50 protein-coding genes, 1 pseudogene and 1 riboswitch are annotated in these 51,347 nt (G+C 75.4%); of the genes and pseudogenes, 24 read left to right on the top strand and 27 right to left on the bottom strand.

The annotated features are described in order from the left end of the window. Nucleotides 1–40: 40 nt before the first annotated feature. Nucleotides 41–394: an STAS domain-containing protein gene (locus ACFVS0_RS19875; RefSeq protein ID WP_430552207.1), complete on the bottom strand. Its 354-nt coding sequence runs from the start codon at nt 392–394 to the stop codon at nt 41–43. Between the two features lie 181 nt (nt 395–575). Here ACFVS0_RS19875 and ACFVS0_RS19870 point away from each other — a divergent pair, with 181 nt between their 5' ends. Next, nucleotides 576–2,771 carry a SpoIIE family protein phosphatase gene (locus tag ACFVS0_RS19870; protein WP_430586150.1) on the top strand — a complete coding sequence of 732 codons (2,196 nt, stop codon included), beginning with the start codon at nt 576–578 and terminating at the stop codon, nt 2,769–2,771. Between the two features lie 37 nt (nt 2,772–2,808). Here the strand turns inward: ACFVS0_RS19870 and ACFVS0_RS19865 are convergent, their stop codons facing one another. Further along, a complete protein-coding gene (locus ACFVS0_RS19865) occupies nt 2,809–3,258 on the bottom strand; it encodes a DUF3151 domain-containing protein (RefSeq protein WP_430563838.1) in 450 nt (149 codons plus the stop codon). 86 nt (nt 3,259–3,344) lie between these two features. On the opposite strand from ACFVS0_RS19865, the gene ACFVS0_RS19860 reads away from it, so the two are divergent. From ACFVS0_RS19860 to purD, 5 genes are all read left to right on the top strand, one after another. After that, nucleotides 3,345–3,707, top strand: coding sequence for an STAS domain-containing protein (locus ACFVS0_RS19860; protein ID WP_429735554.1), 363 nt, complete (start codon nt 3,345–3,347; stop codon nt 3,705–3,707). A gap of 121 nt (nt 3,708–3,828) precedes the next feature. Next, on the top strand, nt 3,829–5,124 hold the full coding sequence (locus ACFVS0_RS19855) for an adenylosuccinate synthase (RefSeq protein WP_430588929.1): 1,296 nt from the start codon (nt 3,829–3,831) through the stop codon (nt 5,122–5,124). Next, entirely contained in the window at nt 5,121–5,843 is a 723-nt protein-coding gene (locus ACFVS0_RS19850) for a transporter substrate-binding domain-containing protein (protein WP_430588928.1), read from the top strand. Before ACFVS0_RS19855 ends, ACFVS0_RS19850 begins: the two co-directional genes overlap by 4 nt. A 19-nt stretch (nt 5,844–5,862) precedes the next feature. Continuing rightward, the gene (locus ACFVS0_RS19845; RefSeq protein WP_430588927.1) at nt 5,863–6,327 is read left to right on the top strand and encodes a PPOX class F420-dependent oxidoreductase; all 465 of its coding nucleotides are present in this window, start codon (nt 5,863–5,865) and stop codon (nt 6,325–6,327) included. Nucleotides 6,328–6,421: 94 nt separating this feature from the next. Then, complete coding sequence (gene purD / locus ACFVS0_RS19840) at nt 6,422–7,717, top strand: phosphoribosylamine--glycine ligase (protein WP_430588926.1); 1,296 nt, start codon at nt 6,422–6,424, stop codon at nt 7,715–7,717. 102 nt (nt 7,718–7,819) lie between these two features. Here the strand turns inward: purD and ACFVS0_RS19835 are convergent, their stop codons facing one another. Next, nucleotides 7,820–8,941, bottom strand: a complete 1,122-nt coding sequence (locus ACFVS0_RS19835; RefSeq protein WP_430552200.1) for a tyrosine-protein phosphatase — start codon at nt 8,939–8,941, stop codon at nt 7,820–7,822. Nucleotides 8,942–9,068: 127 nt separating this feature from the next. Here ACFVS0_RS19835 and ACFVS0_RS19830 point away from each other — a divergent pair, with 127 nt between their 5' ends. Next, nucleotides 9,069–10,064 carry a phosphoribosylaminoimidazolesuccinocarboxamide synthase gene (locus tag ACFVS0_RS19830; RefSeq protein ID WP_430588930.1) on the top strand — a complete coding sequence of 332 codons (996 nt, stop codon included), beginning with the start codon at nt 9,069–9,071 and terminating at the stop codon, nt 10,062–10,064. 31 nt (nt 10,065–10,095) lie between these two features. On the opposite strand, the gene ACFVS0_RS19825 is transcribed toward ACFVS0_RS19830, so the two are convergent. Continuing rightward, nucleotides 10,096–10,971, bottom strand: a complete 876-nt coding sequence (locus tag ACFVS0_RS19825) for a DUF4190 domain-containing protein (protein ID WP_430588925.1) — start codon at nt 10,969–10,971, stop codon at nt 10,096–10,098. 232 nt (nt 10,972–11,203) lie between these two features. Here ACFVS0_RS19825 and purS point away from each other — a divergent pair, with 232 nt between their 5' ends. Genes purS through ACFVS0_RS19810 form a run of 3 tightly spaced genes read left to right on the top strand, consistent with a single transcriptional unit; the run spans nt 11,204 to nt 12,731 of the window. Further along, the gene (purS, locus tag ACFVS0_RS19820) at nt 11,204–11,491 is read left to right on the top strand and encodes a phosphoribosylformylglycinamidine synthase subunit PurS (RefSeq protein ID WP_429766102.1); all 288 of its coding nucleotides are present in this window, start codon (nt 11,204–11,206) and stop codon (nt 11,489–11,491) included. Further along, nucleotides 11,491–12,210, top strand: coding sequence for a phosphoribosylformylglycinamidine synthase subunit PurQ (gene purQ, locus ACFVS0_RS19815; protein WP_430552198.1), 720 nt, complete (start codon nt 11,491–11,493; stop codon nt 12,208–12,210). The genes purS and purQ overlap by 1 nt, the downstream gene beginning before the upstream one ends. Next, nucleotides 12,207–12,731 (top strand): GNAT family N-acetyltransferase, encoded by a 525-nt coding sequence (locus tag ACFVS0_RS19810; protein ID WP_430552197.1) that lies wholly within the window; start codon nt 12,207–12,209, stop codon nt 12,729–12,731. Before purQ ends, ACFVS0_RS19810 begins: the two co-directional genes overlap by 4 nt. A gap of 25 nt (nt 12,732–12,756) precedes the next feature. Here ACFVS0_RS19810 and ACFVS0_RS19805 read toward each other — a convergent pair whose 3' ends face one another. The 10 genes from ACFVS0_RS19805 to ACFVS0_RS19760 all read right to left on the bottom strand — a co-directional run bounded on the left by ACFVS0_RS19805 (nt 12,757) and on the right by ACFVS0_RS19760 (nt 26,352). After that, nucleotides 12,757–13,143 carry a VOC family protein gene (locus ACFVS0_RS19805; RefSeq protein WP_430552196.1) on the bottom strand — a complete coding sequence of 129 codons (387 nt, stop codon included), beginning with the start codon at nt 13,141–13,143 and terminating at the stop codon, nt 12,757–12,759. Between the two features lie 38 nt (nt 13,144–13,181). Beyond that, nucleotides 13,182–14,087, bottom strand: a complete 906-nt coding sequence (locus tag ACFVS0_RS19800) for an LLM class flavin-dependent oxidoreductase (RefSeq protein WP_430552195.1) — start codon at nt 14,085–14,087, stop codon at nt 13,182–13,184. Between the two features lie 63 nt (nt 14,088–14,150). Next, a complete protein-coding gene (locus tag ACFVS0_RS19795) occupies nt 14,151–14,921 on the bottom strand; it encodes an MBL fold metallo-hydrolase (RefSeq protein WP_430588924.1) in 771 nt (256 codons plus the stop codon). 26 nt (nt 14,922–14,947) lie between these two features. Further along, entirely contained in the window at nt 14,948–15,346 is a 399-nt protein-coding gene (locus tag ACFVS0_RS19790) for a type II toxin-antitoxin system VapC family toxin (protein ID WP_430552193.1), read from the bottom strand. Continuing rightward, nucleotides 15,343–15,600: a type II toxin-antitoxin system Phd/YefM family antitoxin gene (locus ACFVS0_RS19785; RefSeq protein WP_430552192.1), complete on the bottom strand. Its 258-nt coding sequence runs from the start codon at nt 15,598–15,600 to the stop codon at nt 15,343–15,345. Before ACFVS0_RS19785 ends, ACFVS0_RS19790 begins: the two co-directional genes overlap by 4 nt. Before the next feature lie 97 nt (nt 15,601–15,697). Beyond that, on the bottom strand, nt 15,698–16,771 hold the full coding sequence (locus ACFVS0_RS19780) for an LLM class flavin-dependent oxidoreductase (RefSeq protein ID WP_430563829.1): 1,074 nt from the start codon (nt 16,769–16,771) through the stop codon (nt 15,698–15,700). Between the two features lie 51 nt (nt 16,772–16,822). Further along, nucleotides 16,823–18,784, bottom strand: a complete 1,962-nt coding sequence (gene recD, locus ACFVS0_RS19775; RefSeq protein ID WP_430588923.1) for an exodeoxyribonuclease V subunit alpha — start codon at nt 18,782–18,784, stop codon at nt 16,823–16,825. Then, nucleotides 18,781–22,323 (bottom strand): UvrD-helicase domain-containing protein, encoded by a 3,543-nt coding sequence (locus ACFVS0_RS19770; protein ID WP_430588922.1) that lies wholly within the window; start codon nt 22,321–22,323, stop codon nt 18,781–18,783. The genes recD and ACFVS0_RS19770 overlap by 4 nt, the downstream gene beginning before the upstream one ends. Further along, complete coding sequence (gene recC, locus ACFVS0_RS19765; RefSeq protein WP_430588921.1) at nt 22,320–25,733, bottom strand: exodeoxyribonuclease V subunit gamma; 3,414 nt, start codon at nt 25,731–25,733, stop codon at nt 22,320–22,322. Before recC ends, ACFVS0_RS19770 begins: the two co-directional genes overlap by 4 nt. Nucleotides 25,734–25,818: 85 nt before the next feature. Continuing rightward, a complete protein-coding gene (locus ACFVS0_RS19760) occupies nt 25,819–26,352 on the bottom strand; it encodes a DUF1992 domain-containing protein (RefSeq protein ID WP_430563825.1) in 534 nt (177 codons plus the stop codon). A 77-nt stretch (nt 26,353–26,429) separates the two neighbouring features. Between ACFVS0_RS19760 and ACFVS0_RS19755 the strand changes: the two genes are divergently transcribed. The 5 genes from ACFVS0_RS19755 (at nt 26,430) to ACFVS0_RS19735 (ending at nt 30,970) form a co-directional block, all read left to right on the top strand. After that, complete coding sequence (locus ACFVS0_RS19755) at nt 26,430–27,032, top strand: TetR/AcrR family transcriptional regulator (protein ID WP_430588920.1); 603 nt, start codon at nt 26,430–26,432, stop codon at nt 27,030–27,032. Between the two features lie 167 nt (nt 27,033–27,199). Further along, nucleotides 27,200–27,916: an ABC transporter ATP-binding protein gene (locus tag ACFVS0_RS19750; protein WP_430563823.1), complete on the top strand. Its 717-nt coding sequence runs from the start codon at nt 27,200–27,202 to the stop codon at nt 27,914–27,916. Beyond that, the gene (locus ACFVS0_RS19745; RefSeq protein WP_430588919.1) at nt 27,916–28,839 is read left to right on the top strand and encodes a hypothetical protein; all 924 of its coding nucleotides are present in this window, start codon (nt 27,916–27,918) and stop codon (nt 28,837–28,839) included. The genes ACFVS0_RS19750 and ACFVS0_RS19745 overlap by 1 nt, the downstream gene beginning before the upstream one ends. 152 nt (nt 28,840–28,991) lie before the next feature. Continuing rightward, the gene (locus ACFVS0_RS19740; RefSeq protein ID WP_430588918.1) at nt 28,992–30,314 is read left to right on the top strand and encodes a sensor histidine kinase; all 1,323 of its coding nucleotides are present in this window, start codon (nt 28,992–28,994) and stop codon (nt 30,312–30,314) included. After that, complete coding sequence (locus tag ACFVS0_RS19735; RefSeq protein ID WP_430552182.1) at nt 30,311–30,970, top strand: response regulator; 660 nt, start codon at nt 30,311–30,313, stop codon at nt 30,968–30,970. Before ACFVS0_RS19740 ends, ACFVS0_RS19735 begins: the two co-directional genes overlap by 4 nt. A gap of 9 nt (nt 30,971–30,979) precedes the next feature. On the opposite strand, the gene ACFVS0_RS19730 is transcribed toward ACFVS0_RS19735, so the two are convergent. Then, nucleotides 30,980–31,435: a hypothetical protein gene (locus ACFVS0_RS19730; RefSeq protein WP_430588917.1), complete on the bottom strand. Its 456-nt coding sequence runs from the start codon at nt 31,433–31,435 to the stop codon at nt 30,980–30,982. Nucleotides 31,436–31,645: 210 nt separating this feature from the next. Here ACFVS0_RS19730 and ACFVS0_RS19725 point away from each other — a divergent pair, with 210 nt between their 5' ends. Continuing rightward, nucleotides 31,646–33,124, top strand: a complete 1,479-nt coding sequence (locus ACFVS0_RS19725) for an alpha-amylase family protein (protein WP_430588916.1) — start codon at nt 31,646–31,648, stop codon at nt 33,122–33,124. Nucleotides 33,125–33,148: 24 nt separating this feature from the next. Here ACFVS0_RS19725 and ACFVS0_RS19720 read toward each other — a convergent pair. Beyond that, nucleotides 33,149–33,358 (bottom strand): annotated as a pseudogene (locus ACFVS0_RS19720) (helix-turn-helix domain-containing protein); the annotation flags it as partial. A gap of 101 nt (nt 33,359–33,459) precedes the next feature. On the opposite strand from ACFVS0_RS19720, the gene ACFVS0_RS19715 reads away from it, so the two are divergent. Together ACFVS0_RS19715 and ACFVS0_RS19710 are read left to right on the top strand one after the other, a co-directional pair. Continuing rightward, a complete protein-coding gene (locus ACFVS0_RS19715) occupies nt 33,460–33,846 on the top strand; it encodes a DUF1304 domain-containing protein (protein WP_430588915.1) in 387 nt (128 codons plus the stop codon). A 32-nt stretch (nt 33,847–33,878) separates the two neighbouring features. Then, on the top strand, nt 33,879–34,895 hold the full coding sequence (locus ACFVS0_RS19710) for an NADP-dependent oxidoreductase (protein WP_430588914.1): 1,017 nt from the start codon (nt 33,879–33,881) through the stop codon (nt 34,893–34,895). A gap of 16 nt (nt 34,896–34,911) precedes the next feature. Here the strand turns inward: ACFVS0_RS19710 and ACFVS0_RS19705 are convergent, their stop codons facing one another. The 4 genes from ACFVS0_RS19705 to ACFVS0_RS19690 all read right to left on the bottom strand — a co-directional run bounded on the left by ACFVS0_RS19705 (nt 34,912) and on the right by ACFVS0_RS19690 (nt 38,004). Then, the gene (locus ACFVS0_RS19705) at nt 34,912–35,643 is read right to left on the bottom strand and encodes a class I SAM-dependent methyltransferase (protein WP_430588913.1); all 732 of its coding nucleotides are present in this window, start codon (nt 35,641–35,643) and stop codon (nt 34,912–34,914) included. A 71-nt stretch (nt 35,644–35,714) separates the two neighbouring features. Beyond that, nucleotides 35,715–36,200 carry a hypothetical protein gene (locus tag ACFVS0_RS19700; RefSeq protein ID WP_430588912.1) on the bottom strand — a complete coding sequence of 162 codons (486 nt, stop codon included), beginning with the start codon at nt 36,198–36,200 and terminating at the stop codon, nt 35,715–35,717. 65 nt (nt 36,201–36,265) lie between these two features. Next, entirely contained in the window at nt 36,266–37,531 is a 1,266-nt protein-coding gene (locus ACFVS0_RS19695; RefSeq protein WP_430588911.1) for an O-succinylhomoserine sulfhydrylase, read from the bottom strand. Beyond that, a complete protein-coding gene (locus ACFVS0_RS19690) occupies nt 37,528–38,004 on the bottom strand; it encodes a rhodanese-like domain-containing protein (RefSeq protein ID WP_430552173.1) in 477 nt (158 codons plus the stop codon). The genes ACFVS0_RS19695 and ACFVS0_RS19690 overlap by 4 nt, the downstream gene beginning before the upstream one ends. A gap of 265 nt (nt 38,005–38,269) precedes the next feature. Here ACFVS0_RS19690 and ACFVS0_RS19685 point away from each other — a divergent pair, with 265 nt between their 5' ends. Beyond that, entirely contained in the window at nt 38,270–38,440 is a 171-nt protein-coding gene (locus ACFVS0_RS19685) for a hypothetical protein (RefSeq protein ID WP_430563813.1), read from the top strand. 26 nt (nt 38,441–38,466) lie between these two features. Here the strand turns inward: ACFVS0_RS19685 and ACFVS0_RS19680 are convergent, their stop codons facing one another. From ACFVS0_RS19680 to ACFVS0_RS19670, 3 genes are all read right to left on the bottom strand, one after another. Further along, nucleotides 38,467–39,003 (bottom strand): hypothetical protein, encoded by a 537-nt coding sequence (locus ACFVS0_RS19680; protein WP_430588910.1) that lies wholly within the window; start codon nt 39,001–39,003, stop codon nt 38,467–38,469. Nucleotides 39,004–39,106: 103 nt separating this feature from the next. Further along, nucleotides 39,107–40,294: a protein kinase gene (locus ACFVS0_RS19675; protein WP_430588909.1), complete on the bottom strand. Its 1,188-nt coding sequence runs from the start codon at nt 40,292–40,294 to the stop codon at nt 39,107–39,109. Then, nucleotides 40,294–40,974 carry an RNA polymerase sigma factor gene (locus ACFVS0_RS19670; protein WP_430552169.1) on the bottom strand — a complete coding sequence of 227 codons (681 nt, stop codon included), beginning with the start codon at nt 40,972–40,974 and terminating at the stop codon, nt 40,294–40,296. Before ACFVS0_RS19670 ends, ACFVS0_RS19675 begins: the two co-directional genes overlap by 1 nt. Before the next feature lie 86 nt (nt 40,975–41,060). Next, nucleotides 41,061–41,177, top strand: a riboswitch (SAM riboswitch). A 34-nt stretch (nt 41,178–41,211) separates the two neighbouring features. On the opposite strand from ACFVS0_RS19670, the gene ACFVS0_RS19665 reads away from it, so the two are divergent. Then, complete coding sequence (locus ACFVS0_RS19665) at nt 41,212–42,654, top strand: aminotransferase class V-fold PLP-dependent enzyme (protein ID WP_430588908.1); 1,443 nt, start codon at nt 41,212–41,214, stop codon at nt 42,652–42,654. A 73-nt stretch (nt 42,655–42,727) separates the two neighbouring features. Here ACFVS0_RS19665 and ACFVS0_RS19660 read toward each other — a convergent pair whose 3' ends face one another. Both ACFVS0_RS19660 and ACFVS0_RS19655 read right to left on the bottom strand, forming a co-directional pair. Continuing rightward, nucleotides 42,728–42,901, bottom strand: coding sequence for a CsbD family protein (locus tag ACFVS0_RS19660; RefSeq protein ID WP_429766061.1), 174 nt, complete (start codon nt 42,899–42,901; stop codon nt 42,728–42,730). Between the two features lie 110 nt (nt 42,902–43,011). Next, on the bottom strand, nt 43,012–43,908 hold the full coding sequence (locus ACFVS0_RS19655; RefSeq protein ID WP_430552167.1) for an NAD(P)-dependent oxidoreductase: 897 nt from the start codon (nt 43,906–43,908) through the stop codon (nt 43,012–43,014). 49 nt (nt 43,909–43,957) lie between these two features. On the opposite strand from ACFVS0_RS19655, the gene ACFVS0_RS19650 reads away from it, so the two are divergent. Beyond that, complete coding sequence (locus tag ACFVS0_RS19650) at nt 43,958–44,365, top strand: MerR family transcriptional regulator (RefSeq protein WP_430563809.1); 408 nt, start codon at nt 43,958–43,960, stop codon at nt 44,363–44,365. On the opposite strand, the gene ACFVS0_RS19645 is transcribed toward ACFVS0_RS19650, so the two are convergent. Beyond that, nucleotides 44,366–45,844 (bottom strand): amidase, encoded by a 1,479-nt coding sequence (locus ACFVS0_RS19645; protein ID WP_430588907.1) that lies wholly within the window; start codon nt 45,842–45,844, stop codon nt 44,366–44,368. It abuts the gene before it with no gap. Nucleotides 45,845–45,959: 115 nt separating this feature from the next. Between ACFVS0_RS19645 and ACFVS0_RS19640 the strand changes: the two genes are divergently transcribed. The 3 genes from ACFVS0_RS19640 to ACFVS0_RS19630 are packed head-to-tail and all read left to right on the top strand — an operon-like array spanning nt 45,960 to nt 50,245. Continuing rightward, nucleotides 45,960–46,532: a GNAT family N-acetyltransferase gene (locus ACFVS0_RS19640; protein WP_430588906.1), complete on the top strand. Its 573-nt coding sequence runs from the start codon at nt 45,960–45,962 to the stop codon at nt 46,530–46,532. Between the two features lie 57 nt (nt 46,533–46,589). Next, nucleotides 46,590–48,092: a peptide MFS transporter gene (locus ACFVS0_RS19635; protein WP_430563806.1), complete on the top strand. Its 1,503-nt coding sequence runs from the start codon at nt 46,590–46,592 to the stop codon at nt 48,090–48,092. Nucleotides 48,093–48,130: 38 nt separating this feature from the next. Further along, nucleotides 48,131–50,245 carry a CocE/NonD family hydrolase gene (locus ACFVS0_RS19630; protein WP_430588905.1) on the top strand — a complete coding sequence of 705 codons (2,115 nt, stop codon included), beginning with the start codon at nt 48,131–48,133 and terminating at the stop codon, nt 50,243–50,245. A 3-nt stretch (nt 50,246–50,248) separates the two neighbouring features. Here the strand turns inward: ACFVS0_RS19630 and ACFVS0_RS19625 are convergent, their stop codons facing one another. Next, nucleotides 50,249–51,169, bottom strand: a complete 921-nt coding sequence (locus ACFVS0_RS19625; protein WP_430563804.1) for an LLM class flavin-dependent oxidoreductase — start codon at nt 51,167–51,169, stop codon at nt 50,249–50,251. Nucleotides 51,170–51,347 lie beyond the last annotated feature (178 nt).

Here is a 51,347-nt window from a genome sequence, read left to right as displayed (position 1 = left end):
GGTGCGGGCCGCCCTTCGAACTACCTCGGCGAGTCTCGAGCTACCTCGGCGTCGGGGTCTCGAGGTCGAAGCCGGGGTCGACGTCGACGATCTCCAGCAGCTCGCCGATGCGGGTGACCTCGAGGAGGAACCGGACGGTGGGCGGCGCGCGCAGCACCCGGACGCGGTGCGGGCTGCGCGACGCGAGGCGTGCGAGGAACGCCACACCCGAGGAATCCATGAAGGTGACGTGGTGGGCGTCGATCTCGACGGGGAGGCCGGAGCCCTCGGCGTCGGAGATGGCCTCGCCCAGCTCGGCTCCGATGTCGGCGTCGATCTCGCCGGACAGCACGACGCGGGCGCGGGACGCACCCACGATGACGTGCACGCTCGCGGGGTCTCCCAGCTCAGGCACCGCGTCTGCCTCCTTCACGTCTGCACGCCGCAGGTCACGTGGGGTCGTGTTCGATCCGTCGTGCACGGTGCTCCTTCCACGCGCCGGGGCGTTCACCTCGAGTCTCGGCGGACACCAATCTACGGTTGAATGACCAGCAAGAACACCAACCAGGGCGGGGAATCTCGGCAGTGGAGGCATTATGACCGAATCATCCGGTCCTGTGCCGCCCCTCCCGGAGGGATTCCTCGACGCTGCCATCGCGGCTGCCGTCATCCCGGCGTTCGTCACCGGTGCCTGGGAGGCCGGGATGCCGGTCCTGTGGATCAACGACGCCTTCGCGCGGGAGTCCGGGATCGGCGTCAACGACCTCGCCGTGCTCGGCAAGCACCCCCTGCTGGAGCTCGTGGACGACGACGCCGAGCGCGAGCGCAGCCAGGGCGACCTGCGCGCCGGGCGTCCCACGACGCGGATGGTCAGCGGCCGGCTGCTCGACAGCCGCGCCACGTGGTGGCAGGTGACGATGTCCCCCGTGCCGGACGCCGACGGGGTGGTGCGGCGCTGGCTCGGCACCGCCACCGACGTGTCGACGCACGTGGAGCGTCAGGCCGCCCAGCTCGCCTCGCTCGAGGTGGAGCGCCGCGAGCGGGCCGACCTCGACCTCATCGCGCAGACCACGGAGCTGCTGGGCGACCTGGAGTACCCCTACGCGCTGCGCGACATCGCCGACCTGCTGCGCGCGCTCGTGCCCTGGGCCGGCTTCTACGTGAACGACGACGGGCTCGTCTTCGCCGACGGCGTCGACGTCGCGTCGCCGCCGAGCGGCCGCGGCCGACGGCACGCGCGGTACGTGCCCGAGCTGCCCGACGACGTCTCCGGGGAGCGGCCGGACCCGCCCGCCGACGGCGGTGCCGCCCGCGAGCCGGTCCGGGACGAGGTGCAGGACCTGCTCGAGGGCGTCGTCGAGGGGCCCGTGATGCTCCGCCTGGGCGCGGGCTTCCCGGCGCACTCCGCGTCGGGGTGGCTGCGCCGCGACCTGCTGCGGCGCGTCGTGGAGGAGACCGGGGCGCTGCCGCGCGCCGTCGTCGTGCACGCGGTGGCGGGGCGCCGCCGCGTGCTGGGGCTGCTGGCCACGTGGCACGGCGTAGGCGTGGCGCCCGACGGCACCGTCACCGAGGAGGTCCGGCCCGGTCCGGGCGAGCCGCAGCACGTGCACACCGTGATCGAGGTGGTGGCGCGCCGGGCCGGCACCGCCATCGACAACGCGCGCCTGTACGCGCGCGAGCACCGGCTCGCCGAGGCGCTGCAGCGCGCGATGCTGCCCGAGCAGGCCGACGTGTCCGGGCTCGACGTGTGGACCTACTACGCGCCCAACGCCGAGCACGCCCAGGTGGGCGGCGACTGGTACGACGTGCTGCAGATCAACGAGGGCACCGTCGGGCTCGTGGTCGGCGACGTCGTCGGGCACGACGTCGAGGCCGCGGCGGCGATGGGGCAGCTGCGGTCCGTGGTGCGCTCGTACGCGTTCGAGCTCGCCACGCCGGGGATCGTCGTCGACCGGGTGGACCAGCTCGTCACGGGGATGCGCATCCCGCGGTCGGCGTCGATGGTCTACGCCACCCTCAAGCACCAGCAGGACGGCGACGTCTGGACCGTGCAGTACACGCGCGCCGGCCACCTGCCGCCGCTGCTGCTGCGCGACGGCACGGTCACCCAGCTCGCGGGCGGGGCCGGCTCCCTCGTGGGCTTCGGGTCGAAGCCGCGCACCACCGGGCAGGCCGAGCTGCGGCGCGGCGACGTGCTCCTCTTCTACACGGACGGCCTCATCGAGCGGCGCGACCGGTCGCTCAAGGTCGGGCTCGACGCGCTCGTCGAGACGTCGGGGCGCATCACTGCCCGCGACGCCGCGGGGGTGGGGGAGGAGCTGCTCTCGCGCCTCGCCGACGCTCCCGAGGACGACGTCGCGCTCGTCGTCGTGCGCGTTCCCGACCCGGTGGCCGACGCGCAGGTCCAGCCGCTCAGCCCGCGCTCGCGGCGGTGGCTGCTGCCCAGCGAGCCCGCGTCCATCGGCCGGGCCCGGCACGCCGTGCTGCGCACCTGCCAGGCGTGGGGGCTGCCGGAGTCGGCGTCGGCCGAGCTCGTCGTCTCCGAGCTGGTCGCCAACGGCGTGCTGCACGGCTGGGGCAACATCGCGCTGCGCCTCTTCGACACCGGCGACGGGCTGCGCATCGAGGTCGAGGACTCCAACCCCGCGCCGCCCGTCACGACCGACGGCCACCCCAACCGCGTCGGCGGCTTCGGGATGCAGATCGTCGAGCGGCTCGCCGACTGGGGCTGGCGGCCCGCCGGCTCCGGCAAGCTCGTGTGGGCCAAGCTGCACGCGACCGCCGTCGGCTGACCACGTCCGGAAGCCCTTGCGAGCTCACCCGACGAGCTCACCCGACGAGGGCGCGGACCTCCTCGGGCGAGGTGCCGGAGTCGCGCAGGAACTGCGCGCAGCGCTCCGCCTCGTCGGACTCGCCGATCTGCGCGGCCGCCTCGGACAGCGCGGCGAGCGCGCGCAGGAACCCCTGGTTGGGCTCGTGGTCGGCGGGGATCGGGCCCTGGCCGCGCCAGCCGGCGCGACGCAGCGCGTCGAGGCCGCGGTGGTAGCCGGTGCGCGCGTACGCGTACGCCGTCACGGACCGGGCGGCGGTGGGCGCGTCGCCCGCGGCGTCGAGCGTGGCCTCGGCCAGCACCGCCCAGGCGAGCGACGACGCGGGGTGGTCGGCGGCGAGCCGGGCCGGGTCCTCCCCGGCGTCGAGGCCGTCGCGCACCTGGGGGTGCTCGTCGGGCAGGAGGGTCGGGGGCGGGCCGGCGAGCAGGTCACGCGCGGAGGAGGTCATGAGCCCCATTCTGGCCCGGCCGCGGCCCGGTTCACAGATCGGCGCCTCGGGCGTCGCGTGCGGCCGGTCGCGGGTACGCTCGCTCCATGATCGAGATCGCGACGTCTTCGACGACGACGACGCTCGTGATCGCCGGTGACCTCGACCTCGCGGAGCGCGACCAGTTCCCGGAGATCGCCACCCGCGTGGTCGGGCTGCGGCGGCAGCTGCTGGTGATCGACATGTGCCGCGTCACGTTCATGGACTCGACCGGGGCCGCGTTCCTCATCTCCCTCGCCGACGCCGGGCGCAAGCGTGGCGGCGCCACGGTGCTGCGCGGCGCGGACGAGCGCGACCTGTTCGTGCTGGAGGTGTGCGGGGCCCTCGACCTGTTCCGCATCGACCGCGACCACCGCTGCGAGTCGGCTCCCGCGCCGTCGACCCCCGCGACGCATCACCCCGCGGGCTGAGCGCGCCGGACCGACGGGCAGGTCACGGGCGGGTAAACTCGGGCGCGGCCCGGACCAGGAGGCCCGCCTCCTCAGGTGACGTGGGTGAACACGCCGGGCCTCGTCGACGCGAGGAGATTTCATGCCAGCCGTGGTGCTCGTCGGTGCCCAGTGGGGCGATGAGGGCAAGGGGAAGGCCACGGACCTGCTCGGGTCCCGGGTCGACTACGTCGTGAAGTTCAACGGCGGCAACAACGCGGGTCACACCGTCGTCATCGGCGACGAGAAGTACGCGCTGCACCTGCTGCCCTCCGGCATCCTGTCGCCCGGCGTCGTCCCCGTCATCGGCAACGGCGTGGTCGTCGACATCGACGTGCTGTTCGAGGAGCTCGACGAGCTGATCGCGCGGGGCGTGGACGTCTCCCGCCTGCTGGTCTCGAGCCAGGCGCACGTCATCGCCGGCTACCACCGCACGCTCGACAAGGTCACCGAGCGCTTCCTCGGCAAGCGCCGCATCGGGACCACGGGCCGCGGCATCGGGCCGGCGTACGCCGACAAGATCAACCGCGTCGGCATCCGCATCGCCGACCTGTTCGACCCCAAGATCCTGCGGGAGAAGGTCGAGGGCTCCCTCGACCAGAAGAACCACCTGCTGGTGAAGGTCTACAACCGCCGTGCCGTCGACATCGACGAGACGGTCGACGAGCTGCTCGCGCACGCCGAGCGCCTGCGCCCGATGGTCGCGAACACGCCGCTCGTGCTCAACGAGGCGCTCGACCAGGGCAAGAACGTGCTGTTCGAGGCCGGCCAGGCCACCATGCTCGACATCGACCACGGCACGTACCCGTTCGTCACGTCGTCGAGCGCCACGGCCGGCGGCGCGGTGACCGGCTCCGGCATCGGGCCCACCCGGGTCGACTCCGTCATCGGCGTCATCAAGGCGTACACGACGCGGGTCGGCGAGGGCCCGTTCCCCACCGAGCTGTTCGACGACATGGGCGAGTACCTGCTCAAGACGGGCGGCGAGTACGGCGTCACGACCGGCCGTGCGCGCCGCTGCGGCTGGTACGACTCCGTCATCGCGCGCTACGCGTCGCGCATCAACGGCCTCACGGACCTCGTGGTGACCAAGCTGGACGTGCTCACGGGCCTGGAGAAGGTGCCGGTCTGCGTGGCCTACGACGTGGACGGCACCCGGTACGACGAGATGCCCGACGACCAGTCGGCGTTCCACCACGCGAAGCCGATCTACGAGGAGATGCCGGGCTGGTGGGAGGACATCTCCGGTGCCCGCACCATCGAGGACCTGCCCGCCAACGCGCAGGCGTACCTCGCGCGCCTGGAGGAGCTGTCCGGCTGCCGCATCTCCGCGGTGGGCGTCGGCCCGCGGCGCGACGAGATCATCCCGGTGCACGACCTGATCCACGCGCGGGCATGACGGCGACGGGCCAGGTCGTCGACGCGCTCGCCCCCACGGGGGTGCTGCGTGCGGTGGTCAACCTCGGCAACCCGGTGCTCGCGCAGGGCACCCGGCACGGCCCGTCCGGGGTGACCGTCGACCTCGCCCGCGAGCTGGCCCGGCGCCTCGGTGTCGAGGGCGTGCTGGAGTGCGTCGACGCCGCGCGGCACTCGTTCGCGGCGGTGGCCGACGGCCGGGCCGACGTCGGCTTCCTCGCCGTGGAGCCGGAGCGGGCCGCGCAGGTCGCGTTCACCGCGCCGTACGTGCTGATCGAGGGCGTCTTCGCCGTTCCCAAGGGCTCGCCCGTCCGCACGGCCGACGACGTCGACCGGCCGGGCGTGCGCGTCGGGGTGAAGGAGGGCTCCGCGTACGACCTGTTCCTCAGCCGCACCCTGACCCGGGCCGAGGTGGTGCGCGGCGCCGACGGCACGGTCGCGTTCGAGGAGCACGGCCTGGAGGTGGCGGCCGGCATCCGGCAGCCGCTGACCCGGTACGTCGCCGAGCACCCCGGGCTGCGCGTCGTCGAGCCGCGGTTCACCGAGATCCGGCAGGCGGTCGCCACCGGTCGCGACCGCGACCCCGTCGCCGTGGCCTGGCTGCGCGACGCCGTCGCCGAGCTCACGGCCGACGGCTTCGTGGCGGAGGCGCTCGCCCGGTCGGGGCAGGACGCCACCGTGCCCGGGGGAACAACGGCCTGACCTGGCGGGTTGTCCCGGCATGACGACGACGGGGACGACCGAGACGGACGACCAGCGGGCCCTGCTCGCCCTGGTGGCGGACGGCAACAAGGGGGTCCTCACGACCCTGCGGAGGGCCGGCCGGCCCCAGCTGTCCAACGTGCTCTACGCGTGGGACGAGGAGACGCGGACGGCGCGCGTGTCCGTGACCGCGGACCGCGCCAAGACCCGCAACGCGGCGCGCGACCCCCGCGTGTCGCTGCACGTGAGCGCCCCGGACTTCTGGAGCTACGCCGTCCTCGACGGCACGGCGGAGCTGAGCGACGTGGCGACCGACGCCCACGACGCCGCCGCCGACGAGCTCGTCGAGACCTTCCGCGTCGCGGCCCGGCAGGAGCACCCCGACTGGGAGGAGTTCCGGCGGGCGATGGTGGCCGACCGGCGCCAGGTGCTGCGCCTGCGCGTCGACCGCGTCTACGGGATGGCCCGCCTGCCGCAGCCGTGACCGGCCCGCCGCGCCCCCCGGGTGCGGCACGCGCGAGCACGGTGCCCGCGGACACCGCGACCCGCACTCCGCGGGGTCGTTAGCATGGTCGCCCGTGAAGATCCTCGTCGTCGGGACCGGTGCCCGCGAGCACGCCATCGTCCACGCCCTCGCGTCCGAGGCCGCCGAGGGCGCGCAGCCGGCGCACGAGCTGCACGCCGCCCCCGGCAACCCGGGCATGGCCGCGCAGGCCGACCTCCACCCGGTGGACGCGAACGACGGCCGTGCCGTCGCCGCCCTCGCCCGCACGCTCGGCGTCGACCTGGTCGTCGTCGGGCCCGAGGCACCCCTGGTGGCAGGGGTCGCCGACGCCGTCCGGGAGGCCGGGATCCCCGCCTTCGGGCCGTCGGCCGAGGCCGCCCGGCTCGAGGGGTCGAAGGCGTTCGCGAAGGACGTCATGGCCGCCGCGGCCGTCCCGACGGCGATGGCCCACGTGTGCACCACGGTGGAGCAGGTCGCCGACGCGCTCGACGCCTTCGGCGCCCCCTACGTCGTCAAGGACGACGGTCTCGCCGCCGGCAAGGGCGTGGTCGTGACCTCCGACCGCGACGCCGCCCTCGCGCACGCCCGCGAGGCGCTCGATGCGCGCGGCGACGAGGGCCGCGTGGTGATCGAGGAGTACCTCGACGGGCCCGAGGTGTCGCTGTTCTGCCTGTGCGACGGCGCCAGCGTGGTGCCGATGGTGCCCGCGCAGGACTTCAAGCGCGTCGGCGACGACGACGCCGGCCCGAACACCGGTGGCATGGGCGCGTACACGCCGCTCGACTGGGCGCCGTCCGGCCTGGTCGCCGAGGTGGTGGACCGCATCGCGCAGCCCACCGTGGACGAGATGGCCCGCCGTGGCACCCCGTTCTCCGGCGTCCTCTACGTGGGGCTGGCGCTGACCAGCCGCGGCACGCGCGTCGTGGAGTTCAACGCCCGCTTCGGCGACCCGGAGATCCAGGCCGTCCTCGCGCGCCTGCGCACCCCGCTGTCCGGCGTGCTGCTCGCCGCCGCCACCGGCCGCCTCGACGGCATCGAGCCGCTGCGCTGGTCGGACGACGCCGTGGTCAACGTCGTCGTCGCCTCCCAGGGCTACCCCGAGTCGCCGCGCAAGGGCGACCTGATCACCGGCATCGCCGACGCCGAGGCGCTGGACGACGTGCACGTGCTGCACGCCGGCACCGCCGTCGTCGACGGCGCGCTGGTGTCCGCCGGCGGGCGCGTGCTGTCCGTCGTCGGCCGTGGCGCGGACCTCGCCGCCGCACGGGCGGCGTCCTACGCCGGGGTCGAGAAGATCGCGCTGGACGGCTCCCACCACCGCAGCGACATCGCGCTCAAGGCCGAGCGGGGCGAGGTCGCCGTCCCCTGACGCTGGTCTGTTCGGCAGGAGGTCGATCTCTTCGGCACCGACCTATGCCGAAGAGATCGACTTCATGCCGAACAGATCGGACGGGTGTGGTGGGTCAGCCGGTCAGCCGACGAGCAGCTCGTCCCGCACGTCGCGCACCTCGCGAGCGCTGAGGCCGAGGCCCTGGCGGAGGTACCGGTCGAACGAGCGGTACTCGTCGTGCACCTCGTCGAACCCGGCGGCCAGGTACTCCGGCCGCACGTCGAGCAGCGGCCGGTAGATCGCGGCCTGCTCGGCTGGCATCGATGCGAGCGCGGCGGCGTTCGCCTCGGCGCGGTAGTCGTTGCTCAGCAGGTAGTCGTCCTCGACGACGTCGCGCGGCACGCCCGCCGTGGTGAGCAGGGCGGCCGCCGCCCAGCCCGTGCGGTCCTTGCCCGCGGTGCAGTGGAACAGCACCGCGCCGTCGTCCGCGACCGCGTCGAACAACGTCGCGTACGCGGCCCGGCCCGTGTCGCTCGAGACCATGGAGCGCTCCCCGTCGACCATCATCTGCGCGGCCGCGGCCGGTGACGACAGGTCCGGGATCGTCGCGGTGCCGCCGCCGAGCACGTCAGCCACCTCGTACCGGGCGCCGTCGGGCACGCGGTCGGGTGCGGTGGCGCGCTCCGACCTCGTGCGCAGGTCGACGACGGTGCGCACGTCGAGCCCCTCGAGGGTGTCGAGGTCCGCCTCGCTCAGCCGGTCGAGGGCGTCGGACCGGTAGGCCTCGCCCATGGCGACCCAGTCGCCGTCGGTGGTGCGGTAGCCGCCCAGGTCGCGGAGGTTCACCGTGCCGTCGAGCCGCACCAGGCGGTCGGCGATCGTCAGGCCCGCGCCGCGGTCGGGGACGAGCCGGAACCAGCGGCGGTCGGCGTCGGACAGGTCGGTGACCGTCACCGTCCCGGAGGACCCGCCGCGCGCCACGACGTGGCGCGTGTCGATGCGGTCCCGGTCGGTGCCCGCGTAGAGGCGCACGTCGCCGGCTCCGCGCGGCGCCGACCAGGTGACGGTGAACGAACCGTCGTCGTGGGTCGTCACCGTCGCCGCGGTGAAGGGGATGTGCCCCGTGGCGGCGCCGTGCTGGGGGGCGGACGGGTGTCCGGCCGCCGCGTGGGGCGGGCGCGGGGCCGCGACGGACGCGGCGGCGGGAGCGGCGACGAGGGCCGCGACGAGCAGGGCGGCGGTGTGCCGGGTGCGGAGTCTCATGGGCTGCACGGTGGACGCCGCCGGCGAACGGGCGGTGAACGGACGGGGCTGTCCGGTAGGGGACCCGATGAACTCCGCGCGGCGGGACCGCGGACGCGTGCGGCCCGGCCCGACGCCGGATGCGAGACTGAGCATCGTGACCGAGACGCACGATGTCGACCAGCCCGGTGCCGACCAGAACGACGCCTTCGCCGGGGGACCGCTCGACCTGCCGGGGTGGCGCCACGTCTACTCCGGCAAGGTGCGCGACCTGTACGCGCCGGACCTGCCCGCCCTGGGCGGCGTGCACCCGCTGGGCGACGTCGTCCTCGTGGTCGCCTCGGACCGCCTCTCGGCGCACGACCACGTGCTCACCCCCGGCATCCCCGACAAGGGCGTGGTGCTCACCCAGCTGAGCCTGTGGTGGTTCGAGCAGCTCGCCGACGTGGTGGACAACCACGTCGTGTCCACCGAGGCGAGCGCCGAGCCGGGCGACGGCCTGGTGCCCGACGTCGTCGCGGGCCGCGCGATGATCTGCCGCCGGCTGGAGATGTTCCCCGTCGAGTGCGTGGCCCGCGGCTACCTCACCGGCTCCGGCCTGGCCGAGTACCGCGCGTCCGGCGAGGTCACGGGCATCCCGCTGCCGGCCGGCCTGGTCGACGGGTCGCGCCTGCCGGAGCCGATCTTCACCCCCGCGACGAAGGCCGAGGTGGGGGAGCACGACGAGAACGTGCCGTTCGAGGAAGTGGCGCGCCGGATCGGCGTCGACGCCGCCACGCGCCTGCGGGACCTCACCCTCGCCGTCTACGCCCGCGCCGAGGAGATCGCGCGCGAGCGCGGCGTGATCCTCGCGGACACCAAGCTGGAGTTCGGCGTCGACCCGGCGACCGGGGCCACGGTGCTCGGCGACGAGGTGCTCACGCCCGACTCGTCGCGGTTCTGGCCCGCGGACGAGTGGGAGCCGGGCCGTGCCCAGCCGAGCTTCGACAAGCAGATCGTGCGCGACTGGCTGACGTCGCCGGCCTCCGGCTGGGACCGGGCGTCCGACGTGCCGCCGCCCGTGCTGCCGCCCGAGGTGGTCGAGCGCACCCGCGACCGGTACCTCGAGGCGTACGAGCGGCTGACGGGGGCGCCCCTGCGCTGAGGGCGCCCCCGCGTGCCGGCGGGCCGGAAGGTCAGAGGCCGGAGCCCTGGACGCTGGCCTCGAGCGGCGAGCCGTCCGGGTTCTGCGCCCAGCACATGAGGCGCCGGTCGCCGAACGCCCACGACGCCTGGGTGGGGTAGAGGTACATCATGTCGAGGCTGGACGCGTCGTAGTCCGTGCCGACGTACGCGGCGAACTCCTCGAAGCAGAAGTCCTCCGTGGTGGCGACCACGGAGGACTCGCCCGGGTACTCGGCGTCCGTGAGCTCGTCGACGCCCACCATCTCCGCCCCGTGCGCCGACGCGCAGTCGGTCGCGACGATGCCGGTGAGGTCGGTGGCGTCGTCCGGCAGCTCGAAGCAGTCGCCCAGGTCGAGGTTCGCGCCCGTGCGGTCGGCGTAGGACTCCTCGAAGCCCTGGCTGAACCCCTCCTGGACCTCGTCGTTCGTCGCGAGCAGGGCGAGCAGCCCGACCACCAGGAGCCAGCCGAGGATCCCCAGGGCACCGAGCACGACGCCGGTGATCGCCATGCCGCGGCCGCTCTGTCCCGTGCGCCGGGTGCGCCGCATCCCCGCGATGCCGAGCCCGAGCGCCACGGGGCTGATGCCGAGGATGCCCGTGATCAGCGCGGCGATCGAGAACCCGTCCGTCCCGGGCGCCGGCTGCCCGTACGGGGACGGCGCGCCGTACGGCGCGGGCTGGTCGTACGGCGTCGGCCGGCCCCCGTACGGGGCCTGCTGGTCGTACGGCGTCGCGGGGGACGGGGTGCCGGGCGCGGTGTACGGCGCGGGCGGTCCGTTCGGTGCGGTCCCGTTCGGTGCGGTCCCGGTCGGGGGCGTCGCGCCCGCCTCGGGCGTGGCGTACGGGTCGGGCGTGCCGCCGGAGGGCGGAGAGGTGGGTGCGGACATGCTTCCTCGGGGTCGGTGCGATGGTGGACGACGCGGCGTCGGCGGCGCCGTCGACCGGCTGCGCTCCGCGGCGTCAGAAGGCTAGCGCGCGGGCGGTAGACTCGTCGCGGAATCCCGCCGTCGTGCTCCCGCCCCCACGCGCGCGCCTCCGTTGCGCCGCCCGTGCCGGGACCTCGGAGCCGCGGCCGCTGGACCACCCGGCCAGCTACCGGTCACGATCCAAGGAGCACCCGTGGGACGCGTCGTCGTCGAGGTCATGCCCAAGCCCGAGATCCTGGACCCCCAGGGCAAGGCCGTCGTCGGGGCGCTGCCCCGCCTCGGCTTCACCCAGTTCAGCGGGGTGCGCCAGGGCAAGCGGTTCGAGCTCGAGGTGGACGGCGACGTCACGCCCGAGGTGCTCGCCGCCGCGCAGCAGGCCGCGGAGACGCTGCTGTCCAACCCCGTCATCGAGGACGTCGTGCGCGTCGCGGACGCCGCGACCGACGCCGCCGGGACGATCACCTCCGAGGGCGTGGCCTGATGACCGCCGGCACCCTCGCGTCGGCGCGGATCGGCGTCGTCACGTTCCCCGGCACCCTCGACGACCGGGACGCGGCTCGCGCGGTCCGGCTCGCGGGCGGGGAGCCCGTGTCGCTGTGGCACGCCGACGGCGACCTCCAGGGCGTCGACGCCGTCGTCCTGCCGGGCGGGTTCTCGTACGGCGACTACCTGCGCGCCGGCGCCATCTCGCGCTTCGCGCCCGCCATGGACGCCCTGGTGGACGCGGCGAAGGGCGGCATGCCCGTGCTCGGCATCTGCAACGGCTTCCAGGTGCTGACCGAGGCGCACCTGCTGCCCGGCTCGATGGTGAAGAACGACCACCTGCACTTCGTGTGCCGCGAGCAGGTGCTGTCGGTCGAGAACGCGTCGACGGCGTGGACCAACCGGTACCGGCCCGGCCAGCACATCACCATCCCGCTGAAGAACCAGGACGGCCAGTTCGTGGCCGACGACCGCACCCTCGACGAGCTCGAGGGCGAGGGCCGCGTCGTGTTCCGCTACCAGGGCTGGAACCCGAACGGCTCCCGTCGCGACATCGCGGGCATCAGCAACGCGCGCGGCAACGTGGTCGGCCTCATGCCGCACCCGGAGCACGCCGTCGAGGCGGGCTTCGGCCCGGACGGCGAGGACGGCCCGCGCACCGGCACGGACGGCCTCGGATTCTTCACGTCGGTGCTGGCGTCGCTCGTCTCGGCATGACCGCCACCACCGTCCTCCCGTCGACCGTCGGGCCCGAGGGCCTGGCGGTCGACGTCGTGGCGTGGGACGACCCCGTCGCGGCGACCCTGCGTGCCGCCCAGGAGGCCGAGATGGCCGTGCGGTACGGCGGGGACGACGAGGCACCCACGATCGACCCGCGGACGATCGTCGTCACGCTCGTCGCGCGCCTGGACGGCCGCCCCGTCGGCACCGCCGCCGTGCGCGACGTCTCCGGCACCGACGACCGGCGCGGCCGCGGCACCACCCACCCGGCCGCGACCGGCGAGGTCAAGCGTCTGTACGTGGACGGCGACGTGCGCGGGCGCGGCGTCGCACGGCGGCTGATGGCCGAGCTCGAGCGTGCCGCCCGCCAGGTCGGCTTCCGCCGGTTCGTGCTCGAGACCGGCACCGCGCAGCCCGAGGCGATCGCGCTGTACGAGGCCATCGGCTACGAGCCGATCGAGTCGTTCGGCGACCACGCCGGGTTGGAGCAGCAGCGCTGCTACGGCAAGCGGCTCTGACGTCGAGGGCGTCGTCCTCGCGGGCTCAGCCCCCGGCGCCCGCGGACCACGCGGGCAGCTGCTGCAGGGTCCAGGCGTTGCCGTCGGGGTCGGCGAACGTGACGAACCGGCCCCACGCCTGGTCGTCCACCCCGTCGGCCTCGACGCCCACGCCGCGCAGGTGCGCCAGCGCCTCGTCCGCGTCGGGCACCACCACCTGGATCGCGTCCAGCTGCCCCGGCTGCAGCGTGCCGCCCAGGCCCGTCCCGAACGCGATCGAGCAGGCCGAGCCCGGCGGTGTCATCTGGACGAACCGCAGGTCGTCGTTCACCTGCTGGTCGTGGTCGGGGTGGAAGCCGACGCGCTCGTAGAACTCCTTCGCCCGGTCCACGTCGCTCACGGGCACGTGGATCAGCTCGATCTTCCAGTCCATCGTGTGCTCCTCGGTGCTGTGCGGCGGGACCCGGGTGGTCACGCCTGGTCGAGCAAGGGCCGTACCTCGCGGCCGAGCAGCTCGACGAACCCGGCGAGGTCGGGCTCGTCGGCGGTGGGCTGCACCGCGACGGCGGAAGCACCGGCGGCCGCCAGGCGGAGCACGGCGTCGGCGATGGCACGGGCGTCGCCGGCCGCACCGATGCCGCTCCCGGCCTCCGCACCCCACAGCGGGAGCTCGGCGTCGAGCCGCTGCTGCGCGCCGTCGCCGGTCGCTGCGATGAGGGTGGCGTACACGCCCGGTGCGGGCCGGCCCGCGGCCTGCGCGGCCGTCCCGGCCGTCTCCGCGGCGGCACGCACGTCGTCGGGGGTGAGCGCGTTGGCGAGGATGACGCCGTCGCCCAGCTCGCCCGCCAGCGCGAGAGAGCGGGGGCCGACGCCGCCGAGCAGCAGCGGCACCTGCGGCGCGGGCCAGTCGAGGCGGACGTGGTCGAGGGTGACGTAGCGGCCCGAGACGGTCACCTCGTCGCCGGCGAGCAGGGCGCGCAGCGCCTCGGTGTGCTCGCGCAGCAGGGTGAGGGGCGACTTCGCGCGCACCCCGGCCTGGTCCATCCAGGCCTGCACGCCGTGGCCGACCGCCGGCACGAACCGGCCCGGGAACATGCGGCCGAGCGTGGCGACCTCCATCGCCGTCACCGCCGTGCTGCGCAGCGGCGCGGGCATGAGGCCGATCCCGACGCGCACTCGCTCGGTCCAGGCCAGCGCGGCGGCGGCCGACGCGACACCGCTCTGCTTGAAGCAGTCCTCCCACACCCACAGGTCGTCGAGGCCGGCGGCCTCGACGGCGGTGGCGAGCGACCGCAGGGACTCCGGCGGCATCGTCGGGACGAAGGCGACGCCGAGGTGCACGGCAGGGCGGACTTCCGGAGCGGGGGTGACCGTCATCACGCCATCGTGCCGCGGGACACCGACACCTGCCCGGGAGCGGTCGTGGGCCGCGGCGGCCGGTCAGGCGGTCTCGTCGCGCAGGTAGGCGAGCTGCGCGACGACGGACTGCCGCGCCGCGCGCCGCACCGACGGGTCCACGTCGGCGTAGACGTGCGCGACGACGGCGTCGGCGTCCGCCGCCGGGCCGAGCGTCGCGAGCACCGACCGCACCTGGTCGAGACGCTCCAGGCGGTGGGCCCGGTAGGCGCGGACCGCCGTGCCGAGGTCGTCCAGCGCGGGGCCGTGACCCGGCAGCCCGACCCGCCCGGCGCCCACGCGTTCCAGCAGGTCGAGGCTGGCGAGGTAGTCGCGCAGCGAACCGTCCGGCTCGGCGATGACGGTGGTGCCCTGCCCGAGCACCGTGTCGCCCGTGAGCACGACCGGCTCGCCGGACCCGGCGCCGTCGGGCGCGGTCACGACGAACGACACCGAGTCGGCGGTGTGCCCCGGCGTCGCGAGGACGTCGACCCGGAGGCCGCCGGCGTCGATCGTCTCGTCGCCGCGCAACGGCTCGCCGCCGTGGCAGTGCTCCGGGTCGGCGGCGCGGACCGGGGCGCCCGTGAGCGCGTGCAGGCGCGCCGAGCCGGCGGTGTGGTCCGCGTGCCGGTGCGTGACCAGCACGAGCTCCACGGGACCCGCCTCGGCCAGGGTCGCCAGGTGCCGTTCGTCGTCGGGGCCCGGGTCCACGACCACGCACGACGACGAGCCCGGCGCGCGCAGCACGTACGAGCGCGTGCCGTCCAGCGTCATCGGGCCGGGGTTGTCCGCACGGACGACGATGACGTGGGGCATCGTGCAGTTCCTCTCTCGGTCGTGCATCAGCCGCGGCGACCGACGTGGCGGATGGGGCCCTGATACGCGGCGACGGTGGCGTCGCTGGTGAGCAGGGTCGAGCCCGTCATGATCGCCTGCGCCACCAGCATCCTGTCGAACGGGTCTCGGTGGACGGGGGGCAGGCGTGTCGCCGTCACGGCGTGGGCGCCGTCGACGGCCAGCTCCACGAAGCCGAGGGCCAGGGTGGTCGCGCGGGCGACGTGGGGGTCGAGGTCGAAGTCGGCGCGGCCCAGAGCGGACTTGATGCCGATCTCCCAGATGTTGACGGCGCTGAACCAGATCTCGGGTTCGGGGTCGGCAAGGATCTCTGCGACGTCGTCGGGCAGTCGCTCGGGGAACCCGAGCGTCCACACGAGGACGTTCGTGTCGAGGAGATACCTCACCGGGCGTCCGCCGGCTCGTCGTTCTCGAACAGGGAGGCCACCTCGTCCTGCGCCCAGTGGTCGAAGTCGTCGGGCATCGTGAACCGGCCGCGCAGCGGGCCGAGCTCTCGCCGCGGCCGGGCGGCGGGGTCGATCCCGACCAGGCGAGCGACCGGGCGGCCCGCACGCGCGATCACGACGTCCTCTCCCGCCTCGGCCTCCGCGAGGAGGCGGGAGAGATGGGTCTTGGCCTCGTGCACGTTGACGGTCTTCACGGGGGGCCTCCTGGACCAGGCTGGACTAAGTCGAGGCTAGTCCGACGTGCCCTCGGGGGCAACGGCGGCTCGGAGGTTCCGTGACGGTCTCCCGGTGTCAGGCGGCGAGCGCCTCGGCGAGGAGCTCGAGGGTGCGGACCCGGCCGGGCGTGGCGTCCAGCGGCTCGGACTCGTAGGACCCGGCCACCGGCACCACCATGACCTCGTCCACGCCGTGCCGGGTGGCGAGGTCGCGCAGCTGGGCGGCGGCCTGGTGCGGCTCGCCGACCACCCAGCGCGACCGCATGTCCGCGACGATCTGCTCGGCCATCGGGTCCAGCGGCTCGGCGGCGGCCTGCTCGACCGTCTCCGCGCGGCCCATCGGCTTGCCGGTACGCAGCCGCGCCATCGACCGCAGCTGCGGCAGCGCACGCTCGTGCGCCTCGACCGCGGTCGGCGCGACGACGACGTTCGCGGTGAGGAACGTCCGCGGCTCCGGGTGGTCGGGGCTCGGGCGGTAGCCGTCGCGGTACAGCGCGAGCACCTGGTCGATCCCCGCACCGGAGAAGTGGTTCGCGAAGACGTACGGCAGGCCCAGCTCCGCGGCGAGGCGGGCCGAGTAGTCGCTGGAGCCGAGCAGCCACACGGTCGGGGTGCCGTCGGCGGCGGGGGTGGCGTGCACGTCGTAGAGGTTGCCGTCGCCGAGGCGCAGGGCGGCGCCGTCGGGGCTCATGAGCGACAGGATGTCGCGCACGTGCTGGGGGAACCGCTCGACGTCCGACGTCGGGCCGGACTGCCGCAGCAGCGCCGTGACGACCGGGTCCGAGCCGGGCGCGCGACCGAGGCCGAGGTCCACCCGCCCGGGCGCGAGCGCCTCCAGCGCGGCGAACTGCTCCGCCACCACGAGCGGCGCGTGGTTGGGCAGCATGACCCCGCCCGAGCCGACGCGGATGCGTTCCGTGACGGCGGCGGCCGCCGCGATCATCACCGGAGGCGTCGACGCCGCGACCGCGGGCATGTTGTGGTGCTCGGCGAACCAGTACCGTTCGAAGCCCAGCTCGTCCGCCCGGCGCACCAGCGCGAGCGAGGCGGCCAGCGCCTGGGGGCTGGACTGGCCCGTGCGGACCGGGACGAGGTCCAGCACGGACAGGCGGGGGGACGTGGGCGCGGGGGTGGGGGCGTCGGCATTCATCGCCTGGGACAACCCGCAGGAGCGCGACTCCTATTCCGTGGTGGGCGGGCGTCAGGGGAGCGGCTCGCGGAGGCCGCTCGCCCGGCGGACGGGATGTGCGACGGCGGCGCGCACGGCGTCGGCGGTGCCCACCACGCGCACGAACTCCTGCGCGCGGGTGACGGCCGTGTACAGCAGCTCGCGGGTGAGCAGGGGCGACGTCGGCGGGGGCAGCACGAGCGAGACGCGGCGGAACTGGCTGCCCTGCGCGCGGTGCACGGTCATCGCGTGCACGGTCTCGACCGGGGGCAGCCGGTGGGTGCGCACCCGCAGCGGGGCGCGCGGGTCGCCGAACACCGCGACGACCGCGACCGCCTCGTCCTGAGCGTGTGCCGGGTCGCCCTCCGCGACGAGCACGCCGGTGTCGCCGTTGTAGAGGCCGACGTCGGCGTCGTTGCTCGTGACCAGCAGCGGGCGGCCCACGACCCACGGCGACCCGGGGACGGCCGGGGCCAGGGTGCCGTCGGCGGTGGCCTCCTCCACCCAGGCCTCGACCTGCGCGGCCCAGCGGGCCACGCCGACCGGGCCCCGCCGGTGCGCCACCATGACGCGGTGCGCGTTGAGCGCCTCGAGGGCGCCGGCCGCGTCGCCCTCCCGCGCCGCGGCCACGAGCCGTCGGCCGGCGTCGACCGCGTCGTCGTGCAGTCCCTGCACGGCGTGCTCGTCGAGGCGCTCGGTGTCCGCCTCGACGAGCTCGACGCCACCGACCCCGGCACGCAGGACGTCGAGCACGGCGTCCGCGTCTCCGTCGCGGATGGCGGCGGCGAGCGGCAGGATCGCCGAGTCCTCGCCCTGTCGGTGCACCGTGACGAGCCGCACGACGCCGTTGGCCAGGGCCGTGTCGTCCCCCGCGGGCTCGTCGGGCGGCGTGGTGGTGACGTGCGCGGCGAGGCTCCCGACCACCGGCGGCCTGGCGACGAGGTCGCCCAGCACAGCCCCGGCCTCGACCGACGCGAGCTGGTCCGGGTCGCCGACCAGCACCAGCCGCGCATCCGGGCGCAGCGCCTCGAGCAGCCGCGCCATGAGCGACAGCGGCACCATCGAGGTCTCGTCCACCACGACGACGTCGTGCGGCAGGTGGTGGCCGGCGTGGTGCCGGAAGCGGGTCGCGCTGCGGTAGCCGAGCAGCCGGTGGACGGTCGTGGCCTCCGGTCGGCCGGTGCGCTCGCGGTCCTCGGGCGGCAGGGCGCCGACGACGTCGCGGACCGCCTCCTGCAGCCGGGCGGCCGCCTTGCCCGTCGGCGCGGCGAGCGCGACCCGCAGGGCGGGCTCCCCGGCGACGTCCTGCAGCACGGCGAGCAGCCGCGCGACCGTCGTCGTCTTGCCGGTGCCCGGCCCGCCCGTGAGCACCGTGAGCCTGCGGCCGGCGGCGTGCGCGGCCGCGAGCCGTTGCCGTACGTCGCCGGCCTCGGGGAACAGCCGGGCGAGCGCCGCGTCCAGCCGGTCGGCGCCGGTGGGCACGAGCGGCGGGGCCTGGAGGCGGGCGTCGACCAGCCGTCGCACCGTGAGCTCGTCCCTCCAGTACCGGTCGAGGTACAGCCGTCCGCCGACCCAGCGGGCCGGCCGGTCCTCGGGGCCGTCCGCGCCGACCGTCACGAGCGGGCTGGCCTCGATCGCCCGCACCCAGGCCTCGTGCTCCGGCCAGGGCGGGGGAGCGGCGGCGTCGGGACCGTCGGCGGCGTCGCCCCGGTCGGCGTCCTCGGGCAGCGCGAGCGCCGCGAGCTCGTCCGGGTCGTCGAGCCGCACGCACACCGACCCGCCCCGCAGCGCCCGGACGGCGAGCGCGACGGCGAGCAGCACCGTCGCGTCGTCCTCGCCCGTCAGCCGCCCGAGCCGCGTCGCGACGTGCACGTCCGTCGCGGCGACGAGTCCGGCCGCGTTGAACTCCCGCAGCAGCCCGGGCGCCGCGGCGGCGAGGCGGACGTCGCCGGAGGCCTCGACCGGGCCGCCCGGGAGCGTGGAGGTGTCGGTCATGCGTCGTCTCCGTCCAGCAGCGCGGACAGCGCGGGCACCAGGCCCCGCGGCGGCACCCACGACACCACGCCGTGCGGCGCGCCGTCGGGCCCCGTGGGCGTGGCCGGGCCGCACATGCCGCGCACGAACAGGTAGAGCCCGCCGCCGAGGTGCACGTCCGGGTCGTAGCCCGGCAGCCGCCACGCCAGGTAGCGGTGCAGCGCCACGAGGTAGAGCACGAGCTGCAGCGGGTAGTGGGCGTGCAGCATCGCGTCGACGGTGGCCTCGGGCCGGTAGTCGTGCGCCGTGAGCGGGGCGTCGAACGCGCCGAGGCGGTTCGTCTTGTAGTCGACGACGAGGAAGCGTGGCGCACCGTCGTCCGCGGGCACCCGCAGCACCGCGTCGATCGACCCGGTCAGGTAGCCGCGCAGGGGGCGGGCCGTGGGGTCGGCCGCCGCCAGCTCGGCGAGCACGGCGGGGTACGCGGCGAACGCGTCGTCCGCACCCAGGTAGCGGCCCAGCAGCGCCGCGATCCCGGCCAGGGTGGCGCCCTCGGCCGGGGGACCGCCCACGTCGCCGTCGCCCCCGGCGAGCGGGAGCTCGAACTCCAGCTCCGCCAGGCGGTCGCGCGGCGTGACGTCGGCGAGCGTGCGTCCACCCGCGAGCGGCCCGAGCGGCGTGCGTGCGACGACGCCCAGCGCGGCGGCGAGCTCGGCAGGGTCCGTGCCCGGCACCCGCGTGGTCGCCGCCGCGGCGCACCGCGCGAGCAGCTCCGCGTCGAGGTCGGGGGCCGCCGTATCGGCGTACTCCAGCACCTCGTGCACGAGGGTGCCGAAGCCCGTGCCGGCCGGCAGGCCCGACATCGGGGACGGCAGATCGGCGCCGGGCGCCTCCCCGGGCTCGCCGACGGCGCCGACGGGACGGACCGCCGTCGGCGCGGCCTCGGCCGGCTCGTCCTGCAGGCCGCCGCCCTCCGGCTCGGACTCGACTCCCCCCGTCGCGGGTTCGGCCGGGCCTGGCGCGGGCGAGAGGCCGCCCGGGCGACCGACGTGCGCCGCGGCGGTGAGCGCGGAGTACGACGCGCGCCGCCACGTCGGGTCGGGTACCCGGTCGAGGTGCGCGACGCCGAGCGTGGGCACGTCGTCCACGGGCGGGCGCCAACGCTCGGTGGACGGCGTGGCGGGCGCCTCCTCGACGGCGATCGTGCCGCCCGAGCCCTGGGCGAGGGCACCGAGCGCCGTCCGTACCGCGTCGTCGCGCATGGCCTGCTGGGGCGCGTGCGGCGCGGGCTCGCCGCCGAGCGTGCGGTCGCCCAGGACGACGCGCGTCAGGCCCGCCTTCGCGGAGTTCGCCTTCGACGGCGCCCAGTGCGCCACCACCTGGTGCCGGGCGCGGGTCAGCGCCACGTACAGCAGCCGCAGGTCCTCGCCGCCCTCCTCGCGGCGGTGGCGCTCCAGGGCGGCGTCGTACCCGAACGAGCCCGGGCCGCCCACGTGGAGGATGCGGCGCCCGTCGCCGGCGTGGAACCGCAGCACCTCGGGCTGGCGCGGCTCGAACCGGTCCCACGCGAACGGCACGTACACGACGCCGAACTCCAGGCCCTTGCTGGCGTGCACCGTGACGACCTGCACCGCCGCGGCGTCCGTCTCCAGGCGGCGGCTGCGCTCCTCGTCGTAGTCCTGGGCGGCCTCGCGGATGCGCCGCCGCAGCCATGCCGTGAGCGCGGAGGCGCCCAGACCCTCCGTGACGGCCGCGGCGTGCAGCACCTCGCCCACGTGCCGCAGGTCGGTGAGGTGGCGCTCGCCGGTGCTGGTGCGCATCAGCCGCTCCGCCAGGCCGTCGCGGGTCACCGCCTCCTGCAGCGCGGCGACCCCCCGCGACCACAGCAGCCGCGACCAGCGCCGCACCGTGTCGGCGAGCGCGTCGTGCGCGGCGTCGTCCGCCGTGGCGAGCCGCTCGGCGTCCCAGCCGACGAACGGCGTCAGCGCCAGGGCCGCGGCCCGTCCGTGAGCGCCCGGCTGCTCCAGCGCGGCGAGCAGGGTGAGCCAGTCGCGGGCCGACGGCGTCGCGAACACGCTCGACAACCCCGAGACGACGGCGGGCACCCCGCGCTTCGTCAGCTCCGACCGGACCGCCTCGGCCTGCGCGTTGGTGCGGGTGAGCACGGCGACGTCGCGCGGCTCGAGCGGTCGCCACGCGCCGGTGTCGCTGCCGTCGCCGCTCGTGTCGTCCGGGTCCACCAGCCGGTCGCGGCCCAGGCGCGCGGCGATGTCGGCCGCGACGTCCGCGGCGACGAGCTGGCGCGGCGGACCGACCGGCGGCGTCTCGCCGGGCGACATCCCGAGCGCGGCACGCGTCACCTGCCGCAGCCGCAGCGGCGCGCCGCCGTCGAAGCGCGACCCGCGGTGCGCGGCGTCCACCGGCCGCACGACGATGCGCTCGTCGCCCAGCGCCGCCCCGCCCAGCAGGGTGTCGAGGGCCCGCAGCAGCGGCTCGTCGCTGCGCCAGCTGGTGCCGAGCGTGGCGACGGCGGTCGCGTCCTGCTGTGCGTCGAGGTACGCGACGACGTCGGCGCCGCGGAAGGCGTAGATCGCCTGCTTGGGGTCGCCGATGAGCACCAGGGTGCGGTACCCGTGGAACGCGGTGCGCAGGATCTCCCACTGCACGGGGTCGGTGTCCTGGAACTCGTCGACCATGACCACACGGAACCGGGAGCGCACCCGCTCGGCGGCGACGGGGCCGTGCACCGGGTCGGCGAGCGCGTCGCGCAGCATGACGAGCAGGTCGTCGTAGTCCAGGAGGTGCTGCGCGCGCTTGCGGCGCAGCGTCTCGTCGCGCGTCTCCTGGGCCACGGCCCGCCGCAGCGCGCCCGGTGTGGACGGGGGTGGCGTGGACGGCGCGCCCCCGCCCGGCTCGGCGGGTTCGACACAGGCCTGGTGGTCGCTGACGGCGGCCCGGCCCAGGTCGGCGGCCATCGTCGGGGTGAGTGCGGGGTGCGCCTCGCCGGAGAAGCGGCGCACGTACAGGTCGTCGGACACCTCCCGCACGAGGTCGGCGACGTCGGCGACGAACGTCGCCGCGGGGTCGACGTCGGCCGCGATGCCGAGCGACGTGAGCATCTGCTGGCAGAAGCCGTGCGTCGTCGTGATGGTCGCGGCGTCGAGCTGCGACAGGGCGGCGGCGAGCCGGGCGCGCCGGCGGTCCAGCTCCTCGCCGTCGACGTCGGCGAGCAGCGCCACGACCGGGTCGTCGCTGGAGGCAGGGTCCGGGCCGCGCAGCGCGCGCTCGGCGCTCACCAGCCGCTCGCGCACGCGGTCGCGCAGCTCGGACGTGGCCGCCCGGCCGAACGTCACGAGCATGAGCTCGCGCAGCTCGGCGCGGCCCTCGGCGACGAACCGTGTGGCGAGCGCAGCGATGGTGAACGTCTTGCCCGTACCGGCGCTGGCCTCGAGCACCGTGGTGCCCTCCGGCAGCGGGCCGCAGACGTCGAAGACCGGACGGTCCGGGACGCCCGCCAGACCGCCGGTCGCGTCGGTGTCGAAGCCCGCCCCGGCCGTCATGTGGTGCCCTTCTGCTCGTGCGCCAGCAACGGGTCCCAGACGCGGCGGGCGAGCGCCCCCAGCCGCGAGGGCTCGTCGGGGAACCTGCGCCGGTCGTCGTCGTCCGGCACACCAGCCATCGCGTCGAACGACCCAGGTCCGCTCGGGTCGCCCCAGACCATCAGGTGATACGCGTCGGACTTCTCGAAGCCGCCGTTCCAGGTGAAGCGGGCCTCGCTCGTCGCCTGGCCGGGGTCGCCCGTGCCGCCTCCGCGGGAGACGGCGTACGCGTGCGACGCGTCCGGGGGCAGGGGGAGAGGAGCGCGGGCGGCCTGGGCGCGCAGGGCGACGAGGTCGTCGAGGAGGCGCGCCGCGTCGGCCGGGTCGGGCGCCTGGATCAGGCTCCACGCCGCCTTGGCGCCCCGGCCGGGGGCCCGGCCCACGGTGCCGGCGTGCCACTGCTGCCCGTCGGGCAGCCCGCCGTCGCCGCCCGACGCCGCGAGGGCAAGGGTCTGCACCCAGGCGCGCAGGCGGTGCTTCGGGCCGAGCTTCGAGTACTCCGCGCGCACGACGCGGCCGCCGTGCACGCCGGGGACGGTGCCGGTGACGAGGACGCCGGAGGGCAGCGCGGCGGACACGTCGACGGCGCGGGCCGCGTGCTCGGCGCGGACCTGTCGCGCCATCGTCTCGACCGGCTGCACGCGCTCGACGACGTCCCGCAGCGCGGTGCGGCCCAGCTCGCGCGGCGGCGCCTGGCCGCGGCGCCACTCCGCCTGGAACGCGCGCCCCGGGTCGGTGCCCCCGAGCACGGCGGTGAGGATCCGGTCGCCCGCCCCCCACGCGGCGAGCGGCGCCATCGTCAGCGGCAGGCGGTCGTCCACCTCGTCCTCGTCCTGCGCGACGCGCACGTCGAGGGTGGTCCGCAGGAACCAGCGGACCGGGTGCTCGAGCATCGCGACGAGGTCGTCGAGGTCGACCTCCGTCGGGGCGGCGGCGTCGAGGACCAGCGGCGCGGGCACGAGCAGCCCGGGATCGACGCGGCCCCCTCGACCTGCCTCCGCGCCGCGGAACGCCGCCGTGTCGAAGCTGAACGGGCCGGGGGTGCCGAGCGCGCCGGACTCGAAGTTGCGCTCTCCCACGACCTGCAGCGGGTGCCGCACGACGACCTGCCGTCGGACGGGCCCGCCGTCCGCCGCCGCGCCGACGCGGTCGAGCGCGTCCAGCAGCTCCGCGACGGGGACGGCCGGCGGCCGGGCGGCGCCGGTGCGCTCGTCGGCGCCCGAGTGCAGCACCACCAGGTGCTCCCGCGCCGCCGTGAGCGCGTCCAGGAAGATCTGCCGGTCCTCGCTGCGCCGGTCCCGCTCACCCAGCAGGGCGTCGCGCGCGAGGAGGTCGTCGCCGTCCGGCGTCGCGGACCGGGGGAACGCGCCGTCCTCCATGCCGAGCAGGCACACCACGCGGTGCGGGACGGCGCGCATCGGCTCCAGCGAGCACACGGTGAGCGCGCCGGTGCGGAAACCCGCGCGCGTAGGGCGGCCCGCCAGGCGGTCGGCGAGCAGGGCGCGCACGTCCTCCAGCCGCAGCCCGTCGCCCGCGGTGGCGCGCCCCGCGCCCGCGGCCCGGACGTCGCCCAGCACGCGGCGTGCCTGCACCGACTGCCACGCGTCGTCCGGCGCCGGGTCGGCGAGCAGCGTGACGGCGCGGTCCAGGGCGTCGAGCCAGTGCTCCAGCGGGTGCGTGCCCTCGAGGTCGGCGAGCAGCCCCGTCAGTCGGGACACCAGCTCCGCGAACCGGCCCGCGACGTCCACGTCGGTGGACCCGACGTCGTCCAGCGGCAGCGCCGGGCCCACGAAGCGCGAGTCCTCCTCGGCCATCGCGACGCCCAGCAGCACCCGGTCGAGCGCCGCGTCCCACGTGCCCTGCCGCACCCGCGGGTCGATGCCGAAGCGCTCGCGCCGCGACCCGTCCTCGCCCCAGCGCACCCCGACCTCGACGGCCCAGTCGCGCCAGCGGTCCAGGTCGTCGTCGGAGAGGCGGAAGCGGCGGCGCACGGGCTCGCTGGTGGCGAGGTCGAGGACCTCGGACGCCGTGACGCGGCCGTCGGCCAGGCGCAGCAGGGTCGCCAGCACACCGAGCACGGGGTTGACGACGCCGGGACCGCGGTCGGCCAGGCTGACGCGCAGCCGCTGCCCGGGGTGGATCTGCGTGACGCCGTCGGGAGCGGCGCCGAACGTGGCCGTCACGAGCGGGGCGAACGCCTCGACGTCGGGGCACAGGACGATGACGTCGCGCGGCTCCAGGGTCGGGTCGGCGGCGAACAGACCGGTGAGCACCTCGCGCAGCACCTCGACCTGGCGCGCCCGGCCGTGGCAGGCGTGCACCTGCACGCTGCGGTCGTCGGGACCCACCGGCGCGGGCGCGACGTCCGGGTCGTCCGCGCGCAGGGCCGACTGGAGCGCGCCCAGCAGCGTGCCCGGGGGCGGCGGCGCCGGATGGTGCGCGACCCGCACGTCGGGGGCGTCGTCGGCGGGTGGGTCGAGGACCCCCGAGAGGCGCAGCTGCAGCTCGACGGAGTCGCGCGCCGTGGAGGCCAGCAGGGGGTGGCGGGCGGCCGGGGGCAGGGCGTCACGACGCGCCCCGGCGGCGGCGCCCCGGGCGCCAAGGCCCTCGACCGAGGCCCACAGCGCGGGCGACGGGTGCGGCAGCCACAGGTGGACGTCGCGGTGGCGCGCGAGGGCGGCGAGCACCTGCCGCTGGTCCTCCGGCAGCCGGGTGGGGCCGAAGACGGAGAGCCGGGCGGGCAGGTCCACGGCGCCCGGGTCGGTGCGCAGCACGCCGACCGCCTCCGCCAGCACCTCCGCGGGGCCGGGCGCGTCCACGCGCTCGCGGACCCGCCGCCACAGCCGGGGCTGCCACGCGAGGTCGTCGGGGACGCCGTCGTCGCGCCCCTCGAGCCAGCCGGAGAGCAGGCCGGGCCGCTGCTGCGCGTACGCGGCGAACAGCTCCGCCACACGCTGCGCGAGTGCGACGCGGCGCGACCGGCGCACGCCGTCGCCCGCCTCGCCGACGTACCGCGCGAGCGGCGCGGCCCAGCCCTCGTCGAGGGACGCGTCGACGGTCTCCAGCACCGGCCACACGAGGCGCGCACGGCGCCACGGGTCGTCATCGGGCTCGACGCCGGTCACCGCCGTCACCGCGGAGGCGACCAGCCGCGACGGCGAGGAGAAGTCCACGTTGGCGCACACGCCGGCGCCCGACGCGCCGTCCACCCCGAGCCGGTGCGACAGCCGCTGCGCCAGCCACCGCTCGATGCCACGCGTGGGCACCGCGACGACGTCGGGGGTGAACGGGTCGTCCGGAGGGTCGGCGAGCACGTCGGCGAGGGGAGCGACCAGCGCGTCGGAGCGCTCGGACCGGTGGACGTGCAGCACGTCGGCCAGGTTACGGGTCCGCGCCGACAGGGGCAGTCGGTCCTCCACAGGGACCACTGGCGGAGGGCTTCCGTCAGCGTCCCCGTCAGCGTGCCCGGCGACGAGCCCGGCCAGCCCTCCGGCGGGGACGGTCCTCCTCGGCCGCCGCCTCGGCCCGTGCCTGCGCGCGCGTCTCCGCGGCCCGCGCCGCGCGACGCTCCGCCCAGGCGGCCACCGTCGCCTCGACGTCGCGCGGCATGGTGACCAGGGGCGGCCCGGCCGCGGGCTGGTAGCGGGCGCGCAGGACGCTCTTGTTGAACTCCTCGACCTCCTCGCGCACGTCCTCCTCGCTCCACAGCTCGTCGAGGCGCCCGTCCAGCGCGGCGTCGTCCTTGCGCAGCTGGATCGAGGGCGGCAGCACCACGAGCTTCTCGCGCCGCATGAAGGCCTTCAGCCACCAGTCCGGGTCGTGGAGGTCCTGCAGGTCGAGCGGCTTGCCGCTGCCGGGCAGGTCGTCGAACTCCCCGCGTTCGATCGCCCTGCGGATGTGCATCTCGGCGAGCAGCGCGATCGCCACCTCGTCGTCGATGGCCACCGCGTACGGGTTGAAGAACGCGGGGGGCACGCTCGGCTCGGTCATCGTCCCTCCCGTCGGCCGTTGTTTTCGGTCAACTGTATTATTTCCACGGTACGACACACACGGGGAAGGGGAGCCGGTTGCCGAAGCTGGTGGACCACCAGGAACGACGCGAGGCGATCGCGCACGCGCTGTGGCGGGTCGTGGACCGGGACGGCTGGACCCGGGCGACCCTGCGCGACGTCGCCCGCGAGGCCGGGGTCTCGCTGGGGCAGCTGCAGCACTACTTCGCGTCCCGCGCGGCGATGCTGAACTTCGCGATGGAGTTCGCCGCCGAGCAGACCTCGGACCGGGTCGCCCGGGGACTGGCCGACCTCGACCGGCCGCCGCACCCCCGGGACGTGCTGCGCGTGGTGCTCACGGAGATGCTGCCCCTGCACCCCGACGCGCGTGCGTCGAGCCGCATGAGCGCCGCGTACGTCCTGGAGGCGCTGCACGACCCGGCGCTGCGCAGGCAGGCGGCCCTGGGGCTCCGCGAGGGGCGCGCACTGGTCGGGCGGCTCGTCCGCGAGGCGGCGGCGCACGGCCAGATCTCCCCGGACCGGGACCCCGACGTCGAGACGGACCTCCTCCTGGCGCTGACCGGGTTCACGCCCCTGCTCGAGCTCGGCGTCATCGAGCCCGAGGCCGCGCTGGCGGCCGTCGACCAGCACCTGGAGCGCCTCTTCGCCGCGTCGTCGTGACCCGGCCGGCTCGACGTCCGACCGGGTCCTGACCGCGCGACCTCCCCCGAAAGGCGCAACCCGGGTTCCCCCCTCCGCCTCAAGACCCGGCCCCCTGCCGCCGGGGAGGCTCGGGGTACCGGCGCCGGTGAGACGACGGGAGCGCCGGACGACGAGGGAGGGGACGGATGACCACCATCCGGATCGAAGGGCTGCACAAGTCCTACGGCGGCTTCGAGGCCGTGCACGACGTCGGCTTCACGGCCGAGCCGGGCCGGGTCGTGGGCCTGCTGGGCCCGAACGGCGCCGGCAAGAGCACGACGCTGCACGTGCTGCTCGGACTGGCCCGCGCGGACGCCGGCACGGCGACGTTCGACGGCCGACGGTACGCCGACCTGGAGCACCCGGCGCAGGTGGTCGGGGCCCTGCTGGACGCGGGCGGGCTGCACCCCGGGCGTACCGGCCGCGACCACCTGCGGGTGCTCGCCGCGGCGTCGCGGCTCCCCGCCCGCAGGGTCGACGAGGTGCTGGCGGCCGTCGGCATGATCCCCGCCGCGGACCGCCGTGTGCGCACCTACTCGCTGGGGATGAAGCAGCGCCTCGGCATCGCCACCGCGCTGCTCGGCCGCCCCGAGGTCCTGGTGCTCGACGAGCCCGCCAACGGCCTCGACCCCGCCGGCATGCGGTGGCTGCGCGAGCTGCTGCGCACCTTCGCCGACGACGGCGGCACGGTGCTGCTGGCCAGCCACGTGCTCGGCGAGGTGGCGCAGGTCGCGGACGACCTGGTCGTCATCGGCCAGGGCCGCGTCGTCGCCGCGGGCACGCTGGGCGAGCTCGTCACCACCGACCGGAGCCTCGAGGACGTGTACCTCGATCTCACCGCCGCCACCGAAGGAGTCCGCTGATGTCTGCCGTGTTCAGGGCCGAGCTGCTCAAGCTGCGCAGCACCCGGACGCCCTGGGTCATCGGGGTCGTCGCCCTCGCGGGCATGGCCCTGGTGCAGGTCCTCACCCTCGTGCTGCCGCGCACCCTGCGCACCCTGGAGTCGCTGGGCGGGGCGGACGCCGGGTTCCACGTCGGGCCGCAGATGTCCCCGGCGGACACGAGCGAGCTCCTGTCCGGGCTGGTCGCCGCCACCGACCTCGGGTCCGCCGCGGCCCAGCGCTCGCTGCTCGACCTCATGGGCACCGGCCCCGGCGGGTCGGCCTCCAGCGGCGTCACCGCCCTCTGCCTGCTGCTGCTCGGCGCGCTGGCGGCCACCACCGACTTCCGCACCGGCGGCATCGTGCCCACGGCGCTCGCCGTGCCGGACCGGCTGCGGATCCTCGCCGGCAAGGCGGGCGCGACGGCGACGGCGGCGCTCGCGATCGGGGTGGCGCTCGCGCTGGTCACCGCGGTCGGGCTGGTCCTCGCGGTCGCGACGACGCCCGGCGCGAGCCTGGCGATCGGGCCCGGCGAGGCGCTCGGCGTCTGGGCGCGGGGCCTCGCGGTGATGGTCCTGCTCTCGTGGCTGGGGCTGGCCGTCGGTACCCTCGTGCGGGGGCAGGTCGCGGCGATCGTCGTGGTCGTGGCGCTCGCCCTCGTGGAACCGATGATCCAGGCCGCCGCGCTCGTCCTCACCGGCGGCGCGACGGCGGCGACGTCGTGGCTGCCGATCACCCTCGGCTCCCTCGCGTCCGCAGGGCAGGGCGCCGCGCAGCTCTTCGGCGCGACGACGGACGCCGGCCCGGCGGTCGGGGTCGCCGCGGCGCTGACGGGGCTGCTCGCCTGGGCGGCCGTGCTGCTCGTCACGGCGGGAGCGGTGTTCCGTCGCCGTGACCTCGCCTGATATCAGATCGATACCCGCCTGACCAGCGGAGACGTGTCTCGCCCGGCCCCGGGACGGCGTACCGTGGGCCGGGCTCGACAGCCATCCGAGATCCATCCAGACAGCCATCCAGACAGCCATCCAGACAGCCATCCGACACCGACGGAGGACCCGTGCTCGACGTGCTGCGCCGGCGGCTCGACGCCCTCGGCGTCCGGACCCCCACGGGCCGCGACGCGCTGCTCGGCGGCGTGGTCGCGACGCTGTCCGTCGCGCTGCTCCTGGTGCTGCTGGAGGTCGTGTCGTCGAGCCTCGGCGAGTCGTTCGGCGCCCAGGCCTCGGTCGACGGGATGAGCACCGGTGCGCTGGTGGCGGCGTGCGTCGTCCTCGTCGGGCAGGCGATGGCGCTCACGCTGCGCCGCCGGTTCCCGATGCTGTGCCTCGCGCTGGTGCTGCTCGGGCAGCTCGCCCTGGCGCCGCTGCTGCCCCCGTACATGAACTTCCAGGCGCCGGCCACGCTGATCGCCGCCTACTCGGTGGGGGTGCACGCCCCGCGTCGACCCGCCCTCGGCGCCGCGGCGGGCGCCGCCGTCGTGCAGGTGCTGCTCGGATACGTCCTGGGCGGGCCGGCGTCGTCGGCGGAGCTCGGCGTGCCCGTCGGCACCCAGCTGTGGGGCGGCCTGGTGTCCGCGCTGGTGGTCTACCTCGGCGCCGTCCTCGTCGGCGCGTACATCGGCACCCGGCGCGAGCTGCTGGCGCAGCTGCGGGCGCGCGTCGCGCAGGCGGAGCGGGAGCGGGAGGCGCTCGCGGCCCAGGCCGTCCTCGCGGAGCGCGGCCGCATGGCCCGTGAGCTGCACGACGTCGCGGCCCACCACCTGTCCGGGATCGTCGTGCAGGCGGCCGCCGCCGAGCGGCTCGTCACGGGCGACCCCGAGCGGGCGAAGGAGTCGCTGCGCTGGATCCGCGGGCAGGGTCGGGAGACGCTCGACAACCTGCGGCTCGTCGTCGGGATCCTCCGCGACACCGGCGAGGGCGACGACGCGCCCTCCGCCCCGCAGCCGACGCTCGCGGACGTGCCCCCGCTGCTCGACCTCGCCCGCAGCACGGGTACGCGCGTCCAGGAGACGCGACGTGGCGAGCCCTACGACCTGCCGCCCACGGTGCAGCTCACGGTGTACCGGGTGCTCCAGGAGTCGCTCGCCAACGCCCGCCGGCACGCACCGGGCAGCGCCGTCGACGTCGAGACCGTGTACGACGAGGACGGGCTGGCGATCACCGTGCGCAACGGGCCCGCCGACCGGTCGGCGGCGACCGCCCCGCCGCAGGAGGCGGGCCCGGGGCACGGCGTCATCGGCATGACCGAGCGCGCGGAGCTCGTCGGCGGACGGCTCACCGCTCGGCGCACGTCCGGCGGCGGCTGGCTGGTGCGGCTGGTCGTGCCGCGCCCCGCGGACGCCGAGGACCCGCGGGTGCCTGTCGGGCAGGGCGCCCGATGACGCGCGTCGTGCTCGTGGACGACCAGGCGGTGGTGCGCGCCGGGTTCACCGTGATCCTGCAGAGCGAGGGCCTCGAGGTGGTCGGGGAGGCGTCGAACGGAGCGGACGCCGTGCGCGTGGCCCGCCGCGAGCGGCCCGACGTCGTGTGCATGGACGTGCGGATGCCCGGAGGCGACGGCATCACCGCGACGCGCGAGCTCGCCGGTCCGGGCGTCACCGACCCGGTGCCCGTGCTGGTGGTGAGCACCTTCGACCTCGACGACTACGTGTTCGGTGCCCTCGAGGCCGGCGCCTCCGGCTTCCTGCTCAAGGACGCCGAGCCCGAGGTGCTCGTCGACGCCGTGCGCCGCGTCGCGGCGGGCGACGGCCTGGTGGACCAGACCCTCACGCGCCGCGTCATCGACGAGTTCGCGCGCCGCCGGGGCCCGGTCGTGGCCGACCCGCGCGCGACCGGGCTGCTCACGGCGCGCGAGCAGGAGATCGTCGCGCTGCTGTGCCGCGGGTCGTCCAACGCGGAGATCGCCGCGGCCCTGTTCCTCGAGCCCAGCACGGTGAAGTCGCACCTCAGTCGGATCATGACCAAGACGGGCGCGCGCGACCGCGTGCAGCTCGTCGTGTGGGCCTACGACTCCGGGCTGGTCGTCCCGGGCGCCTGATCTGGCCGGTCAACCGTTCCCGGCCTCCTCGATGAGCCACCCGTCGTCACCCTGCGTGAGGTAGTACGTCCAACCGAACCCGCCCTCGGGGATGGAGCCGTCCTCGGCGAAGAGTCGCCAGTCGACGTCGAACCCGGCGTTGACCTGGCCGGTGCCGACGGTCTCCAGGCCGGTGACCGTCAGGCTCGCGGCGTCGTGGCACATGGACTCCGTGGTCGTGGCGAACGACGGCGCGGTGAGGTCCTGCGCGGTGCCGCAGTCGTGCGCGTCGATCGCGTCCAGGTAGGCGCGCACGACGTCTTCGGCCGTGGCGTCCGCGGGCGGCGCCGCGACGTCGGCGGTCCGGGGGAGAGGGAGGATCTGCGCCACCCCGAACGCGACGACCACGACGACGAACGCCAGGGGTAGCCATCGTCCGACGCGACGTCGTCGTCCCACGGTGGCGGGGACGGTCTCGGCCGACATGCTCGGAGGCTAGCCGCGCACCTCACCGTGCGCTCTGCCGTCGCCCGGGTAGACAGTCCCGAAATTCTCTGCAATGTTGCTGCAAGGCGACAATGCGCACTCCCGCTTGTCGCCGACGCGGCCACCCGCCGTGCACGACACCCCGGCATCGCCGCCGGGGGAGAGCCGGCGGGCCCTCACGGGGGTCCGTCCGACCCGAAGGAGACAGCAATGACGCACGCACGCACCACGCGCTCCCGACGTCGACAGGCCGGGCGAGCGGTCGCCGCCATGGCGGCAGCAGGACTCACCGCCGCAGGCCTGGTCGCGACCGCGACCCCTGCCAGCTCCGACCCGTCGTCGGCCGCCGAGGAGCCCGCCGCCGCGGCCGACGTCGCGCACGGGGACGTCATCCTCACCATGTTCCAGTGGACATGGACGTCCGTCGCCGAGGAGTGCGCCAGCACGATCGGCCCCGCCGGGATCGACGCCGTCCAGGTGTCGCCGCCGCAGGAGCACATCCAGGGCGCCGCATGGTGGACGTCGTACCAGCCGGTGAGCTACCGGATCGAGTCCAAGCTCGGCACGCGCGAGGAGTTCGAGGCGATGGTCGACGCCTGCGGCGAGGCAGGTGTCGGCGTCGTCGCGGACGCCGTCATCAACCACACCACCGGCGCGGACCAGGGAGCCGGGACCGGGGTGGCGGGCACGTCGTTCGCCGTCGACGACTTCCCCGGCGTCCCGTACACCGCCGCGGACTTCAACGACTGCCGCGAGAACATCGCGAACTACGGCGACCGGGACGAGGTGCAGAACTGCCGCCTCGTCTCGCTCCAGGACCTGCGCACGGGCTCGCCCGACGTGCAGGACAAGATCGCGGGCTACCTGAACGACCTGCTCGACCTGGGCGTGCAGGGCTTCCGCATCGATGCCGCGAAGCACATGCCTGCGGAGGACCTCGCCGCCATCAAGGCGAAGCTGAGCGACCCGGACGTCTACTGGGTGCAGGAGGTCATCGGCGCGGGCGGCGAGCCGATCCAGCCGTCCGAGTATGTGGGCAGCGGCGACGTGCACGAGTTCGACTACGCCCGCCAGCTCAAGAACGCGTTCGGCGGCCAGCTGGCCGGCCTGCGGGGCGTCGCCGACGGCAAGCTGCCGTCGGACCAGGCCGGCGTCTTCGTGACCAACCACGACACCGAGCGCAACGGCGAGACGTTGACGTACAAGGACGGCGACGCCTACCGGCTCGCCACCGTGTTCATGCTCGCGTTTCCGTACGGCTCGCCGTCGCTGTACACGGGCTACACGTTCGACGACAAGGACGCCGGCGCGCCCGGTGTGACCGCGACGAGCGTGCCCGACGCCGACTGCGACGGCGGAGCCTGGAGCTGCATCCAGCGCGACCCGGCCGTCGCGGGGATGGTGAGGTTCCACCACGCCGTCCAGGGCACCGACCTCACCGACTGGTGGGACGACGGCGGCGACCGGATCGCCTTCGGCCGCGGCGACGCCGGTTTCATCGCCCTCAACAGCGGTGACGGCGAGGCGGAGCACACCTACACGACCTCGTTGCCCGCGGGCGAGTACACGAACGTCGCGGCCGGGGAGGGTGCGGCCGCGACGTACACCGTCGCCGCGGACGGGACCTTCACCGCGACCGTCCCCGCCAACAGCGCGGTCGCGCTGCTGCCGGCAGGCGCCGACGGCTGAGCTCCCGGCACGGCGGGCGGGCGGTCGCGGCCGCACGACCTCGTCCAGGTAGCTCTGCACGGCGGCGTCGAAGAGCCCGCGCTTGGAGCCGAAGGCGTGGTAGATGCTCGACCGGTTCAGTCCCGTGGCGCGCTCCAGCGCGGGGACGGACGCCTCCGCGTAACCCTCGCGCCAGAACACCTCGCGGGCCGCCCGGACCGCCTGCTCGGTCTCGAACCCCTGCGCCCTGCCCATCGTGCCTCCAAGTTGTGCAACGCTCGTTGCAGTATATACAGTGGACCGACCGTTACAGAATCGAACCGGCCGACCGCGCCGGGCAGGCAGCAGGGGGACCGATGGTCGTCGCAGGGCTCGTCCTGGCAGGGATCGCCGCCGCGCTCCACGTGTACATCTTCTGGCTCGAGTCCCTCGCGTGGACCACGCCGCGGGCGCGCGCCACGTTCGGCACGACGGAGCAGGGGGCCGCCGCCACGCGCGAGCTGGCCTTCAACCAGGGGTTCTACAACCTTTTCCTCGCGGTCGTGACGACGGTCGGCATCGTGCTCGTCGCCGCCGGCAGCACGGGCGCCGGCGCGGCCCTCGTCCTGGCCGGCACGGGCAGCATGCTCGCGGCCGCCCTCGTCCTGTTCCTGTCGTCCCCCGGCAAGCGCGCTGCCGCCGTCAAGCAGGGCACCGTGCCTCTGCTCGCCGTCCTCGCGCTGGTCGTCGGCCTCGCGTCCTGACCCCCCGTCACCGGAAGAAGGCACCACCCCGCATGTCCTCGATCGTCAGCACCCAGGTCCAGCTCGCCGCCCGCCCCACCGGGTGGCCGGCGCCGGACGACTTCCGCACCGTCCAGGTCACGTACGGCGACCTCGAGCCCGGTCAGGTCCGCGTCGTCAACGAGTTCGTCTCCGTCGACCCCTACATGCGCGGTCGCATGAACGACGTGAAGAGCTACACCCCGCCCTACGCGCTGGGGGAGACCATGACGGGTGGCGCGGTCGGCCGCGTCGTCGAGTCCACGTCCGACGACGTCCCCGTCGGTGCGGTCGTGCTGCACCAGCACGGCTGGCGCGACGTCGCGCAGGAGGACGCGCGCGGCTTCCGGGTCGTGCCCGAGATCCCGGGCGCGCCCCTGTCGCTGCACCTCGGCATCCTCGGCATGACGGGTCTCACGGCCTACGTCGGCCTCACCGCGATCGCGGGCATGAAGCCGGGCGACACGGTGTTCGTCTCGGGTGCCGCGGGGGCCGTCGGCACCGCCGCCGGCCAGATCGCGCGGCTGCTCGGCGCCGAGCGGGTGGTCGGGTCGGCAGGGTCGGCCGAGAAGGTCGAGCTGCTCACCTCGAAGTACGGCTACGACGCGGCCCTCAACTACAAGGACGCGCCCGTGCGAGAGCAGCTCCCCGCGCTCGTGCCGGGCGGCGTCGACGTCTTCTTCGACAACGTCGGCGGCGACCACCTCACCGCGGCCCTCGACGTCATGAACGACGGCGGACGGGTCGCGCTCTGCGGCGCCATCGCCGGCTACAACTCCACCGACCGCCTGCCCGGCCCGGACAACATGGCGAACCTCGTCACCCGCGGGCTCCGGCTCGAGGGCTTCACGCTCGGCGGGTACCTGCACCACGCGCCCGCGTTCCGCGAGCACATGGCGGGCTGGTTCGCCGACGGGAAGATCGCCTACGACGAGACCGTCGTCGACGGCATCGAGAACGCCCCGCAGGCGTTCCTCGACATGATGCGCGGCGCCAACACCGGGAAGATGGTCGTCCGCACCGCGCGCTGAGCTCGCGTCGGCCGCGTCAGCCGGGCTCGGCCGCCCGGGCGACGAAGACCCACTCCAGACCCGGGCGGTCGGGGGCGTCGCGCACCTGCTCGACGACGTAACCGGCGTCCTCGAGCGACGCCACCAGCTCGTCGTGCTCCCGGAACCGCAGCGTCGAGTCCGAGCGCAGCACGCGCCCGTCGGCCAGGACGAACGTGCCGCGGAACGTCACGAACGGCAGCGACACGTCGACCAGGTCGGTCCACGTCTCGACGACGCCGAACCCCGGCACGTCGTCGCGGCGGTGCGTGCGCTCGCGCGTCCAGCCCTCCCAGAACCGCTGGGCCGGGTCGCGGGTCTCGAACACCAGGTGCCCGCCGGGGACGAGGGCGGCGTGGGCGCCCCGCAGTGTCGCCGACCACGCGTCGTCGGTGCCGAAGATCTGCGCGACGTTGCCGGTCATCGTCGCGAGATCCGTCTGCAGCGGCGGCAGCGTGGTGGCGTCGCCGTGCAGCCACCGCACGCGCTCGGCGCCGGGCTTGCCGCGCGCTACCTCGAGCGAGGCGCCCGCCGGGTCCACCCCGACGACCTCGAACCCCTCCGCCGCGAGCAGGCACGCGAACGTGCCCGTCCCGCAGCCGACGTCGAGCACACGGCGCGCGCCCAGCTCGTGGGCGAGCGTCAGGTACGGGACGAGGTCGCCGCGGTCCGGGTCGAGCGGGTCGTACAGCCGGGCGAGCGTGGGGTCGGCGAAGACGGCGTCGGGCACGCATCGACCGTAGGCCGGGCCGTGCCGCGCGGTCACAGGGAATTCCGCGGGTGCGAGACGTCCGGGACGTCTCAGCGGATCCGGGTGTGGGTCATGACCCAGTTCACCGGCTCCCAGGTACGGCCTTCGTCGAAGGAGAAGTCCTGCTCCCACCGGGGACGCGGGGAGTCCGTGTCGAGCCACCGGAACCGGGCGAGGATCGTCCTGCCCTCGTGCTCGAAAGGGCCGACGAAGGTGCCGACGCCGTCCGTGAACGTCCCCTCGACCGGGGGGTCCAGCCGACCGGGCTGGCTCGTGGATGCCCACCAGATCCGCCACACGTCACGTGACGGGTCGTACAGGCGGAGGCTGTGACCGCTGAACCGGGACCCGTCGGGCAGCGTGCCGGACGTGTCGTCGGCGTTGCCGAGGCCGTCGAGGATCGGCCCGGCGACGGCCTCGGTGTCGAACTCGGCCCAGGTGCCCGTCGTCGACCCCGGGGCCAGGGGCTCGGTCCAACGGCGATGACGGACGCGCCACGCGCCGAACAGGAAGTCGAAGTCGTGCTGCGTCCCCACGGGTCCTCCTCGTCGAACGGGCCGGGCCCCGAGCCTGGCAGGGGCCCCCGACACGTCGCAGGAGGTCAGGCGTGCAGCGCCTGCTCGACGTCCTCGACGATGTCCCGCGGGTCCTCGAGGCCGATCGACAGCCGCACGGTGGTCTCGGCGATGCCGACCTTGGCGCGGCCCTCGGGGCCGAGCTTGCGGTGCGTCGTCGTGGCGGGGTGCGTGATGATCGACTTCGCGTCGCCGAGGTTGTTGGAGATGTCGACGACCTGGAGGGCGTCGAGGAACGCGAACGTGCGCTTCTTCGCCTCGGCCGCCTCCGTGCCCTCGGGCACGGCCAGGTCGAACGTCACGACCGTGCCACCGCCCGACTGCTGCGCCTTGGCGAGCTCGTGCTGCGGGTGCGACGGGAGGAACGGGTAGCGCACCCCGGTCACTCCGTCGAGCTCCTCGAGCGCGGTCGCGACCTGCAGCGCCGCCGCGTTCTGGGCTCGCACGCGCACGTCGAGCGTCTCCAGGCCCTTGAGCAGCACCCACGCGTTGAACGGGCTCAGCGACGGGCCGGTGTTGCGCACGAACGTCTGCACCGGCCCGGTGAGGAACTCCTCCGTGCCGAGGATCGCGCCGCCGAGCACGCGCCCCTGCCCGTCGATGTGCTTGGTGGCCGAGTACACGACGACGTCGGCACCGAGCTCGAGCGGCTTCTGCAGCACCGGCGTCGCGAACACGTTGTCCACCACGACGACGGCGCCGGCGGCGTGCGCGAGCTCGGCCACCCGCCGCACGTCCACGAGGTCCTGCATGGGGTTGGACGGCGACTCGAAGAACACGACGTCTGCCGGCGTGGCGAGGGCCTCCTCCCACTGCGAGGTCACGTGCCCGTCGACCAGGTCGACGCGCACCCCCCACTTGGCGAAGATCTCGTCGTAGATGACGTTGGTGGACCCGAACAGGGCCCGCGCCGAGACGATGCGCGAACCGCTGGAGACCAGCGCGGCGAGGGCGTTGAACACCGCCGACATGCCCGACGCCGTGGCGTAGCAGGCCTCGGCACCCTCGATGAGGCGCAGCCGCTCCTCGAACGTGTGCACCGTCGGGTTGCCGTACCGCGAGTACAGGAACTGCGAGCGCTCGCCGGCGAACGCCGCCTCGGCGTCCGCCGCCGAGGCGTAGGTGTACCCCTGGGTGAGGAACAGGCCCTCGGACATCTCCTGGAAGTCCGACCGACGGTGCCCGCCGCGCACGGCCAGGGTCGCGGGCCGGACCGTGGCGGGCAGCGGGCGCGAGCCGCCGAAGGTCGTGGGGTCGGCGCCAGGGCCGGTCGGGACCTGCACGCCGCTCATCGGGCCTGCTCCGGGTCCTGCTGCCGGGCGGCGTCGTACGCGCCCCACGGCAGGCCGCGCACCTTCCAGCCCTCGCGGTCGCGGACGCCGTCGAAGCCGGGGCCGCCCTCGAAGCCCTCGAGCACGTTGTACGCCGGGCCGAGGCCCGACGACGTCGCGAGGCGCGCCGCGCCGATCGAGCGCTGGCCGGAGCGGCACAGGAAGACGACGGGGCGGTCCGCGGTCACGCCCGCGGCGGCGAGCTCGGCGAGGAAGCCGGCGTTCGGGCGCCCGCCCGCCTGCACCCACTCGACGAAGACCGGGGTCTTCCCGGCGGTCGCGGTGTCCGGCACGCCGATGGCGCGCCACTCGCCCTCGGTGCGCACGTCGACGAGGACGGCGTCCGGATCGCCGGCGAGCAGGTCCCACGCCTGCTGCGGGGTGAGGTCGCCGGCGTAGCCCTCGGCGGGGCGGGGATCGATCTGGGTGCTCATCGCAGTCCTCCCATCGGTCGTGGCGGTAGCACCCTCGTCCGGACGGGCCGCCGTCGCCGGCGACCGGCCCGCGGGTTGCTGCGGCGTCGACGTGCCACGTCACTCGGCCGCTCGGGATGGTCCTGGCGATCGTACGACAGCGTCCGCGTGCTGGTCACCCCGTCTCGGGACGCGAACGCCGCGCGTCCCCGGTGTGCCCAGGCGCGGCCGAAGGTAAAGTCTCCGGCAGGACTCGGGCTCGGCCGCACCTCGAAGGAGACGGACGATGGCAATCCTCGCCACGATCAAGGGGTGGTTCCGGCGCGAGCGCAAGGAGCCGTTGGAGCGTCCGCGCGACCTGCCGCCGCCGCGTCCCGAGGGCGGGCGCCCGCACGAGGCCCCCTACCCCCAGGGCGCGGACAACGTGCTCGGCTGGCGGGACGGCCCTGGCGTCTGACCCGCGGCACACCCACACCCAGGGGATCAGTCGTCGTCGTCCTCGCCGAAGTGCGCCACGTGGGCGTGCTGGTGGTGCTTGACGAACAGCCGCAGCTCGACGTCGCGGCCGTCCGCCTGCTGCGTGAGCACGCGGTCGATCCGGTCGGACTCGCGGGTCGCGGCGTCGACGATGACGTCGGCGTGCTCCTTCGTGTCCGCACCCGACCAGGTGCCGGGCTCCGCGAGCGCGGCCTCGGCCTCGTCGGTGCCGGCGGCCAGGTCGGTGCCGGTGAGCTGCTCCACCTGGGCCCGGTCGAGGGTGATGACGGTCTTGTCGCTGTCGGCGTAGCGGACGGTGTACGCCGAGGGGTCCTTCGCCGCCGGCGCGTCGGCGGTCTCCTCGGTCCCGTCGGCCTGCTCGTCGGCGCCCGCGGCGTCGTCGGCGTGCTGCGTCGCCGTCGTGTCCGACGCCGAGCTGCCCGGGTCGTCGAACTCGGCGTCGGGGGTCGGGGACGCGCACGCGCTCAGGGCGAGGAGGCTCGCGAGGGCGATCGGCGTCAGTCGGCGGGGAAGGTGTCGCATGGTCTCTCCTGGTCGATGGGGGCAGCCCCGTGCGGTGCTGACCCCCGTGAGTCGTCCGCGGCGGCGGAAAGGTTGCACGCGGACCGAGATTTCTTCGTCCGGGTCAGGACCCGGCGCCGACCCGCAGCCGGTGCACGGCCGTGAGGGCGGTCCCGTCCGGGGCGCGGGCCTCGAGCACCACCTCGGCGGCGCCGGTGCTGCTGGCGGTGAGCCGCACGCGCTCGTCGTCGGCCACGTAGGTGCCCGTGGGCAGCGTCCACACCCAGTGCTCCGCGCCCGCGACGTCGGCCGTGAGGGTGACCGGCTCGCCGACGGTCGCCGCCCCGGGCCCGGAGATCGCGACGCTCGCGCCGCCCGCGGCCGAGCGAGGCCGGTCGAGCCAGGCCGTGACGCCGGCGCCCGCGCCCAGGCCGAGGACGGCGGCGGTGACCGCGGCGACGACGACGGCGGCCGGGCGGCGTCGCGCGCGGTCCGGGCCGCCGGTCGTGCCCGGGCCGAGCGCCCCCTCGACGTCGGCCAGCCAGGCTGCGGCGTCGGGGTGCCGCCGGGCGGGGGCGTCGGCGAGGCTGCGGCGCAGCGCGGCGTCGAGGGAGCGCGGGAGGTCGGCGCCCTCGACGAGCCAGGACAGCAGCGCGGACATCGCCCACAGGTCGGCGCGGGTGTCGACCGTGCCGGGGCCGTCCTGCTCCGGCGGCCGGAACCCCTCGGTGCCGCCCGCGACGGTCAGCCCGGAGCTGCGGGCCAGGTCCTTGCTCATGCCGAGGTCGGCCAGGACGAGGCGCTCGTCCGGCCGGACGACGGCGGCGGGAACGCCCTCGACCGCACCCTCCGGGCCGGTACGCAGCAGCACGTTGCCGGGGCTGAGGTCCCGGTGCACGAGGTGCGCGGCGTGCACGGCCTCGACCGCGGCGGCGAGCCCCCGGGCGACGGCGAGCACGTCGGCGGGCGTCGCCGTCCACCCGTCCGCCCGCAGGGCCGCGACGCGGGCCGCGAGGGTGCCGCGGTCGGCGAGCTCGAGGACGAGGTAGGGCTGCTGGCGGTCGCTCTCGCCGATGTCGTGCACGGCGACGACGTGCGGGCTCGCCACCCGCCGCAGCGCCCGGCCCTCCGCGATGAACCGCTCGCGGACCTCCGGGTTGAGGCTGTGGTTCTCGGCCAGCACCTTCACCACGACGACGTCGTCCAGCCGCTCGTCCACGGCGCGGTGCACGGTGGCGAACGACCCGACGCCGATGACGTCGCCCACCCGGTACCGCCCGAGCAGCGGCTCGGGCGCGGCCGGCGCGGCCATCAGGACAGGCTCCCGAGGGCCGCGGCCACGAGCGCGCGGCCGCGCGAGACCTGTGACTTCACGGTGCCGACGCTGCGCCCCAGACGGTCGGCCACCTCCGCGTAGGGCAGGCCCTCGATGTCGCGCAGCGTCACGGGCTCGCGGTAGAGCTCGGGCAGGGCGGCGAGCGCGTCGCGCACGGTGGCGCGCGTGGCGATGAGGGAGCTCATCCGTTCCGACGGCCCGACGTCGTCGTCGGGCAGGGGAGCGGTGGCGCGCTGCCGTCGCAGGTGGTCGACCACCCGGTGGCGCACGATCCCGTGCACCCACGTGGTGACCCGCGACCCGCCCGCGAACGACCGGACCGACGTCGCCACGGAGACCAGCACGTCCTGGGAGACGTCGTCCACGGCGGCCTCGTCGAGCAGGGCGCCGCGCACGAAGCGCCGGACGACGCCGGACGCGTCCAGCAGCTCCACCAGCAGCTCGGTCGCGGGCGCGGAGCCCGCGGCGGCCCGCCCGCCGACGAGGTCGAGGACGTCGGCGGCGTCGTCCCCGGTCGCCGCGCGGGCGGCGAGCCCTGCGGCGTGGAGGTCGCCGCCGGCGAGGGCGCGGGCGACCAGCTCGGCCGGGGTTCCGACGGGGCTTCCGACGGGGCCTCCCGGAGGCGCGCCGGAGGCCGGAACGGTGCGATCGGGCATGCATCCAGCGTCTCACGCGACCGCATCGTGAGAAGGGGGCGGGCTCCGCTTGACCGTGTGGTGCTGCGCACGCACGATGGGCGGCAGGTCAAGAGCGCCAGCGCGAAGCCCCGGCTCGCTGGCCGGCAACCCTCCTCTCGCGGCGGGGTGCCCCGGGTGACGACCTGGCCCTGCGCCGTCCGGCGCGCGGGCAAGCGCGGGGAGCCACCTCCCCGGCACGACCGAGGAGGACCACGCATGACCACGCTCACCCCCGCGCCTGCGGTGCCCGCCGCGCGCGTCGGCGCCGTGCAGGACGTCGCACCCGTGCTGCCCGTCGTCGGCGGCGACACGCTCGTGCCGCTCGTCGACGGCCGTCAGCTGCCGTACGCCAACCTCGACGTCGCGGCGTCGGCGCCCGCCCTGCAGGCCGTGGCCGACCGGGTCGCGCGCGTGCTGCCGCTGTACGCCAGCGTCCATCGCGGCGCCGGCTACCTGTCGCAGGTCTCGACGGCCCTGTACGAGACGGCCCGCCGCACGATCGGCGCGTTCGTCGGAGCCCGCGAGGACGACCTCACGATCGTCACCCGCAACACGACGGACTCGCTCAACCTGCTCGCGGGCTGCGTGCCCGCCGACCCGGCCACCGGCGAGCCCGGCCGCGTCCTCGTGCTCGACATCGAGCACCACGCCAACCTGCTGCCCTGGCAGCGCGTCACCGACGCGACCGTCGTCGCGGGCGGCCCGTCCGTGGCCGCCACCCTCGCGGAGATCGAGGAAGAGCTGGGGTCGGCCGCTGCCGCGGGCCGCCCCTACGCCCTCCTGGCGCTCACCGGCGCGTCCAACGTGACCGGCGAGGCGCTGCCCGTGGCCGACGTCGTCGCCGCCGCGCACGGCGCCGGCGCGCGCGTCGTGCTCGACGGCGCCCAGCTGGTGCCGCACCGCCGCTTCTCGCTCGCGGAGACGGGCGTCGACTACGTCGCGTTCTCGGGCCACAAGACGTACGCGCCGTTCGGGGCCGGTGCCCTGGTCGGCCGGCGCGACTGGCTCGACGCCGGCACCCCGTACCTGGCCGGCGGCGGCGCCGTGCGCCGGGTGCGCACCACCACGACCGACTGGCACGAGGGCCCCGCCCGGCACGAGGCCGGCTCGCCCAACGTCGTGGGAGCGGTGGCGCTCGCGGCCGCGTGCGACGAGCTCGCCGCCCTCGACCCGTGGGTCGCGGCCGGGCACGAGGACGCCCTGCGGCGCCGGCTCGTGGACGGGCTCGGCGAGATCGAGCGCGTCGAGGTCGTCCACGTCTGGGACGACGCCGTCGACCCGGTGGGGGTCGTGACGTTCACCGTCACCGGGTACGACCCGGGCCTCGTCGCCGCGTACCTGTCCGCCGAGCACGGCATCGGCGTGCGCGACGGCCGGTTCTGCGCCCACCCGCTGCTCGGCCGCCTCGGCTTCGACGCCGGCGCCGTCCGCGCGTCGGTGGGCCTCGGCACCGCGGGCGAGGAGGTCGAGCGGCTCGTCGCCGCCGTCCGCTCGCTCGTGACCGAGGGGCCGCAGGCGCAGTACGACGTCGTGGACGGGCTGTGGGTCGTCGTCGACGACCCGCGCCCCGTGCCCGAGGGCTCCGGCCTCGAGGGGCTGCTCGCCACCGCCGCGCTGGGCGCCGACGAGGCGTTCGGCTGCCTGCCCGACGACCTCTGAGCCGTCGGCCCCGCCCCGGGCGGACATGACGACGGGGCGCCACCGTGCGGTGGCGCCCCGTCGTGTCAGCGGGTCAGCCCTTGAACGCGTCCTTGACGTCGTCGCCCGCCTGCTTGAGGTTCGCGCTGGCCTGCTGGGCCTTGCCCTCGGCCTCTTTGCTCTCGTCGTCGGTGAGCTTGCCCGTGGCTTCCTTGGCCTTGCCTTCGGCCTCTTCCGCCAGGTGCTTGGCCTTGTCTCCCAGTCCCATCGGGGCTCCTTCCGTCGGACGAACGACCTCGAGCACCGACCGTAGGCGCGTGCCCGCCGGCTCGCACGCCGACGTCTCAGGTCGTGGTCCTCCGGGTGGCGACCGGCAGGTCAGGGCGTCGGGCGGCCGAACTCCTCGATCAGCACCGGGTACTGCTCGTGACCGTGGCCCGCGGCGACGCCACGGTCGGCCACGGCCTTGAGCAGTCTCGGCAGCTCGGTGCTCACGCCCAGCGCCGCGCTCTCCTCGACGAGGTGCGCCATCGCGCGCGCGTCCGTCTCGAGGGCCGAGGCCTCCGCCGGGAACCTGCCGCTGTCGACCTGCTCCGCGTAGCCGGGCAGCCAGGCGGCCACGCCCTCCGCGATCTGCCGGGCGAACGGGGCGAAGGCGGCGGCGTCCACCCCGGCCGTGCGGAGCATGGCGGTGCCGTGCAGCCACGCGTCGAGGACGCTCCACATCATCGTGAGGCCGGCCGCGTCGTAGAGGGACGCCAGCCCGGGGTCCTCGCCGAGGTGGGTGACGGTGCCGAGCGCGGCGAGGGTGGCGGCGTGCGCGTCGAAGTCCGTCCGGGGCCCGCTGTGCAGGACGACCGCGTCCGCCGTCCCGATCGCGGGCGGCACGGCCATGATCGCGCCGTCGAGGTATCGCGCGCCGCGCCGGGCGGCCCACCGGGCGGTCTCCCTGGCCTGCGAGGAGCTGCTGGACGTGAGGTTGACCAGCGTGGCGCCGGCGAGGTCGACGTCGTCGTGGCCGAGCAGCTCGCGCACGGCGGCGTCGTCGGTGAGGCAGACGATCGTCAGGCCGCCGGGACGGACCGCCGCGGCCGCCGTGGGCGCCAGGTGCGCGCCGTCCGCCACCAACGCGTCGGCCCTGGCGGGGGTGCGGTTCCACACGGTGGTGGGGTGCCCGGCCCGCAGGAACGCGCCGGCGAGCGCGCGACCCATGAGGCCGAGTCCGACGACGGAGACGGGGGCGGGGGACGACGGCTTGTGGGTTCTGGTGACCATGGCAGCATCGTCGACGTTCATACCGGTGTGAAGGTCAAGGGGGAGCGGGATGCGGATCGGTGAGCTGAGCCGCCGCACGGGCGTGCGGACGCACCAGCTGCGCTACTACGAGGCCCAGGGCCTGCTGGACGTCGCCCGACGCTCGAACGGCTACCGCGAGTTCGACGAGGGGGCCGTGCTGCGGGTGCGCCAGATCCGGCACCTGCTCGACGCGGGCCTGTCGTCCGAGGACATCGCCTACGTCCTGCCGTGCGCGGTCGGCGAGGAGCCGCAGCTGCCCGGCTGTGCCGAGCTCCTGACCGCGATGCGCTCCCGCCTGCGGCGTCTGGAGGACCAGATGGCGAGGCTCGCCCGCTCGCGCTCGGCCCTGGCCGGGTACATCGCGGCGGCGGAGCGGGTGGGTGGCGAGACCTACCCGCCGCTCGACGGCGCGACGGCGGAGAGGGTTCCCGCCTGATCACCAGGCCGGAGGGTGCCGATCCGCCCAGCGCAGCCGGTCCTCGAGCTGGGCGGCGAGCGCGAGGAGCGTCGTCTCGCCGCCCGGCCGCCCGATCAGCTGGACGCCCATCGGCAGCCCGTCGTCGGTCCAGCGGGTCGGCAGCGTGATCGCCGGCAGCCCCGCCACGTTGAGCATCGACGTCCACGGCGTGTACTGGCACTGCTGCTCGAAGTTGCGCTCGGGGTCCTCGGGGTCGAACCAGCCGAGCGGGCGGGGCGTCGTCGCGAGCGCGGGGGTGACGACGGCGTCGAACCGTGACACCTGCGCGACCAGCCTGCGCTCGAACGCCGTGAGCGCACGCAGCGCCTCGGCGAGCTCGCGGGCGGGCACCTGGCGGCCGCGGCCGATGAGCCACCGGGTGAGCGGCTCGAGCCGGTCGAGCCGTGCGGGGTCGTCCAGCGGGACCGCGGAGGCGCCCGCCATCCACAGGGTGCGGAAGGCGGGGCCGTACGTCGGGTCGGGCTCGAGGGACAGGTCGTCGACCTCGTGCCCCAGGCCGGCGAGCGTCGCCACGCCGGTGTCGAGCGCGGCGCGTGCCTCGTCCGACGTCGTGATCGCGTAGAAGTCGTCCCAGGCGGAGTCGGTCGTGACACCGATCCGGAACCGGCCCCGCACGTCCTCGCCCCCGTCACCCGCCACCTCTCCGCGGCGCGCCGCGGCCAGGTACTCCCCGGCGCGGGCCGACGGCGCGCGCAGCGTGAGCGGGTGCGCCACGCGGCCGTCCGGGGTCCAGGTGAGCATGCCCTCCAGCAGCAGCGCGGTGTCCTCGGCGGTGCGGGCGAGCGGCCCGTTGACGACCAGCCCGCCCAGCGACTCCTGGCCCGACCCCGCCGGCACGAGGCCGCGGCTCGGCTTCAGCCCGACCACGCCGCACGCGGCGGCGGGGATGCGGACCGACCCGCCGCCGTCCGACCCCGGCGCGCACGGGAGCAGGCCCGCCGCGACGGCGACGGCGGCGCCGCCGCTCGACCCGCCCGCCCCGAGGCCCGGGTCCCACGGGTTGCGTGCCACCGGCCCCGCCAGCGGCTCGGTGTACGCGGGGAAGCCGAGCTCGGGGGCGGTCGTGCGGCCGAGGCTCACCATGCCGGCGGCGTCGAGGACGTCGACGATCTCGTCGCTCACCGGCGGCACGACGGCGTCGTCGCCGGCGAAGGCGCGGGAGCCGAACCGGGCGGGCACGCCGGCCCGCATCCACAGGTCCTTGTCCCCGCCGGGCAGCCCCCACAGGGTCGCCCGGCCGTGCGCGCCGTCGCGCTCGAGGGCCGCCGTCCGCGCGCGCGCCGCCTCGGGGGCGACGGTGGCGAACGCCCCCAGGTCGGGGTTGGCGCGCTCGATCCGGGCGAGGAAGTGGTCGGCCACCTCGGTCGGCGTGAGCTCTCCCGCGCGCAGCAGGTCGCGCAACCGGGTGGCGGTCATCTCGTGCAGGGCGTCGTCCATGATCCGCACGCTACCCATCCCGCTGCCCGGGTCGCCGAACAGGCGGTTGACACCGGTATCGCGAGGAAGTTGGACGCATTCCGGCATCAACCGCCTGTTCGGCGAGGATGGGCCCGTGCATCACGACCTCGTCCTCGCCGGCCACGGCGTGCGCCTGGAGCCGCTCGGCCCGCAGCACGCCGAGGCGCTGCTCCCCCTGATCGACGCCGACCTCTGGTTCGGCATGACGTCGCCGGTCCCGTCCGGGCTCGCGGACCTCGAGGCGTGGATCGAGGCGGGCGTCGCCACGCCCGGCACGACGGCGTTCGCCGTCGTGGGCGACGACGGCGCGGTGCGCGGGTCCACCCGGTTCTACGAGCTGGCGCCGGGCCCGCGCCGCGTGGAGATCGGCACCACCTTCTACGGCCGCGACTGGTGGGGCGGCACGACCAACCCGGCGTGCAAGCTCCTGCTGCTGCGGCACGCGTTCGACGAGTGGGGCATGCGCCGCGTCGCGCTGCGCGCCGACTCCCGCAACACGCGCTCGTGCGCGGCCATCCGGCGCCTCGGCGCCACGCCGGAGGGCGTGCTGCGCAAGCACCGCGTCGCCGCCGACGGCACGGTGGGGGACACCGCCTACTTCTCGATCGTCGACGACGAGTGGCCCGGCGTCCGCGCCGGCCTCGAGGCCCGGCTCGCCGGTCGCTGACGTCCGCACCCCCGTGCTCGGCAGGTCGGCGGGCGCGGGCGGTGGGAGTCTGGACGGGTGACCACCGAGGACGCTCCCGCCGTCGACCCGGCCCCCGGCTCCGACGCCCACGACGACCGGGCGTTCTTCGGCCACCCCCGCGGCCTCGCGACGCTCTTCAGCCTGGAGGTCTGGGAGCGGTTCTCGTTCCTGGGGATGCAGGCGATCCTCGTCCTCTACTTCACCGCCTCGGTCGCCGACGACGGCCTCGCGATGGAGCCCGGCAACGCGGCGTCCATCGCCGCCGGCTACGGCACGATGGTCTACCTCGTGTCCGTGGGCGGCGGCTGGATCGCCGACCGCGTCCTCGGCTCCTACCGCGCGGTGCTGTGGGGCGGCATCCTCATCGCCGCCGGCCACTACACGATGGCGGTACCGGCGGAGATCTCCACGTGGATCGGGCTCGTGCTCATCAGCCTCGGCACCGGGCTGCTCAAGCCCAACGTGTCGACGCTCGTGGGCAAGCTCTACTCCACCGACGACGACCGCCGCGACGCCGGGTTCGCCCTGTACTACATGGGCATCAACGTGGGCGCGTTCGTCGGTCCGCTGGTCACCGGCTGGCTGGGCGCCGAGGTCGGCTGGCACTGGGGCTTCTCCGCCGCCGCGATCGGCATGACGGCGGGGCTGATCCAGTACGTCGTGGGGCGCCGGCGGATCCCGGGCTACGGCCGGCCGGCCGAGGCGCCCCTGCCGCCCGACGCCGCGCGCCGGACCCGCCTGCTCCTGCTCGGCGCGGCGGCGGCCGTGGTCGTCGTCCTCGTGGTGCTCGCCCTGGTCGGGCGGCTCAGCATCGCCGGGGTCGTGGACGCCCTCACCGTGATCGCGATGGTGGCGCCGATCGTCTACTTCACGGTGATGTTCCGCAGCCCGCGCGTGACGACCGAGGAGCGCGGCCGCCTGCGGCCGTTCCTCGTGCTGTGGATCGCGTCGGTGGCGTTCAACTTCGTGCTGTTCCAGGCGTACTCGGTGCTGATCCTGCTGGCCGAGGACCACGTGCAGCGGACCCTCTTCGGCTGGGACGTGCCGTCGGCCTGGTTCAGCTCCTACCTGGGCGCCGCCGAGGTGCTCGTCGCCCCGCTCGTCGCCGCACTGTGGACGTGGCTGGGGCCGCGCCAGCCGCACGCGTCCAAGAAGGTCGCCTTCGGTGCCCTGCTCGGCGGCCTGTCCTACCTCGTCCTCGTGCCGGCCGTGAGCGGGCAGTCCGGCGACTGGCGGATCGCCGTCTGGTGGCTGCTGGTCTCCCTGACGCTGCTCGGCCTGGGTGACGTCCTGCTGCAGACCACCGGCCTGTCGGCCACCACGAAGCTCGCCCCGCTCGCGTTCTCCAGCCAGTCGATGGCGGTGTGGTTCCTGTCGATCGCGCTGGCCAACGGCATCCAGGCGCAGACCGTCCGCTTCTACGGCGAGGTGCCAGACGGCGTCTACTTCGCCGTCAACGGCGCCGTGCCCGTGATCGTCGCCGTCGTCGTGCTCGCCCTGTCGCCGTGGATGAAGCGCACCATGCACCCCGTCCACTGAGGCACCCGTCCACTGATCGTCCGAGCGCCGGAGGACCCATGCGCCACGTGACCGACCTGCCCTACGAGACCCTCGTCGAGGACCTGTGGATCCCCCTGGCCGACGGCACGCGCCTCGCGGCCCGCGTCTGGAGGCCCGTCGACCCGACGCCTGTCCCGGCGATCCTCGAGTACCTGCCCTACCGGCTGTCCGACTGGACGGCCCCGCGCGACGCCCAGCGCCACCCCTACTACGCAGGGCACGGGTACGCGTCGGTGCGGGTGGACATCCGGGGCAGCGGCAACTCCGACGGGTTCCAGGACGACGAGTACTCGCCCACCGAGCTCGCGGACGGGGTGGTCGTCGTGGAGTGGCTGGCGGCGCAGGGCTGGTGCGACGGGTCGGTCGGCATGTTCGGCATCTCGTGGGGCGGCTTCAACTCGCTCCAGATCGCGGCGCTCGCGCCCGAGCCGTTGAAGGCGATCGTCACGGTCTGCTCCACCGACGACCGCTACGACAACGACGTGCACTACACGGGCGGCTCCGTGCTGGCCGTCGACATGCACGCGTGGGCGGCCACGATGCTCGCGTTCTGCTCGCGCCCGCCGGACCCGGTGTACGTGGGGGAGGGCTGGCGCGAGCAGTGGCTCGACCGGCTGGAGCGCACCGAGCCGTTCGTGCACACCTGGCTGGACCACCAGAGCCGCGACGACTACTGGCGGCACGGCAGCGTCATCGAGGACTACTCGACGATCTCGGCGGCGGTGCTCGCCGTCGGCGGCTGGAACGACCCGTACCGCGACACCGTGCTGCGGCTCGCCGCGGCGGGCGACGACGGCGCCCTGCGCGCCCCCGTGCGCGGCATCCTCGGCCCGTGGTCGCACCAGTACCCCGACCGCGGTCTGCCGCCGGGCCCGGCCATCGGCTTCCTGCAGGAGACGCTGCGCTGGTGGGACCACTGGCTCAAGGGCGCCGACCGCGGCGTCCTCGACGACCCGCCGCTGCGCGCGTGGATCAGCGAGTCCGTGCCGCCCGCCACCGTCTACGACGAGCTGCCCGGCCGGTGGGTGGGCGAGCCGTCGTGGCCGTCGCCGCACGTCTTCCCCCGCGAGCTGCCGCTCGTCGCCGTCGACGCCGACGACCCGCCCGAGGGCGGCCTGCGGACGACGGCGCCGACGGTCGGGGCGCTCGCGGGCGGCCACCCCGTGCCGACGTCGTGGCTGGTGGACTCGCCGTCGCACACCGGCGTGGACGCCGGCCGGTTCTTCCCGTTCGGCAACGACGCGGACCTGCCGCCCGACCAGCGGGAGGAGGACGGGCGGTCGCTCTGCTTCGACTCCGCCCCGCTCACCGCGCCGCTGGAGATCCTAGGGCGCGCCCGCGTGCGGCTGCGGCTCACGTGCTCGGGGGAGAAGGGGCAGGTCGTGGCGCGCCTGTGCGACGTCGGCCCGGACGGCTCGTCGACGCTCGTCACGCGCGGCGTGCTCAACCTGTCGGCCCGGCACGGTCGCGACCGCGTCGTGCCGTGGACGCCGGGCGCGACGGAGGAGGTGTCGTTCGAGCTCACCGGCACCGGCTACGCGCTGGCGCCCGGGCACCGGCTGCGCCTCGCGGTGTCCTCCGCGTACTGGCCGTGGGTCTGGCCGCAGCCCGGCGACGCCGTGCTCGCCGTCGCGGTCGGCGACGGTGCGCTGGAGCTGCCCGTGCACGACCGGGCGTCGTCGCACCCGCCCGTCGTCTTCGAGGAGCCCGAGCAGACGCCGCCGCTGGGCGTCGTCTTCGGCGAGGCGGGCCAGGCGCGGCCGGAGCGGCGGGTCGTGCGGGACGTCGCCGAGGGCCGGTGGCTGCTGGAGGTGGACCCGCGCTACGGCGGCACCCGCACCTACCCCGACGGCCTGGAGTTCACCGAGGACGCGCTCGAGCGGTACTGGATCGGACGGGACGCCACCAGCGCGCGCACCCGCTCGGACTGGACGGTGCGGCTGCGCCGCGACGCGGGCGACCCGCTGCCCGCGGGGATGGCCGGCGGCTGGGACGCGAGCGTCGTCACCCGGTCGGAGATCTCCTGCGACGACCACGCCTTCCACACCGAGAACGAGGTGGTGGCGCGCGACGGCGACGAGGTCGTCTTCGAGCGGCGGTGGACGCGGTCGATCCCGCGGACCGCGGGCTGACGGCTACCGCAGCAGCGGCGCGACCTCCTGCCCGAGGAACGCCGCGAACCCGTCGAGGTCCGGCTCGTCCTGCGTCGGCTGCGCGACGACGGTCGTGACGCCGAGCGCGGCGAAGCGGCGCAGCCCGTCGGCGACCTCCTCCGCTGAGCCCCACGTGGCGTGGTCGGCGAGGACCTCGTCGGAGGTCGCGTCGACGTCCCACTTCGCGAGCGAGGCACGCAGCCGGTCGGCCGCCCCGGCGCCGGTGGCGACCTGCGCGAACGCCACCGCCCGGAACGGGTGCGCGCTGCCCGGCCCGGACTCCGCGACGGGCGGCAGCCCGGCGGCCGCACGCCCCTCGTCGAGCAGCGCGATCGCCTCGCGGGCCCCCTGGACGCCGGCGTCCCCGTCGATGACGACGCCGTCGGCGATCTCGCCGACCAGCCGCATCGTCCTCGGGCCCTTCGCCGCCGCGACCACGGGCGGCGCGACGGCCGGCGGCCAGTCGAGGGCGACGCCGTCGAGGGTCACGTAGCGGCCGGACGTCGTGACCCGCTCCCCGGCGAGCAGCGCGCGGAGCGCGGTGACCTGCTCGCGCATGAGCGTCAGCGGCGACGCCACCCGGGCGCCGACCTGGCCCATCCAGTCCTGCACGCCGTGCCCCACGCCCGGCAGGAACCGACCGGGGAACATGCCGTCGATCGTCGCCGTCTCCATCGCGGTGAGCGCCACGTTGCGCAGCGGCAGCGGCATGACGCCGATCCCGACGCGCAGGCGTTCGGTGGCGCTCAGCATCGCCGCGGCCGCGGACGGGCCGGACTCGAGGAAGCAGTCCTCCCACAGCCAGACCTCGTCGAGGCCGGCGGCCTCGGCGGTGCGGGCGAACGGGACGAACCGCGAGGGCGGGTTGCCGTAGGGCGCGAGGATGCAGCCGAGGGTGGTCATGCACCCGATCCTGCCCCAGGCCCGCACGCCGAGGTAGTGCCCAGCGCCGCGAGGTAGTTCGAGGCGCCGCGAGGTAGTTCGCACCCCCCCCCCGCACCTCCACCCCCCCCCCCCACCCCCCTCCCCCCCTCTTTCCCCCCCCCCCCCCCCCCCCCCAAAACCCCCCCCCCCACGGGGC

The sequence above is a fragment of the Isoptericola sp. NPDC058082 genome (genome assembly GCF_042885055.1).
Taxonomy (GTDB): Bacteria; Actinomycetota; Actinomycetes; order Actinomycetales; family Cellulomonadaceae; genus Isoptericola.
Note: the sequence above shows the minus strand (reverse complement) of the source record. Positions and strands in the feature narration are given on the sequence as shown.

Excerpts from the sequence above, each read along its gene's own strand:
- ACFVS0_RS19665 (WP_430588908.1), top strand. The coding sequence starts at position 41,212 with ATGACCACGCTCACCCCCGCGCCTGCGGTGCCCGCCGCGCGCGTCGGC.
- ACFVS0_RS19810 (WP_430552197.1), top strand. The coding sequence starts at position 12,207 with ATGACCGCCACCACCGTCCTCCCGTCGACCGTCGGGCCCGAGGGCCTG.
- ACFVS0_RS19805 (WP_430552196.1), bottom strand. The coding sequence starts at position 13,143 with ATGGACTGGAAGATCGAGCTGATCCACGTGCCCGTGAGCGACGTGGAC.
- recD (WP_430588923.1), bottom strand. The coding sequence starts at position 18,784 with ATGACCGACACCTCCACGCTCCCGGGCGGCCCGGTCGAGGCCTCCGGC.
- ACFVS0_RS19655 (WP_430552167.1), bottom strand. The coding sequence starts at position 43,908 with ATGGTCACCAGAACCCACAAGCCGTCGTCCCCCGCCCCCGTCTCCGTC.
- ACFVS0_RS19675 (WP_430588909.1), bottom strand. The coding sequence starts at position 40,294 with ATGGCCGCGCCGGCCGCGCCCGAGCCGCTGCTCGGGCGGTACCGGGTG.
- ACFVS0_RS19690 (WP_430552173.1), bottom strand. The coding sequence starts at position 38,004 with ATGAGCACCCAGATCGATCCCCGCCCCGCCGAGGGCTACGCCGGCGAC.
- ACFVS0_RS19750 (WP_430563823.1), top strand. The coding sequence starts at position 27,200 with ATGACCACCATCCGGATCGAAGGGCTGCACAAGTCCTACGGCGGCTTC.
- ACFVS0_RS19645 (WP_430588907.1), bottom strand. The coding sequence starts at position 45,844 with ATGGACGACGCCCTGCACGAGATGACCGCCACCCGGTTGCGCGACCTG.
- ACFVS0_RS19760 (WP_430563825.1), bottom strand. The coding sequence starts at position 26,352 with ATGACCGAGCCGAGCGTGCCCCCCGCGTTCTTCAACCCGTACGCGGTG.
- ACFVS0_RS19730 (WP_430588917.1), bottom strand. The coding sequence starts at position 31,435 with ATGTCGGCCGAGACCGTCCCCGCCACCGTGGGACGACGACGTCGCGTC.
- ACFVS0_RS19825 (WP_430588925.1), bottom strand. The coding sequence starts at position 10,971 with ATGTCCGCACCCACCTCTCCGCCCTCCGGCGGCACGCCCGACCCGTAC.
- ACFVS0_RS19870 (WP_430586150.1), top strand. The coding sequence starts at position 576 with ATGACCGAATCATCCGGTCCTGTGCCGCCCCTCCCGGAGGGATTCCTC.
- ACFVS0_RS19650 (WP_430563809.1), top strand. The coding sequence starts at position 43,958 with ATGCGGATCGGTGAGCTGAGCCGCCGCACGGGCGTGCGGACGCACCAG.
- ACFVS0_RS19695 (WP_430588911.1), bottom strand. The coding sequence starts at position 37,531 with ATGAGCGGCGTGCAGGTCCCGACCGGCCCTGGCGCCGACCCCACGACC.
- ACFVS0_RS19685 (WP_430563813.1), top strand. The coding sequence starts at position 38,270 with ATGGCAATCCTCGCCACGATCAAGGGGTGGTTCCGGCGCGAGCGCAAG.
- ACFVS0_RS19710 (WP_430588914.1), top strand. The coding sequence starts at position 33,879 with ATGTCCTCGATCGTCAGCACCCAGGTCCAGCTCGCCGCCCGCCCCACC.
- ACFVS0_RS19835 (WP_430552200.1), bottom strand. The coding sequence starts at position 8,941 with ATGAGACTCCGCACCCGGCACACCGCCGCCCTGCTCGTCGCGGCCCTC.
- ACFVS0_RS19855 (WP_430588929.1), top strand. The coding sequence starts at position 3,829 with ATGCCAGCCGTGGTGCTCGTCGGTGCCCAGTGGGGCGATGAGGGCAAG.
- ACFVS0_RS19850 (WP_430588928.1), top strand. The coding sequence starts at position 5,121 with ATGACGGCGACGGGCCAGGTCGTCGACGCGCTCGCCCCCACGGGGGTG.
- ACFVS0_RS19795 (WP_430588924.1), bottom strand. The coding sequence starts at position 14,921 with ATGCCCCACGTCATCGTCGTCCGTGCGGACAACCCCGGCCCGATGACG.
- ACFVS0_RS19680 (WP_430588910.1), bottom strand. The coding sequence starts at position 39,003 with ATGCGACACCTTCCCCGCCGACTGACGCCGATCGCCCTCGCGAGCCTC.
- ACFVS0_RS19845 (WP_430588927.1), top strand. The coding sequence starts at position 5,863 with ATGACGACGACGGGGACGACCGAGACGGACGACCAGCGGGCCCTGCTC.
- ACFVS0_RS19780 (WP_430563829.1), bottom strand. The coding sequence starts at position 16,771 with ATGAATGCCGACGCCCCCACCCCCGCGCCCACGTCCCCCCGCCTGTCC.
- ACFVS0_RS19865 (WP_430563838.1), bottom strand. The coding sequence starts at position 3,258 with ATGACCTCCTCCGCGCGTGACCTGCTCGCCGGCCCGCCCCCGACCCTC.
- ACFVS0_RS19745 (WP_430588919.1), top strand. The coding sequence starts at position 27,916 with ATGTCTGCCGTGTTCAGGGCCGAGCTGCTCAAGCTGCGCAGCACCCGG.
- ACFVS0_RS19735 (WP_430552182.1), top strand. The coding sequence starts at position 30,311 with ATGACGCGCGTCGTGCTCGTGGACGACCAGGCGGTGGTGCGCGCCGGG.
- ACFVS0_RS19715 (WP_430588915.1), top strand. The coding sequence starts at position 33,460 with ATGGTCGTCGCAGGGCTCGTCCTGGCAGGGATCGCCGCCGCGCTCCAC.
- ACFVS0_RS19800 (WP_430552195.1), bottom strand. The coding sequence starts at position 14,087 with ATGACGGTCACCCCCGCTCCGGAAGTCCGCCCTGCCGTGCACCTCGGC.
- ACFVS0_RS19860 (WP_429735554.1), top strand. The coding sequence starts at position 3,345 with ATGATCGAGATCGCGACGTCTTCGACGACGACGACGCTCGTGATCGCC.
- ACFVS0_RS19660 (WP_429766061.1), bottom strand. The coding sequence starts at position 42,901 with ATGGGACTGGGAGACAAGGCCAAGCACCTGGCGGAAGAGGCCGAAGGC.
- ACFVS0_RS19630 (WP_430588905.1), top strand. The coding sequence starts at position 48,131 with ATGCGCCACGTGACCGACCTGCCCTACGAGACCCTCGTCGAGGACCTG.
- ACFVS0_RS19625 (WP_430563804.1), bottom strand. The coding sequence starts at position 51,169 with ATGACCACCCTCGGCTGCATCCTCGCGCCCTACGGCAACCCGCCCTCG.
- purQ (WP_430552198.1), top strand. The coding sequence starts at position 11,491 with ATGACCGCCGGCACCCTCGCGTCGGCGCGGATCGGCGTCGTCACGTTC.
- ACFVS0_RS19725 (WP_430588916.1), top strand. The coding sequence starts at position 31,646 with ATGACGCACGCACGCACCACGCGCTCCCGACGTCGACAGGCCGGGCGA.
- ACFVS0_RS19770 (WP_430588922.1), bottom strand. The coding sequence starts at position 22,323 with ATGACGGCCGGGGCGGGCTTCGACACCGACGCGACCGGCGGTCTGGCG.
- ACFVS0_RS19670 (WP_430552169.1), bottom strand. The coding sequence starts at position 40,974 with ATGCCCGATCGCACCGTTCCGGCCTCCGGCGCGCCTCCGGGAGGCCCC.